The 57,671-nt window shown below is 47.4% G+C and carries 43 protein-coding genes (1 of these 43 running past the window's edge); 17 read left to right on the top strand and 26 right to left on the bottom strand.

Going from position 1 to position 57,671, the window contains the following annotated elements; genetic code table 11:
- The 3 genes from QUA56_RS03745 to glmS all read left to right on the top strand — a co-directional run.
- Nucleotides 1-424: the 3' end of a chloride channel protein gene (locus QUA56_RS03745; RefSeq protein WP_333353406.1), read on the top strand. It extends 788 nt beyond the left edge of the window; 424 of the gene's 1,212 nt are visible here — the last part of the coding sequence; the start codon falls outside the window, past its left edge; it ends in the stop codon at nt 422-424.
- 904 nt (nt 425-1,328) lie between these two features.
- Nucleotides 1,329-1,574, top strand: a complete 246-nt coding sequence (gene psaC, locus QUA56_RS03740; protein ID WP_015175986.1) for a photosystem I iron-sulfur center protein PsaC — start codon at nt 1,329-1,331, stop codon at nt 1,572-1,574.
- 161 nt (nt 1,575-1,735) lie between these two features.
- Nucleotides 1,736-3,658 carry a glutamine--fructose-6-phosphate transaminase (isomerizing) gene (glmS, locus tag QUA56_RS03735; protein ID WP_333353403.1) on the top strand — a complete coding sequence of 641 codons (1,923 nt, stop codon included), beginning with the start codon at nt 1,736-1,738 and terminating at the stop codon, nt 3,656-3,658.
- A 132-nt stretch (nt 3,659-3,790) separates the two neighbouring features.
- Here the strand turns inward: glmS and QUA56_RS03730 are convergent, their stop codons facing one another.
- Nucleotides 3,791-5,290: an O-antigen ligase family protein gene (locus tag QUA56_RS03730; protein WP_333353400.1), complete on the bottom strand. Its 1,500-nt coding sequence runs from the start codon at nt 5,288-5,290 to the stop codon at nt 3,791-3,793.
- 43 nt (nt 5,291-5,333) lie between these two features.
- Nucleotides 5,334-6,179 (bottom strand): YaaW family protein, encoded by an 846-nt coding sequence (locus tag QUA56_RS03725; RefSeq protein WP_333353397.1) that lies wholly within the window; start codon nt 6,177-6,179, stop codon nt 5,334-5,336.
- A 414-nt stretch (nt 6,180-6,593) separates the two neighbouring features.
- Here QUA56_RS03725 and QUA56_RS03720 point away from each other — a divergent pair, with 414 nt between their 5' ends.
- Nucleotides 6,594-7,670 (top strand): FAD-dependent oxidoreductase, encoded by a 1,077-nt coding sequence (locus QUA56_RS03720; protein WP_333353395.1) that lies wholly within the window; start codon nt 6,594-6,596, stop codon nt 7,668-7,670.
- 189 nt (nt 7,671-7,859) lie between these two features.
- Complete coding sequence (locus tag QUA56_RS03715; protein ID WP_333353392.1) at nt 7,860-8,087, top strand: hypothetical protein; 228 nt, start codon at nt 7,860-7,862, stop codon at nt 8,085-8,087.
- 20 nt (nt 8,088-8,107) lie between these two features.
- Here QUA56_RS03715 and QUA56_RS03710 read toward each other — a convergent pair whose 3' ends face one another.
- The 3 genes from QUA56_RS03710 to QUA56_RS03700 all read right to left on the bottom strand — a co-directional run bounded on the left by QUA56_RS03710 (nt 8,108) and on the right by QUA56_RS03700 (nt 12,298).
- A complete protein-coding gene (locus QUA56_RS03710) occupies nt 8,108-9,046 on the bottom strand; it encodes a polysaccharide deacetylase family protein (protein WP_333353389.1) in 939 nt (312 codons plus the stop codon).
- A gap of 360 nt (nt 9,047-9,406) precedes the next feature.
- The gene (locus QUA56_RS03705; protein ID WP_333353726.1) at nt 9,407-10,993 is read right to left on the bottom strand and encodes a bifunctional pantoate--beta-alanine ligase/(d)CMP kinase; all 1,587 of its coding nucleotides are present in this window, start codon (nt 10,991-10,993) and stop codon (nt 9,407-9,409) included.
- A gap of 204 nt (nt 10,994-11,197) precedes the next feature.
- Nucleotides 11,198-12,298: a septal ring lytic transglycosylase RlpA family protein gene (locus tag QUA56_RS03700; RefSeq protein WP_333353386.1), complete on the bottom strand. Its 1,101-nt coding sequence runs from the start codon at nt 12,296-12,298 to the stop codon at nt 11,198-11,200.
- A 115-nt stretch (nt 12,299-12,413) separates the two neighbouring features.
- Between QUA56_RS03700 and QUA56_RS03695 the strand changes: the two genes are divergently transcribed.
- The 5 genes from QUA56_RS03695 (at nt 12,414) to QUA56_RS03675 (ending at nt 18,661) form a co-directional block, all read left to right on the top strand.
- On the top strand, nt 12,414-12,599 hold the full coding sequence (locus tag QUA56_RS03695; protein ID WP_333353384.1) for a hypothetical protein: 186 nt from the start codon (nt 12,414-12,416) through the stop codon (nt 12,597-12,599).
- Nucleotides 12,600-12,766: 167 nt separating this feature from the next.
- Entirely contained in the window at nt 12,767-13,789 is a 1,023-nt protein-coding gene (gene purM / locus QUA56_RS03690; protein ID WP_333353381.1) for a phosphoribosylformylglycinamidine cyclo-ligase, read from the top strand.
- A 563-nt stretch (nt 13,790-14,352) separates the two neighbouring features.
- The gene (locus QUA56_RS03685) at nt 14,353-16,185 is read left to right on the top strand and encodes an iron uptake porin (RefSeq protein WP_333353378.1); all 1,833 of its coding nucleotides are present in this window, start codon (nt 14,353-14,355) and stop codon (nt 16,183-16,185) included.
- Between the two features lie 297 nt (nt 16,186-16,482).
- Nucleotides 16,483-17,946 (top strand): ABC transporter substrate-binding protein/permease, encoded by a 1,464-nt coding sequence (locus tag QUA56_RS03680; protein ID WP_333353375.1) that lies wholly within the window; start codon nt 16,483-16,485, stop codon nt 17,944-17,946.
- Nucleotides 17,912-18,661 (top strand): amino acid ABC transporter ATP-binding protein, encoded by a 750-nt coding sequence (locus QUA56_RS03675; protein ID WP_333353373.1) that lies wholly within the window; start codon nt 17,912-17,914, stop codon nt 18,659-18,661. The genes QUA56_RS03680 and QUA56_RS03675 overlap by 35 nt, the downstream gene beginning before the upstream one ends.
- Before the next feature lie 168 nt (nt 18,662-18,829).
- On the opposite strand, the gene QUA56_RS03670 is transcribed toward QUA56_RS03675, so the two are convergent.
- Together QUA56_RS03670 and QUA56_RS03665 are read right to left on the bottom strand one after the other, a co-directional pair.
- Nucleotides 18,830-24,826 (bottom strand): DUF4347 domain-containing protein, encoded by a 5,997-nt coding sequence (locus QUA56_RS03670; protein ID WP_333353370.1) that lies wholly within the window; start codon nt 24,824-24,826, stop codon nt 18,830-18,832.
- 360 nt (nt 24,827-25,186) lie between these two features.
- Entirely contained in the window at nt 25,187-26,242 is a 1,056-nt protein-coding gene (locus tag QUA56_RS03665; protein WP_333353367.1) for a UPF0104 family protein, read from the bottom strand.
- 386 nt (nt 26,243-26,628) lie between these two features.
- Between QUA56_RS03665 and QUA56_RS03660 the strand changes: the two genes are divergently transcribed.
- Nucleotides 26,629-28,674, top strand: a complete 2,046-nt coding sequence (locus QUA56_RS03660; RefSeq protein ID WP_333353365.1) for a S8 family serine peptidase — start codon at nt 26,629-26,631, stop codon at nt 28,672-28,674.
- Nucleotides 28,675-28,808: 134 nt separating this feature from the next.
- Here QUA56_RS03660 and QUA56_RS03655 read toward each other — a convergent pair whose 3' ends face one another.
- The 12 genes from QUA56_RS03655 to QUA56_RS03600 form a co-directional block, all read right to left on the bottom strand.
- Nucleotides 28,809-29,288 (bottom strand): hypothetical protein, encoded by a 480-nt coding sequence (locus QUA56_RS03655; protein ID WP_333353362.1) that lies wholly within the window; start codon nt 29,286-29,288, stop codon nt 28,809-28,811.
- A 152-nt stretch (nt 29,289-29,440) separates the two neighbouring features.
- Entirely contained in the window at nt 29,441-31,081 is a 1,641-nt protein-coding gene (locus tag QUA56_RS03650; RefSeq protein WP_333353359.1) for a glycosyltransferase family 39 protein, read from the bottom strand.
- A 17-nt stretch (nt 31,082-31,098) separates the two neighbouring features.
- Nucleotides 31,099-32,727: a glycosyltransferase family 39 protein gene (locus tag QUA56_RS03645; protein WP_333353356.1), complete on the bottom strand. Its 1,629-nt coding sequence runs from the start codon at nt 32,725-32,727 to the stop codon at nt 31,099-31,101.
- A 313-nt stretch (nt 32,728-33,040) separates the two neighbouring features.
- Nucleotides 33,041-36,016, bottom strand: a complete 2,976-nt coding sequence (pruA, locus tag QUA56_RS03640) for an L-glutamate gamma-semialdehyde dehydrogenase (RefSeq protein WP_333353354.1) — start codon at nt 36,014-36,016, stop codon at nt 33,041-33,043.
- An 82-nt stretch (nt 36,017-36,098) separates the two neighbouring features.
- A complete protein-coding gene (locus tag QUA56_RS03635) occupies nt 36,099-37,010 on the bottom strand; it encodes a hypothetical protein (protein WP_333353351.1) in 912 nt (303 codons plus the stop codon).
- Nucleotides 37,011-37,179: 169 nt separating this feature from the next.
- Nucleotides 37,180-37,524: a DUF5615 family PIN-like protein gene (locus tag QUA56_RS03630; protein ID WP_333353348.1), complete on the bottom strand. Its 345-nt coding sequence runs from the start codon at nt 37,522-37,524 to the stop codon at nt 37,180-37,182.
- Nucleotides 37,525-37,528: 4 nt separating this feature from the next.
- Nucleotides 37,529-37,855 carry a DUF433 domain-containing protein gene (locus QUA56_RS03625; RefSeq protein ID WP_333353346.1) on the bottom strand — a complete coding sequence of 109 codons (327 nt, stop codon included), beginning with the start codon at nt 37,853-37,855 and terminating at the stop codon, nt 37,529-37,531.
- A gap of 125 nt (nt 37,856-37,980) precedes the next feature.
- On the bottom strand, nt 37,981-38,268 hold the full coding sequence (locus tag QUA56_RS03620; protein WP_333353343.1) for a hypothetical protein: 288 nt from the start codon (nt 38,266-38,268) through the stop codon (nt 37,981-37,983).
- 174 nt (nt 38,269-38,442) lie between these two features.
- Nucleotides 38,443-41,097, bottom strand: coding sequence for a protein-arginine deiminase family protein (locus tag QUA56_RS03615; protein WP_333353340.1), 2,655 nt, complete (start codon nt 41,095-41,097; stop codon nt 38,443-38,445).
- A 127-nt stretch (nt 41,098-41,224) separates the two neighbouring features.
- Nucleotides 41,225-41,566, bottom strand: coding sequence for a DUF5615 family PIN-like protein (locus tag QUA56_RS03610; RefSeq protein ID WP_333353337.1), 342 nt, complete (start codon nt 41,564-41,566; stop codon nt 41,225-41,227).
- Nucleotides 41,567-41,569: 3 nt separating this feature from the next.
- The gene (locus QUA56_RS03605) at nt 41,570-41,896 is read right to left on the bottom strand and encodes a DUF433 domain-containing protein (protein WP_333353334.1); all 327 of its coding nucleotides are present in this window, start codon (nt 41,894-41,896) and stop codon (nt 41,570-41,572) included.
- Between the two features lie 53 nt (nt 41,897-41,949).
- Entirely contained in the window at nt 41,950-42,276 is a 327-nt protein-coding gene (locus tag QUA56_RS03600) for a DUF433 domain-containing protein (protein ID WP_333353332.1), read from the bottom strand.
- Between the two features lie 577 nt (nt 42,277-42,853).
- Here QUA56_RS03600 and QUA56_RS03595 point away from each other — a divergent pair.
- Nucleotides 42,854-43,168, top strand: a complete 315-nt coding sequence (locus QUA56_RS03595) for a hypothetical protein (RefSeq protein WP_333353329.1) — start codon at nt 42,854-42,856, stop codon at nt 43,166-43,168.
- A 20-nt stretch (nt 43,169-43,188) separates the two neighbouring features.
- Here the strand turns inward: QUA56_RS03595 and QUA56_RS03590 are convergent, their stop codons facing one another.
- Nucleotides 43,189-43,884 (bottom strand): hypothetical protein, encoded by a 696-nt coding sequence (locus tag QUA56_RS03590; RefSeq protein ID WP_333353326.1) that lies wholly within the window; start codon nt 43,882-43,884, stop codon nt 43,189-43,191.
- A 260-nt stretch (nt 43,885-44,144) separates the two neighbouring features.
- Between QUA56_RS03590 and QUA56_RS03585 the strand changes: the two genes are divergently transcribed.
- Nucleotides 44,145-44,345, top strand: coding sequence for a type II toxin-antitoxin system HicB family antitoxin (locus QUA56_RS03585; protein ID WP_333353323.1), 201 nt, complete (start codon nt 44,145-44,147; stop codon nt 44,343-44,345).
- 7 nt (nt 44,346-44,352) lie between these two features.
- Here the strand turns inward: QUA56_RS03585 and QUA56_RS03580 are convergent, their stop codons facing one another.
- The 3 genes from QUA56_RS03580 to QUA56_RS03570 are packed head-to-tail and all read right to left on the bottom strand — an operon-like array spanning nt 44,353 to nt 45,400.
- Complete coding sequence (locus QUA56_RS03580; protein ID WP_333353320.1) at nt 44,353-44,541, bottom strand: hypothetical protein; 189 nt, start codon at nt 44,539-44,541, stop codon at nt 44,353-44,355.
- 27 nt (nt 44,542-44,568) lie between these two features.
- Nucleotides 44,569-44,895, bottom strand: a complete 327-nt coding sequence (locus QUA56_RS03575; protein ID WP_333353723.1) for a PIN domain-containing protein — start codon at nt 44,893-44,895, stop codon at nt 44,569-44,571.
- 25 nt (nt 44,896-44,920) lie between these two features.
- A complete protein-coding gene (locus QUA56_RS03570) occupies nt 44,921-45,400 on the bottom strand; it encodes an excisionase family DNA-binding protein (RefSeq protein WP_333353317.1) in 480 nt (159 codons plus the stop codon).
- A 245-nt stretch (nt 45,401-45,645) separates the two neighbouring features.
- On the opposite strand from QUA56_RS03570, the gene QUA56_RS03565 reads away from it, so the two are divergent.
- Nucleotides 45,646-45,798: a hypothetical protein gene (locus QUA56_RS03565; protein ID WP_333353314.1), complete on the top strand. Its 153-nt coding sequence runs from the start codon at nt 45,646-45,648 to the stop codon at nt 45,796-45,798.
- A 75-nt stretch (nt 45,799-45,873) separates the two neighbouring features.
- Here the strand turns inward: QUA56_RS03565 and QUA56_RS03560 are convergent, their stop codons facing one another.
- Entirely contained in the window at nt 45,874-47,235 is a 1,362-nt protein-coding gene (locus QUA56_RS03560; RefSeq protein WP_333353311.1) for a proton extrusion protein PcxA, read from the bottom strand.
- Between the two features lie 52 nt (nt 47,236-47,287).
- Between QUA56_RS03560 and QUA56_RS03555 the strand changes: the two genes are divergently transcribed.
- On the top strand, nt 47,288-49,510 hold the full coding sequence (locus QUA56_RS03555; protein WP_333353308.1) for a recombinase family protein: 2,223 nt from the start codon (nt 47,288-47,290) through the stop codon (nt 49,508-49,510).
- A gap of 407 nt (nt 49,511-49,917) precedes the next feature.
- The gene (locus QUA56_RS03550; protein ID WP_333353305.1) at nt 49,918-53,217 is read left to right on the top strand and encodes an Ig-like domain-containing protein; all 3,300 of its coding nucleotides are present in this window, start codon (nt 49,918-49,920) and stop codon (nt 53,215-53,217) included.
- Here QUA56_RS03550 and QUA56_RS03545 read toward each other — a convergent pair.
- Nucleotides 53,210-53,557, bottom strand: coding sequence for a hypothetical protein (locus QUA56_RS03545; RefSeq protein WP_333353302.1), 348 nt, complete (start codon nt 53,555-53,557; stop codon nt 53,210-53,212). The genes QUA56_RS03550 and QUA56_RS03545 overlap by 8 nt on opposite strands.
- Here QUA56_RS03545 and QUA56_RS03540 point away from each other — a divergent pair.
- Nucleotides 53,529-56,246 (top strand): Ig-like domain-containing protein, encoded by a 2,718-nt coding sequence (locus tag QUA56_RS03540; RefSeq protein ID WP_333353300.1) that lies wholly within the window; start codon nt 53,529-53,531, stop codon nt 56,244-56,246. The genes QUA56_RS03545 and QUA56_RS03540 overlap by 29 nt on opposite strands.
- A 344-nt stretch (nt 56,247-56,590) precedes the next feature.
- Here QUA56_RS03540 and QUA56_RS03535 read toward each other — a convergent pair whose 3' ends face one another.
- Nucleotides 56,591-57,289 (bottom strand): rhomboid family intramembrane serine protease, encoded by a 699-nt coding sequence (locus tag QUA56_RS03535; protein ID WP_333353297.1) that lies wholly within the window; start codon nt 57,287-57,289, stop codon nt 56,591-56,593.
- Nucleotides 57,290-57,671 lie beyond the last annotated feature (382 nt).

Here is a 57,671-nt window from a genome sequence, read left to right as displayed (position 1 = left end):
TGGTGTTTTATCAGCTTTATTCCCGCTCACTCGTTTCTTTGGCGAACATCAAATTGAAAAACTTGTTGAGGGAAACTTTTCTTTGGGATTTCTCTTGACTTTAGTTATTGCTAAAGTGTTTGCTATTAGTACGACAATAAATGGAGGCTGGCGGGGGGGGATGATCATCCCGCTGTTTTTTATAGGAGCCTGTTTAGGAAAAGCAATCGCGATCGTTAATCCCGCATCTAACGAGACTTTGGCAATGATTTGTGTAATGGCTGCTCTGAATTCAACAGTTACTAGAACTCCCATTAGTACAACTCTGCTACTCGCCAAGTTGACAGGATTTAACACTTTTACACCGATTCTCTTTGCTAGTCTCGTCGGTTTCTTCTTGGCTCCCCGATCTCCCTTCATTACCTCACAGCGCAAAGTTGATTAACAAACGGCTAGAATTCCTCTAATAGCTCCGTGTAGCGGTTAAAAATACGTGCAATTTGCGAGGGTCGAGTCTCAAGGATTTTGTCATTACAAATGCACCAATGGCATCAAACAACATCTGGCCGTTGATACCAGTCAGCCTGCCGTTTTTTATCCCTTGCACATCTTGCACCATTCTTAAGAACAGGCTTTCCGGCCTGTTCCACAACAAGTGCATTTTCTTGTGGGGAGTAGGGGTTGGGCCCAAGAACCCGCCCATAGAAGGGTTATTGATAATGGTGCAATATCTCAGATCCCTTGCAGAAAAGCCAGTGTGTCCGATGAGTGTGGCTGGATTGAAATGTTGAGTCACAACCTCGATGACTTTCGCACTCGGGATCGTCAATATTCCGAAGACGATCGTTCTGCAAGGGCAACGGGTATCACCCGGATAAACTCATCGCAGAGAAAGTAAAAACTCTATCCCCAGATGATGACCGAGATCCGTTTAAAGTGGCACCGAAACCAACGAAAGCCGAAAAAGTAGCGCTAGAGGGGAAAACTAGATTTGTCGTGGTGGCAACTCGCGATCGTGATTGAACGGTCAAACGCTTGGATGTAAGGCTGTAAGAGTTTGCTCGAGAACTTTGAGCAGACTCTCACCAATGCCGCTGCGAAACTCAATTTGTGTTTGATGAGGCTGATGCTCAAACGGTTGGCGAATGAATAAATCCCAAATGGGTTCTATAAGACTCCCAGCGTGAATAACTGTGAAGTTTTGTCGCTTTTTCGCGAAGTGCTTCCAAGCACTGCGGTAGACTAACCTTTAATTCTCTGTGCAGGCTATAGCGGTGGCACCTCACCGTCAAATCTGTTAATTCGCAGAGGCAGCAAATTTTTAGTGACTCGTTGGGAGCCTTTATTCAATGTCTCATTCAGTCAAAATTTACGATACTTGCATCGGCTGCACTCAATGCGTCCGCGCTTGTCCGACTGACGTTTTGGAGATGGTGCCCTGGGATGGCTGCAAAGCAGCTCAGATTGCCTCATCTCCCCGCACCGAAGACTGTGTAGGCTGCAAGCGGTGCGAAACTGCTTGCCCGACCGATTTTCTGAGCATCCGGGTTTATCTGGGAGCAGAAACCACTCGCAGTATGGGTCTAGCCTACTAAAGTTCGATCGGCACGCCGATCGAATTACGGGCACAAAAGAGGGGGCGATTAAATTGCTCCCTCTTTTTTTGTCGCGGAATCTGCATTCTGGGGCCGGAAGAAGGTAAAAATGTATAAAACTTGGGTTTTATTGCGATCGCTAAGCAGGAGTAGTACGTTAAATGTGCGGAATCGTTGGCTATATCGGCACGCAAGCAGCAAGCGAGATTTTGCTAGCAGGATTGGAGAAACTAGAATACCGGGGCTACGATTCAGCGGGCCTCGCTACCATCTCGGAAGGACAAATTACCTGCATCCGAGCCAAGGGCAAATTGCACAACCTCCGGGAAAAGCTAGCAGAGATAGACTCTCCGGCTCCCATCGGCATCGGACACACCCGCTGGGCAACTCACGGCAAGCCAGAGGAATATAACGCTCACCCTCACCTAGATAATAGCGGGCGAGTTGCGGTAGTTCAAAATGGAATTGTCGAAAATTATCGCGAGTTGCGGGAAGAATTGAAAGCAAAGGGACATAAATTTGTCTCGGATACCGATACAGAAGTTATTCCTCATTTAATAGCTGAGTTTTTGAAAGAAGGAAAAAGGGAGAAGGAAGAAAGAAAAGAGAAAAAAGCAGACAAAATTGCTGATTTGTCGTTTTTGGAAGTGGTTGCAAAGGTGGTAAATAGGTTAGAGGGAGCCTTTGCGATCGCCGTTATCTGTGCAGATTTTCCAGAAGAAATAATTGTCGCCAGACAGCAAGCTCCTTTGGTGATTGGGTTTGGTGCTGGTGAATTTTTCTGCGCTTCCGACACGCCGGCCTTAGTATCTCACACCCGCACTGTTTTGTCCTTAGAAAATGGCGAATTGGCAAGGCTAACTCCGATGGGAGTCGAAGTTTACAGCTTTGCAGGAGAAAGGCTGAAAAAAAGCCCGCGCATCCTTGGTTGGAGTCCGGTTTTAGTCGAAAAACAAGGCTTCAAACACTTCATGCACAAGGAGATTTACGAACAGCCAGCCGTAGTCAGAGCTTGCTTGGAGGCTTATTTAGACAGCGAGTGGCAGCCGGGAAATCCGCGCTCTCCCATCAATCTCAACTTGCCCAAGGAACTTTGCGCCGATATCGAACAAATTTCAATCCTCGCCTGCGGAACGAGCTGGCACGCCTCGCTAATTGGCAAATATTTGTTGGAGCAGTTAGCTAATATTCCGACTGCGGTGCAGTACGCTTCTGAGTACCGCTATGCGCCCGCACCGCTGACAGCAAATACTTTAACTATTGGGGTAACTCAGTCGGGAGAAACGGCGGACACGCTGGCTGCTTTGGGGATGGAACAGCAGCGCCGCGCGGGTTTTACGGATAAATTCCGGGCGAGAATGTTAGGCATTACTAACAGGACTGAAAGTTCGATCGCCCACATGATGCCGCACGTAATCAACACCCACGCCGGTATAGAAGTCGGCGTTGCTGCCACTAAAACTTTTGTCACTCAGTTGATGGCATTTTATTTTTTAGCTTTGGATTTGGCGCACCAGCGGCAAACAATCAGCAGCGAGAGATTGGCAGAGATTATTGCTGGTTTGCGCCAGTTGCCAGCCGAAATTGAGAAGTTTTTGGAGATTCAAGAACAGTATGTGGAGGAATTGTCCCACCAGTTTACAGAAACCCAAGATTTTATATTTTTGGGGCGGGGAATTAACTTTCCGATTGCTTTGGAAGGGGCGCTGAAACTGAAGGAAATTAGCTACATTCACGCCGAAGGATATCCGGCGGGAGAGATGAAACACGGCCCGATCGCCCTTTTGGATGCGAAAGTGCCTGTAGTGGCGATCGCCATGCCCGGAAGCGTCTACGAAAAAGTGCTTTCCAACGCTCAGGAAGCCAAGGCCCGCGACGCCCGTTTAATTGGCGTTACGCCGAAGCAAGGTGCGGCGGAAGCCGATATTTTTGACTACGTTTTGCCGGTGCCTTTGGTGGATGAATTGTTGTCGCCGATTGTGACAGTGATTCCGCTGCAATTGTTGGCTTATCACATTGCGGCGCGTCGGGGTTTGGATGTCGATCAGCCGCGCAATTTGGCGAAGTCGGTGACAGTAGAATAAAGGAAGTCATTAGTCAGTAGTCATTAGTCATTAGTTGGTTGTTGGTTGTTGGTTGTTCGTTCTAATAACCAATAACCAATAACCAATAACCAATAACCAATAACCAATAACCAATAACCGATACCCGATGCCCTATTCCCTCTGGCTGACTCCGCAAATCGCCGCCAACAGCAACCAGCTTGTAGTATTGACTCGGAAATCAAACAGCGTCACATCTACAGTGTTAAATAGCGTACAGGCTGCGAAGGCTAATAAATAACTGAAAAAAATTAGGCGATCGGTTACTCTTACATCTTGACCAACTACCTGATTTGTGCTAATAAATATTGATTTTTGATTGACAACTAAAGCATTTTCCGCTTTTTCCAGTGCTGCTATTTGCTCCGGTTTAATATCCGCAGGAAAAAGCGGCCAATTCGCCAGCAGCAAAACACCCCTAGCCAAAACCCAACCAACTAAACCAAACAACAAAACCGTTGCCGGTATTCCCGTTTCTGCCGTCAACATCAGTATCAAACTGTGAGGATGACCTAGCCATTCGTGCATCTGAGCTTGATAGAGAGGCGTAAAATTTCGCAATCCCCAACCAGTCCAAGGACGCTGCTGAGTCATCGACCAAGCAAATTCCCACTGAGTTTTTCTCAAAGTAGCTGTCGGCCGATTTGGAAACATCTCATCGGTGAGTCTGGCCCAGAAAAAAGCCGGGATAATTCTTCGTAAATACTGCCGTAAAGGTTCCGGGCCAAACGCCGACAAAAAAACTGCACCAACCGCACTAAAAACCGCAGCTAATAATTTTTTATAACCCGCATAAAATGCAAAAGCCAAAACTGCCAAAACTGCCAGCCCCCAAGCATTGCGAGAATTAGTAAAAATCAAAGCAACAGCATTTCCCACCACGGCCAAACTTAAAAATAGGAAGCGGTAATTGGGAATTGGGAATTGGGCATTGGGAATTGGTAAGCGGTGACGACTGACAACTGCCAACTGACGACGGCCAACTGACAACTGACAACTGACTTCTTCCATCCACAGTCCCAGTGCTAAAATAAAAGCAATTGTCAGATAGCAAGCTAAAATATTTGCGTACATAAATACAGAAGCCATGCGACCGGGGGGATTGCCCGTAGGTTCGAGTACCCAGCCAAAAACAGGCTGCAATCTATCGATGCCGCTCCAACCTAAAAATTGCTGTCCCAGACCTAAAATTATCACGGGAATTGAACTAATTACGATCGTCCAAGACAATTGCCGCAATTGAGCCGGAGTTTGAATTAAATTGCTGAAAGCGGCAAACAATATAAAGAACGGCAAGAAATTGCACAACCCTAAAAAAGCCTCGATGCGGTTGTTGGCAAAAACCGCTGTGATGACTAGCAGGGCGCTTAGAATTGCGAATCCTCGATTCAGCGGGCGGCGACTAATTTGACGGAACTTTTGCTTGCAAGTGCCGGCCAATCCCAGTAATAAACCTAAAGCTCCCAAAATCGGAATTAAGGGAAAAATCAGCATCCCAAATTGAGCAAAATTCCAAGGGATTTGCAGGCGGCGATCGGGATGTTTTTGGAGGCGAGACTTGAGATTTTCGGCTGTCAGTTTGGCAGCTAATTTCAACCGATTTTTGATTTTCACCCACACTCCCAATCTAAAATCTACAATCTAAAATCTACAATCGTTAAGCTAGTTCCCAAACGCATTCCGATCGCGTTAATCGAATTTGAGCTAAGGCAAAAATGGTCGGGATAATCCGGCCGTAGTTCGTGGAAATCGATCGCCAACCCAAATCCGCAAAAAACCAAGTCCACATCACCGGGCCGAGCAACGAAAACACGCTCCGCGTCGCACCGTAACGAGCCGCACTCACGGCCATACCGCGCCGCGCCGTCTGAATTGCGACATAATTTTGAAACTGGGTTGCTGCGGTTGCAGTCCCTGCAATCACTCCTTGTTTTGCCATTTGATAGGTGGCAAAATGCAGCGCAAATTGATTTGCCATCAGTTTGAGCAGCATTGGTTTTAAGATGGAACTGACAGCTAAAGCGCTGCCGCCTTTGAACAGTAAACCCAGCGGGTCTTTTTCAGCAGAAATTGGCAGGGGTTCTGAGAGTTTAGAATCAACGATCGCTCGCTGTACGCGCACTGTCAGCGCTTGCTGTTCGTGGGCCGGCAAACCCTTCCAGGCGCGGCCCATTAAGTGCAGAAATACTTCGGCCTCTAAGTCGGTGGTTGACAACTGTTTGGGATAAGGGATTTTGAGATAGTGGCAAACTTGAATTAGTGCTTGTCTGTAAGTTACTTGTTCGGTTCGCCCTCTGAGTACCGTCAACCCGTCGGCTGCAAGATAGCGAAACCGCTGCTCTACGGCGTCTAGCCATGCTTGGCGATCGCGACTTTGTACGTCTATGGGTGCGGGGGTTTGCACGTAATCTAAAGGGTTAAACTTGCGGCTGAACAGAAGTTCTGTTAGTTGCTGCAATTCTTCTTCTGTTGTCAATTCTAGTGCTGCTCTCAGTTCGTCCAAAATTTTGCCCTCCGGTATACCATTTTAGATTTTAGATTTTAGATTTTAGATTTTAGATTTTAGATTGTCGCTTAGTAACGATCGCCCTGTGGGACTTGCCGAGCGCTACATTTTTTTAAACTGGTCTGACCTGTCGATTCGTGCCACACCCTATTCTACTACCTGGCGCAGGACGATGGCGTTGGGCCCCGCAAGCTACGGCTCTCAGGGTTTCGCCGCAAACTAAACTGACATATTGCACAAATACTTCCCGCGCAGCCTTTAAACTGATAACTAGACAGAAAACTGAAAACCTAGTTAAAGGCAGGCAGGATACCTAACCCCTACTCGCCACAATAGTTTTTCCAGATGTCTACTGACTGCTGACTGCTGACTGCTGACTGCTGACTGCTGACCACTGACTAATGACTAATTATGTTCGATGTTGTGGCGATCGGTGCGGGGATGGCGGGGCTGATTTGCGCTCAACAGTTGCGCCTCGCTGGCTATTCTGTGGCGGTTGTTGAGAAATCTCGCGGTGCGGGGGGACGAGTCGCTACTCGCCGCGTGCACGGCACTAGGGCCGATCACGGGGCTCGCTATTTGGAGCCGCAGGGAGATGCGGTGCAGGGGTTAATTGAGGTTTTGGTCGATCGGCACATCCTCAAACTCTGGACGGATCGTGTGGGAGAATTCCGACAAGGAGAAATGTTCTCTATTCCTAGTTCTTGTTATGTCGCACCTGCTGGGATGAATGCTGTGGGTAAGTATCTGGCTGAGGATTTAGATATTTGGTACGGCCGCCGCGTCAAAGCTATTTCTCGTACCGACAGCCAAATGTGGCATCTTTCCCTGGAAGTTACCGACGACAATTTAGAGATACCTCAAGAATTGATTGCTAAGGCTGTGGTGGTGGCAATTCCTGCTCCTCAAGCTTTAATGTTTTTGAATTCTGAAATGGGTTTTTCGCCCGATTTTCTTGACAAATTGCGTTCCGTGGAGTACGACCCTTGTATTGCGGTGATGGCTGGCTATTCTGCGGAACGAAAATCAGATTTGAGCAATCTAAATCCGCAGTGGCAAGCTGTTTCTTTTCCCGATGATGCTGATTTAGCTTGGGTTGGTTTAGATAGCAGCAAGCGGCTCGATCTGCAGCAGCCGGTGTTTGTGGTTCACAGCAGCGCAAATTTTGCCGATCGCCATCTAGAATCAGTTGATTTGCCAACAGTCGGTCAAGAATTGCTCGATCGCACTTCTGAATATTTAATCCCTTGGCTGAAACAGCCGGAATGGTTGCAGGTTCACCGCTGGCGCTATGCTTTTTGTCGAAATCCTTTGCCTGTTTCTTGTTTGCCTGCTGGGGGGAATTTGCCGCTGGTTTGTGCGGGGGATTTGTGCGGGGAAGGTCAAATAGAGGGTGCTTTGCGATCGGGTTTGGCGGCGGCTAATTGGGTTAATTCCCAATTGCAAAATTTGCCGTTATACCAATTATCCAAAGTCTTGCAACAATGATAAGTGTGGTTTTTTTACGCTCACCTGAACTCCGGGTGCGTCGCTCAAAGATTGTGGATATTCTTTAAGATTTAAGGGTGGCGGCGCACCCTACAAATACTGTTGCATGAGTTTTGAGAATTAGTATTAGATTCCAGCCTAAATTGGTAATATGGCTACAGTTAAGGTATCGATTTTGCCTCGAACGCTATGATTGCCATTCCGTCTGGTTTTAGCCCCGAAGATTACCTTGCCCTCAAACGCGATCGTACCGTCCGGCATGAATATAGGCGCGGTTTGGTGTACGCGGTGGCAGGAGGTAGGGATGACCGCAGCCGTCTCTGTATTAATTTTATAACTGCGATTAACCTTCACCTGCGCGATATAGTTATGAAAAATCGATCGAACGACCTACAAAAAAATGGAAAAATGGTGTAAAGTCCCTCTTTTCCAAATAGTTATTTATGTGCGGTTTCTTGGTGTTTTAACTCTTGTTCTTGCATCTGCAATAACTCGGGAACTGTTACGAAAATGTACCCTTTTTTTCTCAGTTTAGCAATAATATCAGGCAAAGCTTTTACAGTCCTCGATCGATTGCCGCCGCCGTCGTGCATCAACACAATACCGCCGGAATTTGCCTGTCTCATCACGTTGTCCATCAAAGATTCCGTAGGAGTGCGCCAATCTAAAGAATCAGCAGACCACAGCACAACTGCATAATTTTTCTTCTGTGCGTAAGCTGCCAATCCATTGTTTAAAATGCCTCCTGGCGGGCGGAAAATCGATGTTTTGATGCCGGTCAAATCCTCAATTAACGATGACGTGCGATCGATCTCGCGAGCGGCGCCCTCTTCGTTATACTGAAGGTATTCATGGTTCCAAGTGTGGTTGCCGATCGCGTGACCTGCAGCAGCGACTTGTTTGCCAAGCTCTGGAGAATTTTTCAGGTATCTTCCTACCCAGAAGAATGTAGCTTTAATATTGTTTTTCTTGAGAATATCTAGGATTTGTGTAGTTGTTTTCGGCCAGGGGCCGTCGTCAAATGTCAGGGCGATCGCCTTGTGCTGGGAGTCGAGTTTCGCCTCACGAATGCTTGTACCTTTAAACTCGGACGGTACGCCTGATTGAAAGCGGGTTTCCTGCAATTGGGCTAGAGCCTGTTCGGAAAACTCAACTCGATGGGCGATCGCCTCGGAGAACTGATTAATATTGGAGCTCGGCTGTTGTTCTTGCGACTGAGAAACGGCCAAGACTTTCGCCTGCATAGGTTCTAATGGCCCAGTTGCGCGCAAGTTCATCGGCAACGTCACACCCAGCAAAAAACTGCCTGCAGCGGCCATAAAAGCAACGATTAAATTTTTTCGCTGCCTCATCAACAACCGTTTCAATTTTGTCACGTCATTCTCTCCTTCACACCTTACACAGTTAATTTTAGATTTTATGTTGATATCAAGTTAATCCACTTAAGAGAATAATCTTAAATTGGATTGCCCCTAAAAATACTACTGGAAATAACCGATCGCGGGGAAGTCCGTCAGGATAAAAAAAATTAAGACTTGTATGCAAGAAATCCCCTAACCCATGAAAACGGGGGATGGTTGAAATTTCCCCCTACCAAGAGGGACGGCGCTCCAATCCGGTTAATGGCAAGTTATATTCTTAGGGACTCAGGCCCCGGCCCGCGTCCGTACCTAACGCTGCAAGTTGATTTAACCGGATTTGATATGAGGGGCGATCGATGCCCGCCAGTCCTCAAATTAACTTTTAAGGCCGATTTTCTCCTTGTACAAGCCGACAATCCGATCGATAACTTCGGCAACAGTCAGATTGTCTGTTTGAATTTCCACAGCATCTGCCGCTTTGCGTAAAGGTGCAACCTCGCGGGTGCTGTCCTTTTCGTCTCGCAGGGCGATGTCTTGTTCCAACTGTGCCAAGCTAATATTAGCCCGATCGGTGTCTTTAAGTTCTAACAGCCGCCTGCGCGATCGCTCTTGTACCGAAGCCGTCAAAAAAATCTTCAGTTCCGCATCGGGAAACACGTTAGTGCCGATATCGCGGCCTTCTGCCACAATTCCGCCTTTTGTGCCGCAGCGCCGCTGTTCCTCCACCAGAAACTGTCGCACGGCGGGAATTGCCGCCATTTCCGAGACGCGGGATGTCACTTCCAAACTGCGAATTGCCTCGGTTACGTCTTCGCCGTTAATCTTCAGCATCTTTGATGCGGGATCGAGGTTGTATTCCAAATAGCTGGAACTGACTAATTCGGCGATCGCGCATTCGTCGGAAATCGGCGTGCCTGTTTTCAATGCCAGCCAAGTCAGCGCCCGATACATCGCACCGGTATCGAGATAAAACAAGTTCAAAGCTGTTGCTGCAAGGCGAGTTACGGTTGATTTGCCAGCTCCCGCCGGGCCGTCGATCGCCACAATTGGCCGCCGGTTCCTGAGAATTATGTTGTCAATCAAGCGAGTAGAGCCGACTCTGGCTGCTACGGCTAAAAGTCCCGCTGTTTCCACAACCTGCAACGGCGTCAAAGTGTCGGGATCGACGAGTTCGGCGTATTCGAGCTTGACTGCCGGCTCTCCTGCGACTGCTGCGCGCGCCGCAGCGAGTGCGGCCGCTCCGCTACGGTCGCCTGAATAAAAAGTTTCCGAGGCTTGTTGCAGCGCGCGGTAGAGTACGGAGGCTTGCTGTTTTTGCTCTGCTGTTAAATACTGATTGCGAGAACTCTTTGCCAGTCCCGACTCTTCGCGGACGATCGGACAAGCGACAATCTCTACAGGCAAGTTAAAATCAAAGGCCAGCTTCCGAATAATGGCTAGCTGCTGGGCGTCTTTCTGACCGAAATAAGCTTTTGTCGGCTGCACCAAACTCAAAAGTTTAGTCACAATTGCCGCTACGCCCTGAAAATGACCGGGCCTCGACTTGCCGCACAAAACCGATGTCATCGCCGGCGGCGGCACTACTTGAGTTAAGGATGAAAGGTTAATCTGTTGTTGGGCGGTTTTCTCTTTTTCAGTGCGATAGACCGCTTGGTTGCCGAACATTTCAGTTGCTGAGGGAGCAAATATGACATCAACCCCAGCTTGTTCGCACAACAGCCGGTCTTGCTCGAAATTCCGAGGATAATCTTGAAAATCTTCTGTCGGCCCAAATTGCAGCGGGTTAACAAAAATACTGACCAGGGCGATCGCATTTTCTTGCCTTGCCCGCTGGATCAAGCTCAAATGTCCTGCGTGCAAAGCTCCCATCGTCGGCACTAAACCGACTGTCAAATTAGGTGCTGCAGACTTTTGTGAATTTAAGTAGCAGCGAAGTGCTGCAATTGTAGTAAACAGGCGCACCGGTAGAATCTCCTGAAGGCATTCGGCAGAATACAGAATTTGTTTGTCAGAGTTTGTTCGATCTGACATCTTGCACCGATGTTAGCAACAAGCTCGCGTACAAGAGAGTGGGACTATAGCGACGAGTGCAAGATGTGAGTTTTATTCTAGTTTCTGCCTTCTACACTTCGGATAACTTTAATGTATTCTGCCTGAAAGTACCGTTCAGCGCCCAACAGTTGTTTGCTGCTGCGGTTCGATCACTTCAATTTCCACTCTCGCAACGCCGCTGCTCATCATTCCCAGCACGCTGGCGGCGCCGGCGGACAAGTCAATGAGCCGATCGCCCACATAGGGGCCGCGGTCATTAATGCGGACGACTACGGTGCGGCCGTTGTCGAGATTTCTCACCATGACTCTAGTTCCGAACGGCAAATTGCGGTGGGCTGCGGTCAAATCATTTTGGTTAAAACGCTCGCCGCTGGCGCTGAGGTTGCCGTCAAATCCCGGGCCGTACCAGGAAGCCCAGCCGCTGAGGCGCAATTGAACTGGGCCCAGAGACAGCACGGGGGGTTCTGGTTGGGGTTGGCCTGCGACTGCTTCTAGGGGTGGGGCGTTGCCTAGGAGGCGGCGGAGGCGATTGGTTGCTTGCAGCGCGTCTCGGCTAAAGTCGCGGGTGGTGTCCGGGAGGATGGTTTGGGCGTTGATGTTTACCAAGTCCTCGCCGTTTGCCTGGATAATGTAGCGATCGCCTTTTTCCCACTTAACGGTAATGCTGTTCGGATCGATGTTGTTGCGGGCTAGCTGGTTGAGTCTTGCTGCTAAGCTTGATGCCTGCCACACTGGATCGGGTTCTTGGTTGTTGGAGTTGCTAACAATGTTTCCAGCTTGAGGATTTTCTTTTGCGCCCGCTACTTTCGACTGACTGCTAACATCGGCTTTGCTGTCGCCAGTTTCTCCGATTTTGGTGTTTGTTTCTGGACTCGCGTTCAGAAAGGTGATGACTGGAATGTTTCGCACGTAGACTGTCGCTGCTTGTCGCCCGCCCAAGTCGTGGGGCTGAATTTTGGCGATCGAGTCTCGGTCAATGTCAGCTCTTGCTTGGTACTGATACTGTCCGACTTTTTGTGCTTCGACCCGAGTCGCGTTTAACTGCGGGGACGGTTGGGTGGCAATTACTTGCTTGGAATCCTGAGAGTTTTGCTTGCCGGCACCTGTTGCTTGTGCGTGACAAGAGGATGCCGTTCCTACCACAGGAACTAACAGGACAGCGAGTAGAGCACCAACAAATTGTTCCTTCATACGTCCATTTTTGTGAATAGCCATTGCCAACCGAGATTCGAGGATTGGCCGTTTGGCGGCGGGCGTCAAGGATTTCTCTCTTGCCCTTCGCCATTCCCCCGTGAGTCAAATCAAAGTATCGGGGTGCGTTTTTGCTTTAATGCTTCAGCCCCAAAAAAATTTGGCGGAAACTTCCCTGACACTTGACAACTCATACGCGATCGGCAATTTGTGTTTTGTTCACGAACTGCAACAGACTACCACAAACTTTTGCGGTTGGGGATCGCTCACAGCACGAAATTTACCAAAATTCGAGCGAATCTTCACAGATATCTGTCTCAGATAATGCTTTGATTTCAGTGCTTACAGCCGTTTCAGCGATTCCAGAAAAGTTTACAAAGATTTACAAAAAATTATTGTATTTCGTGGGTTGCCGAATGGGTAGTCTTAAAAAAGCTGTTTGTCAACTGTTATGGGCATAAACTAAAAACTGGAAATCGATTTGGCGGACTTATGGATTATCGAGAAGCAGGTGTGGATGTTGAGGCGGGCAGAGCTTTTGTCTCGCGGATCGGGAGTATGGTCAAGAGCACGCACCGATCGGGAGTTTTGGGCGGATTCGGCGGGTTTAGCGGGTTTTTCAGCGTCCCGGAGGGTTTAAAAGAGCCGGTGATGGTCTCGGGGACTGACGGCGTTGGGACTAAGTTGAAATTGGCCCGCGATCTCGATCGGCACGACACGGTAGGTATCGACTTGGTGGCGATGTGCGTCAACGACGTGCTGACATCCGGGGCCGAACCCCTGTTTTTTCTCGATTATTTAGCGACGGGAAAGTTAAATCCCGAACAATTAGCTGCGGTGGTGGCCGGGATTGCTGACGGTTGCAAGCAAGCGGGCTGTGCTTTGCTCGGAGGGGAAACTGCAGAAATGCCCGGTTTTTACCAAGCGGGAGAGTACGATTTGGCGGGGTTTTGCGTGGGAATTGTCGAAAAGAGCAAATTGTTGGACGGTTCGCGGGTGCGGGTAGGAGATGTGGCTGTGGGGCTGGCGAGTTCGGGCGTGCACAGCAACGGTTTTAGTTTGGTGAGAAAAATTGCGGGCGATCGGGGTTTTGATTGGCATTCCCAACCCGAAAAATTAGGCGGCAAAAGTTTAGGAGAAGCGCTGTTAACTCCGACTACAATTTATGTTAAACCAGTCCTCGAAGCAATTAAGAGCGGTTTAGAAATTCACGGCATGGCTCACATTACTGGCGGCGGTTTGCCGGAAAATTTGCCCCGCTGTTTGGGAGCAAATCAATCTGTGAAAATTGACGGCAATAGCTGGGAAAAATTGCCAATTTTTGACTGGATTGCTGAAGCGGGCCAAGTTGCTGATTCAGATATGTTCAATACTTTTAATATGGGGATTGGCTTTGTGCTGTTGGTCGATCGCAGGGAAGTAGAACAGGCTGTTAAATGGTTTGAATCTCAGGGAATTGGTGCTTGGGCGATCGGAGCAGTTATTGACGGTAACGGAGAATTAGTGATGGGGTAAAATTAAATTTTATTGATTGGATTAAAAAAAAGCGCCGTTTTTTTTAGGGTTAAAGGGTTGACTTTGAAAGTTCGATCTAGTACAATTAAATAATGGGAGTGGTGGCAAAATTTTTATTTTTGCCACCACTCCTATTATTTAATATATACCACAAAAAATCACGCAAAGTCAATAGGTAATCCTTCTTTTTAGGGCAGATTTTTTAACAAGATTTGATTTTAAAATTCAAGTATTAGTAAAAATAAATATGGTTGCTATAGCTGCTTGCCTGCGGAATCTGGCTGAAAAACTATCCAATTTGACAGAATAAAATTCCCAATGCCAGTAAGATTCATTTATTAACGATCTGCTTAGCCTCATCTTCTAGATCGAATTCAAGCCTGTCAAGCAGTCACTGCTGCTCGATCGCACCCCATTCCCGATCCGTTCGAGGCGAATTTAGGTTGGCACTTAACAGCCGGGACTGCAAGCAACCAACCGGATTTGATATCTAACAATCTCCATTGGCGATGTCGGTTTCGCGAGCCACGAAATGCACTTAATCAGAGATGTGAAGAGCAACAATGTCAAAAGTTTTTGGGGAATGTTTCTGGTTGTGCCTAGCTTTCTTTGCCAACCTCTTGCTGGTAGAAAACACAGTTTTTGCAGCAGAAACAACTGCGGCGCCCGTGCAAATTCCCGATGCTGAAAATGCGATCGCCCTTGCGGAACCGCAGCATCAACTTCCCGAACCAACAGACGCCCAAACTCCAGCAGCATCAGTTCCCGCGCCGCCGGAAACTCTCGCCTCTGGCGCGACACCGGAAACCTCGGAAAGCGATTTAACCGCAGCATCACATTCCGCAGCGCCCGCTTCAGTCATTGCTAGCGAGTTAAAGCAATCGGAAATCCCGGAAACTCTGCCAGACAATAATTCGTCTCAGCAGCCGCAATCGCCATCCCAACCGCTTGATGCCGGCTCTATGAGTCAGGTGACATCAGTATCTCAACTATCCGACGTACAGCCGACTGATTGGGCATTTCAAGCCCTGCAATCCCTAGTAGAAAGATACGGCTGCATCGCGGGATATCCAGACGGAACCTATCGCGGCAACCGAGCATTAACTCGATACGAATTTGCCGCTGGATTAAACGCTTGTTTAGACCAAGTTACCAAGCTAATTTCTGGAGGAACGGGCAACTTGGTCACCAAAGAAGACTTGGCCGTACTGCAACGCTTGCAAGAAGAATTTGCCGCCGAGTTGGCTGCTTTGCGGGGTCGAGTCGATGCTTTAGAAGCGCGCACCAGCGAACTCGAAGCCAATCAGTTTTCGACAACTACCAAACTGAATGCAGAGACTATTGTTGCGGTGGGCGATACCTTTGGCGACGGTGCTGTCGGTGAGGATAAAACTAATACAAACTTTGGCTACCGAGTGCGGTTGAATTTCGATACGAGCTTTACCGGATCTGACCGCTTGAGAACTCGGTTGCAAGCTAGAAATAGTGCTAGGTACGATCGCACTACAGGCACTCCCATGACTCGCACCAACTTTGACGGGGATAGCGGATCGCAAATCATTCTGGATAAAGTCAGCTATCAGTTTACCATTGGCCGCACCACTGTTGAAATAGGGGCAAAAGGACTTACTTCCGATGATGTTGCTCCGTTAATTAACCCTTATTTTGATAGTGCCGCTCAAGGCGCTGTTTCTCGCTTTGGCGCATTCAACCCCGCTATCTACAATACACCCGGAGAAACCGGAATTGCCATCAATCACCTATTGAGCGACAAACTGAATTTAACTTTGACTTATCTTGCCAATACCGCTGCTGATTCTACAGAGGGCAACGGACTTTTTAACGGTAGCTACGGGGCGATCGCTCAACTCACTTACTCGCCAAGTTCAGAGCTCGATTTAGCGTTGAGTTACGTCCGCAGCTACTCCCGCAGAGATGATGTCGATCTTTCTCTCGGTACTGGCAGCAATAACGCCAATCAACCTTTCAATCAAAGCGCGACAAGAGGCAACCATTTTGGCGTTGAAGCAAGTTGGCGGGCTTCGCCTCGATTTGATATTTCAGGGTGGGTGGGATATGTAGATGCTCAGCAGTTGTCCGACGGGGATGCAAAGGCGGATATTTGGAACGGTGGAGTGACTTTTGCTTTCCCTGATTTGTTTGGTGAAGGCAATGTCGGCGGCATTATTGTCGGCGTCCCGCCAAAGGTGACTCGCAATGATATTAAAGAGAACAAGGATAATGCTACTTCTATTCACGTAGAAGCTCTGTATCGGATTCAAGTCAGCGATTTTATCAGCGTTACTCCGGGCGTTTATGTCATTACCAATACAGATCACAACAAGGATAACGGTACAACATGGGTGGGAGTTCTGCGGACAAGCTTTACTTTCTAAAATGTTATAGAAAAAGGAAGGCACAACACTGATTTTGACACGGATACACGGATTAAGTATTGAGCGTGAGTTACTTTAAGTAGGGTGCGTCAGTTAGCATTATTTTTGCTACAAACCGACAATCTCACAACTGACGCACCGCTGAACAAGTGGTGCGTCAGAATCATACTTTCTGTGCTGATTAAGAATCTCAAACCTGACGCACCCTACCACTGTTATCTATCTTTAGACTGGTGACATTATTGTGAATAATCGAATATTTTGTTGGCGAGGGGATTTTTCAGGAAAATGCTCGATATGAAACGTTTAAAATTAAAATCAGTGCTGGCGGGGGCGATCGCGATCGCCTTTTGTTTGATTGCGATCGCCAGCTACGCGCAAGGCAACAAGACTTTAACACTGGCAACTTCCCCCGACTACCCGCCATACGAATATAAGGATACGGCTGTTAGCGGCAATGAAGTTATCGGTTTTGACATCGATATTGCCAAATATATTACTCAAGAATTGGGCTACGAACTTAAAGTAATTGGCATGGACTTTAACGGCTTAATTCCGGCTTTGCAGGCGGGGCGAGCCGATATCGTGATGGCTGGAATGACTCCCACGGCCGAACGGAAAAAAAATGTGGATTTTTCTGACCTTTACTACGAAGCTCAAAATACAATTGTCGCCAACAAAGGCAGCAACCTGACCAAAGCTGAAGATTTGACCGGGAAAAAAGTAGGCGTTCAACTCGGCAGCATTCAGCAGGAAGCGGTAAAAAAAATGGCTGGGGTGCAGGTGGCTTCTCTGAATAAAATCCCTGATATCATTCAAGAAATTAAATCAAATCGGCTCGCTGCGGGGGTGATCGAAGATACTGTTGCTAAGGGTTATGCCGCAGCTAACCCGGACTTGGAATTTAATACAATTCCCAATACTGAGGAAAGCGGTTCGGCGATCGCCTTTGGCAAAGGTTCGAGATTAGTTCCAGAATTTAACCGAGTCCTCCAGCAAATGAAAGCCAGCGGTCAAATTAAGGAACTAGCTACTAAGTGGTTTTCTCGACCGATCGCCCAAGAAGCGACTTCAGCAAATCCGTCTCCGGCACCGGCAAAATTCGGGTTGGATTTTGGCAAAATAGTGCCGAATTTACCTTATATTTTAGGCGGAATCTGGGTAACATTAACATTTACCCTGCTGTCGGCATTTCTCGGATTTCTCTGGGGAATCGTGCTGTCTCTGTTCAAAATTTCCAGCATTAAACCGCTGGCTTGGTTCGGCGCTGCCTACACTTCAATTTTTAGAGGAACGCCGCTAATTTTGCAGTTGACTTTAGTTTATTTTGCAACGCCGCAGCTTACGGGGTATGATATATCTGCGCTGCAAGCTGGCGTCATTACTTTTTTCCTCAATTCGGGGGCTTATATTTCCGAAACAATCCGCGCCGGAATTCAAGCTGTAGATAAAGGACAAAAAGAAGCGGCAGAATCCCTCGGCGTTCCCTACAAACAGATGATGGGCGACATTATCTTGCCGCAGGCATTAAAAAATATTTTGCCTGCCTTGGTGAATGAAAGTATTGCTTTGTTGAAAGACTCAGCTTTAGTTTCAGTAATTGGTGTAGAAGATTTGCTGCGGCGCGGTACAATTGTAGGAGCTGAAAAGTATATTTACTTTGAACCTTTGATATTTGTCGGCGCAATTTATTACTTGATGGTGCTTAGTTTAACATGGGGGGCCAATGTACTCGAACGCAGACTCCAAACTAGCAGTTAAAGTCGATCGCCTGTATAAATCTTTTGGCAATCTGAAGGTTTTGCGGGAGATAACTACTGAAATTCATAAAGGAGAAGTGATTGCCATTATCGGCCCTTCGGGGTGCGGCAAGTCTACTTTTTTGCGGTGTTTGAATTTACTGGAAATTCCGACTTCTGGGCATATATACATTGACGAAGTAGATATTACTGCGCCGAAGGCAGATATTATGAAAATTCGCCAAAAAGTGGGGATGGTTTTTCAGCATTTCCACTTGTTCCCGCACATGACGGTACTGCAAAATGTGACGTATGCACCTGTAAAGGTGAAGCAGGTTGCTAAGGATGAAGCGCGTCAAAAGGGATTGGAATTGTTGGAAAAAGTCGGTTTGTCAGATAAGGCGGATGTTTATCCTTCTAAGCTGTCGGGGGGACAGAAACAGCGGGTGGCGATCGCGCGCTGCTTGGCTATGGAACCGGAAATTTTGCTGATGGATGAACCGACTTCTGCACTAGATCCGGAAATGGTTAAGGAAGTGTTAGATGTGATGAAAGCTTTGGCGCAAACGGGCATTACAATGGCGATCGTCACTCACGAGATGGGATTTGCGCGGGAAGTCGCCCACCGCATATTGTTTCTGGATGGCGGAAAGGTGGCGGAAGATGTGCCGCCGCAGGAGTTTTTTGCTAACCCGAAGTGCGATCGGGCGAAGCAATTTCTGGAAAAGATGCTTTAATTCATATAAGAATTAGAGTTTTTCACCGCAGAGGACACAGAGGACACAGAGTTAGAGGAGAAAGAGAAAGTTGCGATAGGGTGCGTCAGGTTTGAGATGCTCGATCGGCACAAAAAGTCGAGTTCTGACGCACCGTTTGTTGCGGGCGCGGGCCAGCGGTAAGCCTGTTTAAATTAAGCTGAAATTGACGGCGCCGATCGTGTTAACAGAAACTCCGGTTAAAGTAGCTATAATTTCTCCTGTTTCCACAAACTGAATTAAAGCCGATCCGTTGTTTTCTATAACATTTAATTGCTCGAATGTCAAGCCATCAGCGAGAATTAGCAAATCTTTTTCAGCTTCAAAATCGGCAATAATATCGATACCGGAATTGGTGGAGAGTAAAAAGCGATCGCTCCCAGCACCGCCAATTAAACTATCATTTCCCGCACCTCCAATCAAACTGTCATCACCGCGATTTCCAAACAAGATATCGTCGCCCTCACTGCCGAGTAAAACATCGCTGCCTTTACCTCCGTAAACGGTATCTGCGCCGCTGTTGCCGTCGATGAAATCGCTGCCGCGTTTGGCCATGAAAATATCGCTGCCACTGCTGCCGATCAGGTTGTCGGCATCGTTTGTACCTTCGATCGCATTGGGGGAATTGCTAGTAATTTCTGCTTCCCCCGTTACAACTGGAACTGCTGGCGCGTTCGGTGGCGTTGTATCTTGAATTTGATTTGTTAATGCGGCTTCCGTATTTTCAGCAACAGCAAGTTCGATCGTTTTATTTCCCGCAGTTACTGCTTTTAAATCCTGCGAAGTTTCGCCTAAAGCTACTTTTTGCACGCGGGCTATTTCTGCGGGAATTGCTGTCGGCATAAATTTAGCAACAACCGAGTCTACCCGCTGGTTTGCTGCTGCCATAACTGTTGCAGCTTGCTGGGAAATTGGCAAGATTTTTTGCAAGTCCAAATTTGGATCGATCGCCCGCGTTTTCCCGGCTGCTTGTTCTAGCATTTGCTGTAAAGTAACAGCATTGCTGAAATTGAGAGCGCCATTAAATTGAATGCGATCGCCAATTGCACTCACAACTTCCTGAGTAATGGCTGCCATCGAGGCTGTAGAAGCACCGGTAATTAAATTAGCAGTTTGAGTGATGAAATTTTGAACTTTTACCATTGCTGCCAAGACTTCGACTCCGCCCGGTTGGTTGGTGTTTGTCGCGGCGATCGGGTCGAAATTTAGGAGGTCGATATTAGCAGGCAAAGCAAGGGCAGATAGCACTTGAGATGCAGCGATTTCAGTGTCAGTTCCCCGATCGCTCAAATCAGCAACTAAACTGGTTAATAAGGTGACGACGGTAGCATCGGTAGGGGCAGTAACCGGAGTTTCTAAAGGCAAACCGGTAGCGGTATCTGTGCCGCCGATCGCGACTAAATTCCCTTCACTCGGATCGAGTTCGCCGTTTTTGTTGGTATCGAATATTTCAAAGGGAATGTCTAGCTCAAATTGACCGCTACTTCCCGTAGTCGTAAATGGTTCGTTAGCGTCGAGAATGCTGTTTTTGTTGGCATCTAAAAACAGCGTTGCCCCGGCAATGTAACTGTCAATCAATACACCATTAGAAGAGATAGCCAGCAATATTTTATCGCTCGCACTCGCACCAGCTCGATCGGTGGCAGTTAGTTTAATCTCCAGCGATTGCAACGTCGAAGTTGTACCGCTAAAAGTGCGGGTATTGGGGTTGAAATTGAGCCAACTCGGTAAAGGTTGACCGTTTTGTAGGGTAGCTGAATAAGTTAGGGTATCTCCCCGATCGCGATCGAGAAAAGCAGCGGATGGAACTTGATATTCAAACTGCGATGAATTGCTGACTCGGAAGGTGTAATAGTTCCACGGAGTCGTAATCGGATTTTTGTTGAGTATTGGTGGATTGTTGGGGAGATTTGATGGTGTTGGTGTTGGTGTAATTGACGGTGTTGGTGTTGGTGTAATTGACGGTGTTGGCGTCGGAGAATTTGACGGCGTTGGTGTTGGCGTTGGAGAATTTGATGGTGTTGGCGTCGGAGAATTTGACGGTGTTGGTGTTGGTGTAATATCGGGTGTTGGAGTTGGGGTATTTGACGGTGTTGGTGTCGAAGAATTTGATGGTGTTGGCGTTGGAGAATTTGATGGTGTTGGTGTGGGTGTAATATCGGGTGTTGGAGTTGGGGTATTTGACGGCGTTGGTGTCGGTGTTGGTGTTGGTGTTGGTGTCGGAGAATTTGATGGTGTTGGCGTTGGAGAATTTGATGGTGTTGGTGTGGGTGTAATATCGGGTGTTGGAGTTGGGGTATTTGACGGCGTTGGTGTCGGTGCCGGATCGGGTGTTGGAGTCGGAGAATTTGACGCAGTACCCGCATCTAATATTCGCAGTGTTGCCGTATTTTGAGAACTGATATTGGCATTGACACCGGCAGCGATTCCAAAGGTCAATTCTTCTGTACCTTCTGTCAGGTCATCCGGTAAAATATTAATGGTAAATGTTTTGCGAGTTTCGCCGGGATTGAAGGTAATGACGGGTGAAAATTCAGGGGGAGTATTCCAATCTAAATCCCCAGTTGCCGAACCGGTTGGATAAGTTATTTGTACTTGGGAAGAATTGTTGAGATTGCCGCTGCGAGTCAAACTAATAGTTGCGGGAACGATCGACAATCTGCTTTCATTTACTGAGTAAATCGGTTGGGAAAAACTGACGATCGCACTTTCGTTATTGGGCGTAGGAGTCGGCGTTACTGCTGGTGTCGGAGTCGGCGTTACCGCTGGCGTAGGAGTCGGCGTTACTGCTGGTGTAGGAGTCGGCGTTACTGCTGGCGTCGGAGTCGGCGTTACCGCTGGTGTAGGAGTCGGCGTTACCGCTGGTGTCGGAGTCGGCGCTGCTGGTGTAGGAGTCGGTGCGATGTCGTTATCGGCGATCGCCACGCTAACGGGTGCGATCGCCATTCCGCTATATTTAGGATCGGTACTGGTGGCTGTATGGGCGATCGAACCCGTATGCGCGCCTTCGACAACCGCGTCATCTTTTGCAGTTGCAGTCACGGTTTGAGGCGCATTCCAGTTGGTGCTGTCAAAGACAATTGGGGCGATCGCATCGATTTGATTTCCCGGATTGAAACTAACTGTAACAGGTGCGATCGGCTGCGAATTTAACTGAATGCTGTAACTTCCCGCTGCACCGCCTTCTGTGGCTGTCGTGGAGTTGTTACTGATGCTAGCGCCTGCGGTATCGTTGTCGGTATTGGTGAGGCTGACATCGGGAGGATTGAGATTGCTGTAATTGCTGTCGGTACTGGTAGCGGCACCGGTGATAATTTGATAAGTGCTAGATCCGTCAGCAATGCGATCGTCTGCACCGGTTACAGTGACAGTTTGCGGTAAATTCCAGTTATTCGGAGTGAAGCTCAAACTATTAGTAGAAACCGTTCCTTCGGCGGAATTGTCACTGGTTAAGTCGATCGTCACGGGGGCGGTAGGCTGCGTGTTCAAAACTACATTAAAATTAGCAGTACCGCCCGCTTCTGTGGTAACTAATCCCGATGTCGGATTGACGGTAATGCCCGGAGTTTCGTTGTCGGAGTTGGTGACGCTGACATCATCCGCATTGAGATTGCTGTAATCGGTGTCAGTGCTGACAGCAGGGGCGGTGACAATAGTGTAAGTTTGCAGGCTGTCGGCTGCGCTGTCGTCAACACCGGTGACTGTTACTGTTTGCGGAATACTCCAGTTAGTTGGATCGAAGGTCAAACTATTAGTAGAAACGGTTCCTTCGGCGGTATTGGAACTGCTTAAAGCGATCGAGACGGGCGCAGTGGGCTGCGAGTCGAGTGCGACGGTAAAAGTTGCCGTTCCTCCGGCTTCTGTGGTGTTTAAACCTGCGATCGGATTTACCTTAATGCCAGGGACGTAGAAGTCATCATTAATAATTGTAAGCGTATAGCTAGCAATATCAATTACAGGATCGGGAGCGGGAAGAGGATCTGTGATTCGGGGATTTGATATGGTGACGGTAATAGTTTCATCAGGTTCTATCGAACTATCTCCGATAATATTGATGGGTATCCCCTTATATCCTTCACCGGGAAGGAAGCTGAGAGTACCGGAAATGACACCAGTGTAGTCCGTAGCGCTGTCAGCCGTTCCTGTAATCGTATAGTCAACGGTACTGGCGGCATTGCTTGCTTCAATATTGCGCTCAACAAAGAAGGTGGCAAGAGTCATGCCTGTATTGCCTTCAAATATTTGACTCGGAGTAAAATTGCTTAAGCGATAGGATAAGCCGTTAGCTGGAATCGTCAGCGTAGTTTGTGAAATTGTCCCCATGTTCGCACCTTGAACATAGTTTAATTCAAGGACAACTATTTCATCTGTTTCAGGTAAATAGTCCGAATAAACATTAAGTTGAAGATTTTGAGTGAGTTCAGTCGTTCCTCCGGAGAAACTAACATAATTGTTTAGCGTGTAGTCGGAACCTTCAGTAGCGGCGACACTGCCTGCAGGTATAGCACCACGCTTGATTTCGACCAATACGTTCTCACTTGGAACTCCGCTGAGAGTGATAGGAATATTCAGAAATGGTGTTCCGCCTTCAGCAACCGTGTAATTGGCAGCCCCGAAATTTACAGATGGTCTACCATAAAGAACCGATAAGTTGGTACTGTTGACAACAACTACGTCGGTTAAGGCATCGCTATTGAAGTTGCCCACTGCAATGGAACCCGGTGATAATCCGCTGTAATAGTTGGTAGCAGAACTAAAGCTACCCGTACCATTTCCCAGCAAAATTGAAATGTTGGTGGAACTCGGATTGGCTACAACCAAGTCCAAGAAAGAATCTTGATTGAAATCACCCACTATAAGTTGACCCGGACTGATTCCCGCATAATAGTTAGTAGCAGAACTAAAGCTACCCGTACCATTTCCCAACAAAATTGAGATATTGTCGGAGCCAGAATTCGACACAGCCACATCAAGGAATGAATCTTTATTAAAGTCACCTACTACAACTGAGCGCGGATTTGACCCCACATTATAGTTGGTAACAGAACTAAAGCTATCTGTACCATTCCCCAGCAAAATTGAGACATTGTTGGAGTTATCATTTGTTACAGCCAAGTCGGGAAATGAATCTTGATTAAAGTCGCCCACTGCCATCGAAATCGGATTTACTGGGATGTAAGAGTGAGTAGCAGGACTAAAGCTACCCGTACCATTTCCCAGTAAAATTGAGACGTTATTGGGGCCGTAATTTCCCACAGCCAAGTCGGTGAATGAATCTTGATTAAAGTCGCCCACTGCAATCGACCTCGGATTTGATTGCACGTCATAGTTGGTAGCAGGACTAAAGCTACCCGTACCATTTCCCAGTAAAATTGAGACGTTGTTAGAACCCAAATTTGCCACAGCCAAGTCGGGGAAGTTATCGTTATTAAAATCCCCCACTACAATCGAACCCGGATCTGACCCAGCGCTATAGTCAGTAATTGATTGAATTTGAAATTCACTGGCACTATTTCCCAGTAAAATTGAGACGCTGCTGTTTGTTGACACAGCCAAGTCGGGGAAAGTGTCGCCATTAAAATCGCTTACGGCGACGGCTCGGGCGTATAAGCTTCCTGTGTTATAAATTGTGCCTAGCTTGAAAAGATTGAAAATGTGGCTGTAAGCCACCATTGCTTCTGAATCAAAGGCTTTGGGCGCTGTGATTTCCCCTGTTGTTACTTCTAATTCCCAGTCTCCACCTAATTCTTGGCTCCCGGTGAAATTGGCAGAAGCGGCAATTTTTGCTGTTGTTAACTCGCTCAATCTTTCCACGAACGATCGCCCGATCGCCCCTGCACCCACCCTGCACCCGTAAATCAAAATTTCCGCATTTGCTGCGAGATCCCGCCCCCACGTTTCGATTTTCGATTTCAGCCCGCCCAAACTTTCCCAACTCAACCGAGTATTTCCCAATTGCAAGCATCCGGGCGCCCCGTGGGAAATAATATGAACTTCTCCAAAAGATCGATCGCGCAATCTTAAACTAATTTGTTCGATCCCGTCCGCTGCGGTATCTAACAATACAATTTCCGTTCCCGAAATTGCACCGTCCGCCAAGATTTGATAGTCAGATACACTCTTGTCAATAAACGCGATCGAGTTCATAATCTGATTGTTAAAAATGCTTTATGCAAGCTTATGCTTTGGCGCGCAGTTTTAGCAACCGTGGAAATATTGAGTCTTTTTCTTTAACAAGCGGCTTTTCTTCCGTAAAATTACTGAAATAAGCACTCTAAATTTATGAATACTTTAAGAAAGAATCGGTATAATTAGCGGGTACAGATCCTGTCCGGTAGCATCGGTTGTCTATGTACGCAGCGTTTCATGTCGCGCAGAATGATATAGAGGACACGGCAGTGCCGTTTCCCTACCGCGATCGATTGTAGGGACTTAGGCCAAGCCGTGTCCTGATTTCGGGTAAAATTAATTCCCATACAACCGGAATTGATATTACACAATACAAATTCACCTATTTTTTATTCCCCGATCGCGCTGCCGATCGAGTTTAGCTAAAAATGCACCGGAAACATCCGCCAGAATGCTAATTATCCGATACAAAGCCACCGCACTCAGAATTATACCCGTAGAAAAGCGATCGGACAGCAGGGCGATCGCCGTTGCTTCAAATACTCCCATTCCCCCCGGTGCACCAGGCACAACTAAACCGACAACAAACGCAAAACAAAAAGCACCTAACAAGTTGGGAATATTGCTAAAGTTCACCGGAGTTAAAGCCGTTACAGTTAGCAAAAATCCGCAGCCCCGCAATCCGATAAAACACATTTGTCCGATTAACGGCACTAAAGGATAGCGTTTAATTGGCAAATTAATGTGGCGGCGGGACTTGACATTCGATGTTTTTTTAGCTATATTTGAAGTAGACTCTGTAGGAATATTTAGTCCCTCGCCTGTCGCCTCCCCAGTATTTGAATTTTCCCCATTGTTCTTTGATAACTTCAACCGCTCTACAAATAGGACGATCGGATTTAAAATTCGGGGATGAATCGCCGTTAAAATAGCAGCACAACCGACAATCCGCAAAAACCAATTGAATTTGTCAAAACAAATCAACCCAATCAAAACGCCAGCAGAAGCCATCAGCAGCGGTTCCAGCAACACGCTGAGAGTAGCAGCTTTCGGGAAAATCCCGGCCTTTTTGGCATCCAATATTCGACCCCAAAAATGCCAAATATTCCCCGGCAAATACTTGGCAATATTAGTTTTGAGAAAAACTTGAATCGCCCACGCCGCAGTTACAGGTTGGCGGAATTCCCGCAAAATCAACATCCACACCCAGCCGACAAAAATTAGAGAAAATAAAGTGACGCCAAGGGCGATCGCCAGCAACGGAAAACTTTCGGCTCGAATTCGGATATTCGCGACTTCTCGCCAGTGAGTTAACAAAGCTTTGGCAATAAATAAAAACGTCCCGCCCAAAATCACATAGCGCAAATAAGGCTTTAAATGCGATTTCGCAAGGTTGAAAAAATTCTGAATTCGATGCAAGTGTTGTTTTCCCATTTTCGGAATCCTGATGCGTGAATTTGGGATTAAGTTATACTGTTTTAGATTTTATATTTTAGATGGGCTAAGGCGGAATTGTGGTTGATTTACACGGCATGATATGACTGAATAAATCTGTTTAACCTTAAATCTTGTACCCTTGTCAAGAACGGGCAAGATGCCCGTTCCACAATAACTCAACATTTTTGTGGAACAGGCCGGAAAGCCTGTTCCTAAACAAGTAATTGAGAATGGTGCAATATCTCAGTTTAACCTAACCTATGCACACCTCTACACACTATCCGTAATGCCCGCTTTACAGACTATTTAGGGCGTTTTTAACCACAAACTTAAATTTAAAATCTAAAATTTAGATCGATATACCTCGCTAGGAGTACATTTCTATGCCCGGCCCGAGCCCTGACGGTCTTTCCTATCTTTTAGATGATAGCCCCAACAGTTTCGCCTTGACTCCGGGCTTTTTGACTCCTTATCCTAACGGACTTTTTGCCTTGGGAGGTAACGATTTTATTGTCGGTTCCTCGGATGCCGATCGCATCAGCGGTGATAACGGTAACGATCGCATTCTCGGCGGTGGCAATTCCGATACCCTGTTCGGGGGTGCGGACAACGATTTGCTAAACGGCGGTGTCAGCAGCGACATCCTGTTTGGCGATGCCGGCAGCGATACCTTGCAGGGAGGTAAGGGAGATGACGCCCTCGACGGCGGCGGCGGTAGCGACGTTTTAGTGGGCGATGCGGGCAAAGATACGCTGACAGGGGGTTTGGGCCCAGATACCTTTGTCCTCCGCAGCAACTCCGCAGTCTCAGATCCGGCGGCTGCAGACATTATTACTGACTTTAACAGTTTTGTGGATTCGATCGGACTGACTGACAATCTTACCGAAGCTGACTTGATTCTCGAAGAAATCTCGATCGCCCCCGGAATTTCCAATACATTAATTAAAATTCGCCAATCCAATGCTATTTTAGGCTTGGTAGCTAACGCATCTCCACAAGACCTCGCCGATACATTTATCTCTGCAACTACCGTATTGGGCAACCAACTGGATCGAGCTCGCGATTTAGGCGTTTTGGGCGGGACTCAAACGATCGCCGACTCGGTTAGCAACGCCCGGCCAGACGGTCTTTACCGCTTTACTTTGCCTGCAACTAGCGACTTTAAATTAACTGTCAGCGGCTTGACTGCCGATGTTGACGTTGCTGTGATTAAAGATATTAACGGCGACAATTCTATTGACTTTACCGATATTATTGCTTCTTCTCAACAACCTGATTTATCGCCGGAGTCGATCGACCTCAACGCTTTGGCCGCAGGAACTTACTTTGTCCGAGTTTATCAATACCAAGGCAGTACAAACTTTAACCTAAATCTGTCTGCAACTCCTGCAACTGTTTCTCCTAACAATCCGAGCAACTTGCAGGGTTTTGACTCTCGTTTTGGGTTCGGTTTGGTGAATGCAGCGGCGGCAGTTGCTAAAGCTCAAGGTAGTGCAACTTTTCCTGATGTTCCCGATTTGGGCGGCGACGAGTGGGGCAGAGATTTAATTAAAGCTCCAGAAGTTTGGGCCCAGGGTTTGACTGGAGACGGAATTGTGGTGGCAGTTATCGACAGCGGAGTTGACTACAATCACCCGGATTTGACGGGGAATATTTGGAGCAATGCGGGAGAAAGCGGTGTTGACGCGGCCGGTCGCAATAAAGCTAGCAATGGGGTTGATGATGATGGCAATGGCTTTGTTGACGATTTCCGAGGATGGGATTTTGTGAACAGCGATAATGACCCGATGGACGATAACAGTCACGGCACTCATATCGCGGGTTTAGTTGCTGCGAAAAAAGATGGGGTTGGGATTACTGGAACGGCTCCAACTGCCAAGATTATGCCTTTGAAAATACTCGATCGGGACGGAGTGGGGAAAATTAGGGATGAAATTAATGCGATTAATTATGCGGTGGCAAATGGAGCAAAGATAATAAATGTGAGTTTGGGCGGCCAACAGTTGAATGCTCAAGAATTGGATGCGATTCGAGCGGCTGAAGCTCAAGGCGCGATCGTGATTTCGGCGGCAGGAAATGATGATCGCCCGGAGGTGGATTATCCGGCTCGGTTTGCCAATGAGGTAGGAATTGCTGTCGGTGCTGTTAGCCGCAACGGCTTGTTTGCAGATTTTTCTAACCGGGCGGGTGCGGAGGCAATTAATTATTTTGTTGCTCCGGGCGGCGACGGTGGCAGGGCAGATTCGGGTGACGTTTATTCAACTGTACCGCTTTCTGAACCGGGGATTCCCTATCGATATTTTGCGGGTACTTCAATGGCAGTGCCGCACGTAGCTGGGGTGATAGCTTTGATGTTGCAGGCTAATCCGAATCTGACTCCTGCTCAAATTAAGAGGATTCTTGCGGAAACTGCCAATCGAGCTGTTTGAATTTGATGCAAGTGCGATCGATCTACAATCCTCAATCTTATACCAATTATTCACTTAGGGACACGGCAATGCCGTGTCCTAATCCCCCCGCGCCGGACACGGAATTGCCGTGTCCCTACTTTTGGGAATTGGTATTAAAAATTGGCGGCGTAAGTTAAGTCAAATTGGCGGCACAGGGTGATGCAGCAGTAGTTTGGTCGATCGAATACTAACTCGTAATTCATCTCGCCGTCTATTTTGGTGATCGGCTGCTTTAAAGGAATGCCCTGAATGTCGTATTGGCGGCGTTCTAAGGCACTCCAGTCGATAATTTTGATGTCGATTTGGTTTTGCAACTCTGTTGCGATCAGATATAGGTGCATCTTGTCTTCAACTTTCCCAGTCAGGGGGATTTTCATTAACACTGACTGGGTGACGAGGGGTTTTTGGTCGTTGGGATGCTTCTGAGTGTGGCAGGTTTTGAGTTCTATATCGTAAGGTTCTACCTTGAATTTCTCTCCGTTGGCGATCGCAGACGAGTGCAAGTCTTTCAGGCACTTTTCTAGGTGAGGGATCAGCCCTAAGTCTGGATCGCACAGCAGTTTGCGAATATTCGAGGTTTCAGTGACTGTCATTTGAGATTTTTGATTTTATTTTTTGCTTCTTAACTTCTAGCTTACCGCGAAAAGCAACCCTATTGAACTATACTTGCGACATACTTCCAAAAACCCCTTTTCTGGGCAGTATGTCGCGGTAAATAAGACATTTTTTGCCTTAATTTTTTAGATTATTTTTTGGTAATTTTCCAGAGATTTAGCTCAACATTAGCGTCAGCCGGATCTATTTGATAGTTTTGTTGCTGAATTGCCGATCGCAAAGTTGAGGACGGTCTGTATAAAAACAACTCGCTGAAACCGCCGGGAATTTGCGGGGGTTGCGGTTTTTTCAGTGCCAATTCTCGATTTTTGTAGCAAGAAGTGTAACAGCGGGGTTCTATTAGCAGTTTGACTTTTGGTTCTAGGTGATAACTTAAAGGCATGATATATGCGATATTGGCATCGCTGATAATTAGGGGATTGCTGGCTTGATTCACAATCCCAGCTAGTTGTAATTCGGCGCTAAGCCAGCCGCTGCCTTTATTCCACCAACTGTCTGCTTGAGAACTAACTCCACCTGATATAATACCTGCGAAAAACAGTGCTACCACAACTATTTTCCACAGTTTTTGCTGTTTGAAGTTATCCAAATTGTTACTGATTTTCGCAGACAGCAGGTAAGCCACTGCTAGCTGAATTCCCACATAACAAGGAACTAAATATCGCGGATTTGCCGATCGCCTCCCGCCTTTAAATATATCCGGTAAGGCTAAAAATATAGCGGTTGTTGCAATTAATAACAATATCAGTAACCAAACCCGTTTTGGTGTTTGCCTGCACAGAAAATAAAGGGCATAGCCGACTAAAGCTAGAATCATTATGCCAACAGGAATTAGCAAGGCTAGTTGTGTGGCGTTGGCAGTTCCATCAATCCCTATATCAAAAAAGGCTATGCTGAGAGAACCCACCCACCTGCTGACTAATCTTAAGAGATTGGTCTGTTGGGCCCATGCTGTTGTGCTTTTAACTTGATTGAAGTTTTCTACAGTATTTATCAGGAAAGGGATGGAGGCGATTAATGCTACTAAAACTGCTACATAATAGGCAATAAATGTTTTAATATCGCGCCAGTTGGCAATGATTGCGATGTAGATTGCATGGGCTGCAGCGACGCAGACAAATAACAAGTGGGTGTAAAATCCCATTGCTGCTGTGACTGCGTAAAGCGCCCAGTGAGAAACAAGGGCGATATTATTTTGATTTTCCTCCGGGCGCATTGCTCGCAGCAAGGCTGCACTCGATAAAATAGTAGTTACTGTCCACAAACTGTACTGTCTCGCTTCTTGGGCAAACAAGATGTGGTAGGGAGAAATTGCGAAAATTGCGATCGCCATCCACGCTACTGCTGAAGATTCAAATAACTCCCAAGCCAGCCAATAAATGGCAGGAAATACTAACAAGCTAATGACGGCGGCCAAACTTCTCATTGCTGTAACAGAACTGCCGAACAATTGCGCCCAATGTCGCGCTAGTATGTAATACAGTGGCGGGTGTTGGGGGTCTTCGGTTGCTAAGGAATGTAGCGTGTCATTTAAATTTGTTTCGGAATTTATCTGTTGATATTTTTGTAAATCCGAGGGAGAGATTATTTGCTGGTACGAAATTTGTGTGAGCATTTCGACTTCGGTGTAGCCCGAAACTCTCAAAGAAGTATATGTTTCGTCGATCCAGTAAAATTTGCGATCGAGATTGGCGAACCGAAATAAAATACCGATGACTAATACAATAACAGTCAGAAAAATTAACCACTTTTTGGGATTTTTAAAACTCATTTTTTGCAACTAAATATTTACTTAACTTTTAATTTTTCGAGCCAGACATCTCCGTTTTTTTGACTGTATAGCGGCTCTAATTTATACCTACTATTTGTCGTGATTTTGGTTTTTAATTCAGGGTAAATAGTGTAAAAAAATATCTCCTTAAAATTGGGGGGTATTTCAACAATATTCGGCGGCAATACTAAAAATTTAGCTTTTGCATCTATTAAGTAACTCAGAGTTAACAAATTTCCGATCGTATCTACACTGTACACCCACAAGTCGGCTATCATCAATGGCCGAGAAGCTGAGTTGACTGTGCGGGCGATCGGGATGTTAAGAGACGATCGGTCTTTATTCCACCAAGAGTCTGATGACAAATAAATGCTACAGGATATAATTCCAATAGAAAGCAAAGCAGCTAGAGCCAGCCTCCACAGCTTGTACAATGGGACTGTCCCTGTAGGAGATGTAATTTTTTCAGCTAGCAGGTAAGCAACAGATATCTGTATTCCTAAATAACAGGGAATCATGTAGCGAGTGTTGATAGAGCGAATCCCTCCTCCAATTAAATCTGCTGGTAAAAACAATACTACTGTCACGCACGTCAATGTCACAACAAACAACCAAAGACGCATTTCTGTCTGATTTAAAAGGAAATAAAAAGAATACCCAACAATTATTAAAATCATCAAAATAACTGGCAGATCAAATATCCAATATATTCGCGATAAATCAGAGTAAAAGCCCACATCAAAAAATTGACGGTTAATGTTCAAAAACCAATTTTTCATCAATTCTAAAACAGGCATTTTTAGAGATTGCCATACTGTTTTCTGACTGGCATTGCCCGAATTTTTTAAAAAAACTACAGTCCAAGGAGACAGAGCAATAAATCCTGCAATTGATGCTAGCAAATAGCAAATTACAGTCTTGTTAAACCGGAATTTTTCGATAATTGTTACATAGACTCCATGTCCGATTGCAACCAGTCCAAATAAAAGGTGAGAATAACATCCCAGAGCAACTGTTACTGCATAAATTGCCCAACTGCTATTAGTTTTTAGCCGCATTCCTCTCAGCAAGGCTGCGCTTGACAGTAAAATTACCATTACAAGCAAACTGTAAGGTCGAGCTTCCTGAGCGTAAACTATCTGAAAAGGCGATACAGCTAATATTGCAACTGCAAACCAAGCTGTCAGCGGCGACTCAAATAATTCTAAGCACAGCCAATACATACAAGGTAATGCCAGCACGCTAAAAACTGCTGACATACTTCTAGTTACAGCCACTGAATCGCCGAACAATTGCACCCAAAATCTCGTTGCTATAAAATACAGGGGAGCAAGTTGAGGTTCTTCTAATGCCAATCCTTTTACGGTATCTAAAACGGTTTTTTCTGAATTAATCCGTTGATATTTTTGTAAATATTTAATGTCCCGAATTTCACCGTCAACTACTTGCTGAATAAATTCAGCTTCTGTATAGCCAGAAATCCGCAGGGATGTGTAAGCTTCGTCTATCCAGTAAACTTTATTTCCGAGATTTGCGAAACGAAAAAATATACCTATGACTAATACAACTATAATTAAAAATCGCAGCCGCTTGTCAAGTGAAGGGTTGTGAGAATTTAGCCGATCGCCATTTTTCGTACATTCCATTTTACAGCATATTCCATGTATATGTGGTACACACAATCTTGTAGTAAGTAAGGTGCGTCGCTTTCAGAGTCAATCTGCAAGTTCCATTTAAAAGGTCGCAGCGACGCACCCTACATATTAACATCACACAATATAAATATAGCGGCTACTGTACTTCATCAACCTGGAATATGCTGTAAATAAACTAACCTCAAAAAAAGATCGTACCAGATACCGGACTTCTTGAAGAACCAGAACACCAGATACCCGACTTCTTCAATCAGTCGGGTATCTAATCCTCAGAGGATCTAATCTTAATTAACCAAATTAGAGATTAATCATCCACTCCTTCAATCGGCGCAAAACCCTGCCGCTGAATATTTTCAGTGATAGTGCGGGGTTCGAGGAATTGCAGCAAATAATCCGGGCCGCCAGCTTTAGAACCAACTCCCGAAAGTTTGAATCCTCCAAAAGGTTGCCGCGATACCACAGCGCCGGTAATTCCGCGATTGATGTACAGGTTTCCGACTTCAAAATCGGATGCGGCTCGATCGATATGCGAAGGCGTGCGAGAATACAATCCGCCGGTTAAAGCAAAATTCGTGCCGTTAGCAATAGCAATCGCTTCGCTGAAATTTTTGGCCCGAATCACCGACAAAACCGGGCCGAAAATTTCTTCTTGGGCGAGAGTTGCTGTCGGCGATACTTCCGTAACAATGACTGGACCGACAAAATAACCGGTTTCCGGTGCAGGCATTTCTAAAGCTATTTTAGCTTCGGCGCGACCTTTTTCGATATATTCGCGGATGCGCGACTGGGCGCTAGCATCGATGACTGGGCCGACTTGAGTGCCGGGATTTTCTGCGGGACCGACATTGAGCGATCGCGTAGCTTCTACCAATCTTGCCACAAAATTATCGTACACCGATTCGATCGCAATTACTCGCGAACAAGCGGAACATTTTTGGCCGCTGTAGCCAAATGCCGAATAAACTACGCCTGCAACTGCTTGGTCTAAATCCGCACTTTCATCGACAATAATTGCATTCTTACCGCCCATTTCAGCAATTACTCGTTTTAGGTGTTTTTGTCCGGGCTGCAAAATCGCAGCATCGGCATAAATTTGACAGCCAACTTCCTGAGAACCCGTGAAAGTAATCATGTGAACGTCGGGGTGTTTCACCATGTAAGCGCCGACGGTTGAACCTTTGCAAGGCACGTATTGAAATACGCCTTTCGGAATCCCGGCTTCTAGCAAAATCTCGGCTATTTTAGCAGCAATTACTGAGGAAAATTCCGCAGGTTTGAGCAAAGTACAATTGCCTGCAACCAGCGATGCAACTGTCATGCCTACGGGAATTGCGAGGGGGAAATTCCAAGGGGAAATAATCAGAGAAATGCCGCGCGGCTGATAAGTGTAGCGGTTGGTTTCTCCGGCTACGTCGTAATTTTGCCCTTGTTCCAACCGTTCCATTTCGTCGGCGTAGTAGCGGCAAAAATCAATAGCTTCGGAAACTTCGGCATCGCATTCTCTGACGGGTTTGCCGACTTCAAACACCATCCAAGCTGACAGTTCGTGCCGCCGCTGTTCCATCAATTCTGCGGCTTTGCGGAGGACGCCGGCGCGCTGTCGGACGGGGGTTTTTCGCCAACTGGTGGAGGCAGATTTGGCTGCTTCCAGGGCTTGTTTGGCTTGTGCTTCGGAAAGCAATCCGATTTTGCCGACTACTTCTGTGGGATTGGAAGGGTTGAGGGAATTGACTGTTGCTTCAGTATTTTGGTACTCGCCATCGATTAGGGGTAAATAGGTTTTACCTAAGTTGGCGCGCACTGATTTGATGGCTGCTTCTGCTTGTTGCCGCAATTTGATATTGGCGTAGTCGGTATCGGCAACGTTGGGAAATACTTTGCTGTAAACTAGCTGGTCGTTGCCGTTGGCTACTGGTGCGGCTAACAATTGTTCGATCGGCATTTCTTCGGAACTTTGTCGGATGAAAGAACTGTTGGCGGTATTTTCCAGCAAACGGCGGATCAAATAAGCCATTCCCGGCAGCAAATCGCCGTAGGGGCAGTAGACTCGAACGCGATAACCCCGATCGACCAAAAGCTTAGCCAATCTGTCGCCCATCCCGTACAGTACCTGCATTTCAAAGCGGCGGCGCGGGATGTTGAGAGTTTCGGCAATGGCGATCGCCCTCGCTTGCGATCGCACGTTATGACTGCCAATAGCTGCATACAAATATTCGTGATTTTCTAGCAGCAACTGCGTCATCTGCTCGAAATTTGCATCGGTAGCAACTTTGTCATTGTAGACCGGCTGCGGCCAATCTTTCTGCATCGCTTTGATAGTTTCCTGATCCCAGTAAGCGCCTTTTACCAGACGTACTGTCACCGGACTTCCGCGTTTTTTTGCCCAGGAAATCAGGTTTCGCAAATCTTGGGCGCTGTCGCGCAAATATGCTTGCAATGTAATTCCAATATCGGTGCGACTGCGAAACTCTTCTTCTAACAATAAGTCTTTGAGAATGCTCAGAGTTAAACTCTTGTAAGCATACTGTTCCATATCGAAATGAACGGCCGCTCCCAACTCCTTAGCGCGGCGCAGTAACAGGCGAATTCTATCGCTTACTTTCTCCTCGCTACCTTTAGCATCCAACGGGTCAAACTGAGAATAAAAAGCCGTTAATTTTACGGATACTTGCACTCGCGGCAAAGTTTCATCATCAGCTTTGTCAATTGCATCTACCTGCGACCAATTCTTCGCTGCATTCGCGAGTTCCTCCATCAATTCCAAATAGCGGTTAAGATAAATTTGCGCCTCAGCTTCAGTGATGACAGCTTCCCCCAAAAGGTCAACTGTAAAACCCATTTTATCTTTGCGAAGTCGCTCTAAGGTTTTAATTACCTGCTTGATATTTTCCCCAGAAATATACTTGTGCGCCAAAGTTTCGACAGCAGGCGCAACCGTCGTCGCCGCCAATTGACCCGGAACCGAATCAGCGTTAGCAAAGTTGAGCAATTTTTTTAATGCTTCGGGCAATTCTACCTCTTGGGCGGTCAGGTATTCTTGCAAGTGGCGGGCAATTTCCGGCCTGCTGCGGAGGGCCGGCAAACAGTCAATAAATCGAAACAACTGAACCCGCAATCCCGGGCTGGCCATCGCCCAATCCATCAGTTTGTCGTCCCAGCGCATTTGGTCTTGCAGTTGGCCAAAAAACGATCGCTTTTTCTCTTGAGTTGCCCGCAGGATTTCTTTGGCAATTTCTTGAGTTTTTGCTTCATAGATGCTTGGAGATACTTGTGCGACCATTGGTAATTAGTAATTGGTAATTTGTATTTGGCAACAGGGGGGTTATGTATTTTTAAACTACCCCCTGATACAATTATACTTGCTATTTGACTTCAATTCTAACACCGTAGTTTGCTTGGCGGTCGCCCGAAATTTCAATAGTATAATCGCCGCTGCTGGTTAGTTGACCTTCCCACTGACTTGTACTATTTGCAGTACCTACTTTTTCACCGTTAGGAGCAATAATTGCTGCGCTAACTTGACCTTCTTGAACCTTTACTGTCATGCTTTGGCCGCTATTGCACTCCAGTAAGTAGCGCTTGGATATGTTGGCTCGCAAACTACTGTTTAGAGTAGTTCCCGTAGCACCGGCTTGAAAGTTTACTCGCTCAGTTACAGGGGTTTCAACCGCAGCGGGTGAAGGAGAAGGCAGCGGCGACGGCGACGGCGAAGCAAGTTGCGGAACCCCAGACAGGGAGGGTATTTGAGTGGGATTGGGCGACGGGGCGGTTGCTGGTGGCCGTGCCGTGCCTGGTGCTGGGGGAACTCCGGGCAGGCGGTTGGCGGGCGCTGCTGCGACAGGCGGAGGGCTTTGGGGGAGGGGTACGTCAGCGGGCAGCCTGATTTGAAGGTTCGCTCTTTCCTGATACATTCTCCACGCTACCAAACTGCCGAGACTGAGTACGGAACCGACTAACATTCCGCTAAGAAAAACTGCCAAAATTTGCCACTTTCGAGCTGGTTTCGGCTCGGGACTTGCCGTTTGAATTATTGGAGGCGGATAACTTGCAGGTTGAGTTGTTTCCGGCGCGATATCGGCGGCAATTGGAATTGTTTCGGCTTCATCCATTGCGGTTGAAATATCTTCGGGGGCGGCAATTTCAACCGGAGTTTCTGCGGGTTCGGAAGTTGAATCGGCACTGGCAATTGCAGTGCGATCGAGCTCATCGCTGGTAGGAGAAATTGTTTCCGGTTGCTGAGTCAAATTTTGTTTTTTTTCCTGTTCGTCGCTCATGGGGCTAAATTTATTTTAGAAAGACCGCTTTTAGACATTTTACGTTACTGGTGCGATCGCCTGCACTGCACCGGTACGGCAAGGCCCTTGACAAAATGCCGTCCGTGTCGAGCGAGAAATCTGTCGGCTGGGGCGATCGCAATTTACCAATTTTTAAAATCTCTGTTACTTATTGAGATGGACGATTGACTCTAACCAGCATTCCTGTCAATGTTTCCACATTAGAAATAGCCTCCGAAATTCGTGTAGCCATCCTCTGTCTGTCCTGCTGATCGTCTTTGCAGACAATGATACCAGCATGGTTAGGTTGTGAAGTGTGCAGTCGGATAAAATCGATTCTATTGAGTGTTAAAACTGCCCGTTTCTTTGTAACAGCAAAAGCCAGGACAGCTTCATCAGGAATGCCCAGATTTGCATTCCTCGCTTCTTGTACAGTAAGCACATCGTGACCTAGAGCGCGAAGTAATTCAACTACTACCCGAGGGAATTGTTCATCTGCATACAAACGTGCCATTATGTTAATCTATATCGTTCAACTTAATTGCTGCTTCAATCTCGTCAGGAAATGCTTCAGCATAAGCCCAGGCATTTTTCAAGTCGCTAGCACTAAGATGCGGATAATCTTCTAAAAGTTGAGCGTCTGTTCCACCTAATCGACGAGACTCTACCAGTCCCCAAACAGAAATTCTAGTCCCTGCAATCCTGGCATTACCGCCAACTGTACCGGGAGTTTTTTCAATTCCCTGCCAGGTGTTGGCTAAACTTTGAGCTAATATCTGTATTGCTTGAGCTTTCTCGGGCGGAGTCAGGGAAAGCAGTTGCGGTTCTAATTCTTTTAGTGTCATAGTTAATCAGCGGTTTGGCTGCTGGGAATGTCGTATCTATATTATAGCGATGGAGCTTTTTACTGGTAACAATAAACTATCCCACATAAAAATGGTACTTTTGTGGAACAGGCCGGAAAGCCTGTTCATAAAAATGGTGCAAGATATTTGTCGCGATCCTCTCTAATTAAAGCGGTACTATCTAGTATCATCCCCATATTCGCGGGACGAGACTCGCGACGGCGGCTGATTTCTGCCAATAGTTCTGTTACAGACTTTTTACGTTTTCCTGAGAGGGGTTTTGTCTCTGTTGGCAACCCAGTTTCTAAAAGGGCGATCGCAAACGCGCTAATCGAGCAATTTTGAGCATCGGCTAACTCTTGCAGCTTCGTATACAATTCCTCTGGTATATTTTCTATTTGTAGGGTAGCCATCTCTTAAACTCCTAGCCTAGTTTTGCTAAATATTAGCATAGGGAGGCGGGTTTAGGAGGTATATTGCGATTTACCGTTGGGTGGGGGCGGGTTTACGAGATTGTTAGTTACAGGCGCATATTGTTGGTGAACCCGCCCCTACAAATTCCCGATTCCCGATTCCCCATGCCCATTCTAATTATTAGGCAAAGACTGCCAAAAAGGCGGCTCTTCTGGCTTCCTCACAGTATTCGTCGCCGACTGCACGTTTCCTTTCAATTCTTGATAATACCTGTCATCCAGAAAACTAACGCTGACGCCAGCAGGAAGCAGCAGTTGGCGCAATCTTTCTTGAGTGTAATCTACACCGTCAATCATTGGCCCGCGCGGATTTGAAACTAACAACTTGCCGTTAACTGGCACCGAATTGACCATATTCGGCCACCAAGCATAACCGCTGTAGCCAAACATCACCGGAACCTGAATGATTTGGTCGTCTCCGAGTAAAAACTCTCTTTTCAACTTCTCTACAATCGGATTAAGTTTCTGCTGTTGCAAATAGAGATTGTGTTGAATTAAAGCGCGATTTTTCAAAGCGGCGCTGACTGTTGTTTGAGTGCTCAAACCGCGATTTATCGTAACATCGCCGTAACCTCTTCCCTCCAATTCTTCCAACAGCTTAACTCCGGCTTCTGGACTGGCGATCGCCATTACATATTTTCCGGGAGTTTGAGCGGGAATAAAATTGATAATTTCATCGACTTGGCGAGTCAAAAGCCAAGAAGTATCAATATCCACTGGCGGCCCTTGAATTCTCTGAGCTTGAATAAAATCAAGTACCTCTGGATTAAAACTAGCATTTCCCGAATTCCCGTAATAAACTCGACCCATTGGGTGTCCGGGAATCGGCGGCGTCACCTGCAAATTTCCGTACCCGTCAGACCATTGAGTTACAGGGTCTAAAGAGCGAGGATTGCCAATGTTAAATACTTTCAAATCCCGGTCTTGAGTTGATTTAACAGCCGGGTTTTTGTCTTGGTCGCGATTGCTTTTTATGGCTACATTAAACTGGCGTATTTCTGATTTTTCGGGGAGTTGAACGTAGCCGTTTTTCTGGGTATCTTGCATCCAAGCGCGATCGCCCTGGATAATTTTTACTTGAGCGCCCGTGGGTTCTACTGCTTGTTTTAGTTGGGAGATAAATTCGCTATTTGCCGAGCCTCTGTCGCTGACCGTAACTTCGGTTACTGGTGCTGTATTGGGTGCTATCATCCAAGGACTAACGCCCATTTGAATTGTTGTGGAGGCGATTTCTTGACCGTTGTTGAGAGCAGTAGCTTTGAGATTTACAGTGCCGTTCCAATTGCGATCGGCAAATTGTTTTGCTTCGACACCTAAAACAATATCCGTGCTGAAAACTAGAGGTTGAGCACCGGATATATCTACAGGTTTCCAGCCGTCGCCAGTCTTTTGGAAAACGCTGATGTGAGGGCTGGAAATGCTGTCAGCAGTGATAAATAATTGAGAGGTTTTGAAGTTTTCAGACAGTGTTAAGTTAACTTGAGACAGCATCGCTGCACGGCGGGGGACGCTAACTTGGGTTTGTTGCCAAGTTGGTATCTTGCCGCGATCGTTATTGCGATCGTTAAATAAAATTAGCGCGCCGTTGGACAAAGACCATTGTTCTTTTCCGGCTTCGTCTTGCTCGTTGATTTGGCCATCTCTGTTGGTATCTCCCGCAAAGAAAAAGTTCGACGGGGACGCTGCGGGCGTAACTGGGGCGATCGTTGGTGTTGCAGTTGATTCAGGAGTTGGTTGAGAAGTTGCTTGCTGATTTCTCTCTAGTTCTTGCTTCTCAAGTTCTTGTCTGGCTAATTCTTGCCTTTGTAGTTCTTGCTTCTCAAGTTCTTGTTTAGCTAGTTCTTGCTTCTCAAGTTCTTGTCTAGCTAATTCTTGCCTTTGTAGTTCTTGCTTCTCAAGTTCTTGTCTAGCTAATTCTTGCTTTTCTCGTTCTTGCTTCTCAAGTTCTTGTCTAGCTAATTCTTGCTTTTCTCGTTCTTGTCTAGCTAATTCTTGCCTTTGAAATTCTTGTTTTTCTCGTTCTTGTCTAGCTAATTCTTGCCTTTGAAATTCTTGTTTTTCTCGTTCTTGTCTAGCTAGGTCTTTTTTCTCTTGCTCTTTTCTCTCTATTTCTCGACGAGCAAATTCTTTTTTCTCTTGCTCTTTGCGGGCTCGCTCTCTTATCTCTTCTTCCTCGGCTCTAACTTTTTCAACAGAACGTGCAACTTGCATTTCATAGGTAGCGACACTGAGGTTTCCTTGGTATTCGATGGTTTTGTCGATCGCCCCCTCAGCCAAAAAAGAACCGTGAGGAATAAGTCGCAGCGTATTGATAGCCAACTGCCACAGCCGCTGCGACTGTTCCCAAGTAGCAGAAGAAGGATTAGAAGTGCGTCCAATTTCGACTGCTTGGGCGGCTAATTTAGCAGCATCGTCCCAATTATATTTGGCTCTTTCTTCTATTTGAATCTGAATTTGAACCTTTTGGAGTTGCTGCGTCAGAGTTTGAGATTGCTGGCGGTGGATTGCTGATTTCCAAAGTTCTGCAGGAAACGGGGCGCTGTCGGAAGTTTTGGCCAGGTTATCTAATTGTACTTTGAGCCGATCGCGCAATTTGTAGAGTTCCGAAAGGGATTGCGGAGTTTCGCCGTCTGGCTGTCGCCCAGAGAGTGCGAGTTGGTAGTTTAGGGAAGGTTGAGCCACTGTTGCGGGGACTGCAACCCAAATAATACCGATGACGACACCGAAACCATTGATAATGGCGATCGCAATATATCGAACCCAGCGCATATAGTTTATCCTCAGACACGCCAATAATTTTACCTAATCTTGGGAGCAATGGGGGATTTAATTGTAAGATTTGTAGGATGGGTTTGGCGATGGCGTCCCGTCCCGTCCCGCAAGCTACGGCTTTTTTTCATGTCGAAGGACGGTTAACTCGAATCAATTTACCCCTCAACGATTCTTCAGCAGAAATAGCATCATTAATTCGGGTAGCCTGTCTTTCCCAGTTGCTATCTTGAGTACAAATGATAATACCAGCATGGTTGGGTTGTGAGCGATGCAGTCGAATAAAATCCCCTCGATTGAGAGTTAAAACTGCTCGCTCATTACTCACTGCAAAAGCCAATACATCCTCATCAGGAATCCCTAATCCTGCGTTTCCAGCTTCTTGAACTGTTAATACATCATGACCGAAAGGTCGAAGAAACTCAACTACTGGCAACGGATACTGTTTGTCTGCATAAATTCGCGCCATGTTTTAGGCTTCCTCATTTTCTTTGATTGCTTGTTCAATTTCTTCTGGGTAAGCATCAGCATAAGCCCAAGCATTGACTAAATCAGCCGCAGTCAAATGGGGATAGCACTTAAAAAGTTCAGCATCGCTGCATCCGAGACGGCGATAACCCACAAGTACCCAAACTTGTATGCGAGTATTGCCGACACAGGCATCTCCTCCACAGACACCGAGAGTCTTTTTAATGCCTAAAGAACCGTTGCTTAAATTTTGAGTTAGGATGCTGATTAGTTTAGCTTTATCAACCGCATTTAAGGTTAAGACTTGAGTTTCTAATTCTTGTATAGTCATAAGTGCGATCGCCGGAATATATTATCTAGATTATAGCAAATTCGCGCCATGTTTTAGGCTGCCTTATTTCTAGCGATCGCTGCTTCAATTTCCTCTGGGTGTGCCTCAGCATAAGCCCAAGCATTCACCAACTCTGCTGCACTCAAATGAGGAAAGTCTTGCAAAATCAGCACATCATTTGCACCCAGAATGCGATAATTTACCAGCGACCAAATAGGTATGCGAGTCTTGGCAATTCTAGCATCCCCACCACACACGCCCAGAGTTTTTTCGATTCCTTGCCAAGTATTGCTTAAACTTTGAACTAATAGCTGTATTGCCTGAGTTTTTTCACCTGGAGTTAAGGCAAGGAGTTGTTTTTCTAATTCTTTGAGTGTCATTGTTGGCTATCTAATTAAGATTGAATAACATCAAGTTCGGTTGGAAGACATGGCACTGCCATGTCTCTACAAACAATTCGGGTAGGGATACGGCACTGTCGTATCCTGACAAATGCCTGCAATTAACCTGAATTTGAATGCAATCTATTAGCTAGATTATAGCGTTTGAATCAGTACGATCGCCCTCGGCGCTGCCAAATTCTGGCAATACTGATTCCCGACCTGTAGCTGCAATTGAAAAAATGGTAGAATTTTATTAATGCGCGATCGAGAAAATCATACACCGCTATTGTAGAAATTATTCGCAGGAATTACGCACTCAGACCAAACAAACAGATTTTTTAAGATAATCTGTAGCTGCGTGCGAAGTATTTCGCAAAAAACCCGGTTTCTGACCGCGCACTCAGACCAAAGAAACCGGGTTTTTCAGGGAATTTGTGGCTGTATACGAAGTATTTTTGCAAAAAACCCGGTTTCTGCCTTCCCACGAGTCAGTCTTATATTCATTTAGTCGCTTTCTCCATAAATGGAAGTAAAAATCGTGAAATCGCCCTGTTATTTCCTAATTTTTATCCTTATGGGATTATCCTTAACAAGCTGCGAACAGGCGAAGTCATTTCAAGAAATAGATCGCACATTTAAAAAGAGTAATGCGATCGAACAACACAATTTTAACTTGCAAGCGGGCGATCGCACGATCGATCGAACTAACAACATCCAAGCAAGTCCGAAGAGTTGGAAGTTCGATCGAACTACCAACTCACCGGAAGAAAGTGCGATCGTGTTAGGAATTTTCTGGTTTTGTTTGATGTGTTATTTATTAGTTTGGAAGTTTCGCGGGATGGAAGAAGCTAACAAGATGCTGAGAAGAATCAGAAGAAGAGTGAAGTGAGGATAGATACTTGCTAAACCTCATTTTTTCTTAGTGCGGTTGCGTTTTCTCGATTCAGCCGCCGTATTTTTTGCTTTTTTTTGCTTTTCTTTACTTGCTTTAGATCCATTGACAGCACTATCACTTATCGGTTTGCTGAAAAATCCCGATGTATCGGAGTTTTTAGCTGCAATTATAGGAGCAATGCTAGCATTATATATCTCCTGAAATTGTGTTAGACCTTCCCCCGTACTCATATCAAACCCTGCTTGATTACCGAGCGTTACAAAGGATTTGGCAAATCCAAATTTAGAGGAATCTTCCATAATCTCCTTAAATTCCGGCTCGATATCCCGCAGGTATTTGATAATTGAAGTGGCATTTCGCAGTTTAAATTCTCGCTTCAAAAATTGCCATAACGCCAATAATTCCGGGATAGCATTTTCACCTTCTTCCGGCGAAAGCAAACTCACTTTCCTGGGAAACAACTCTTCGACTACAGTTGCCACATCTTCCACTTTCATGCGAGGCAGCGTAAAACCTTCATAGCCGAAACCGTAATAAATGAACTGCGAGATCCAAAATCCAACGTCTGGATAAGTTTTACAGTATTCTTCTCCTTCGGGAGAATTGACAAATAGCTCGATTAGCGTTTCCTGATAATCTTCCAGGAGTGGTTCTGCTTCGTCATAATCTAGGTCATTTAGTTGGCGGATATTAAAAGGTTTATCTGACATAGTTGAAAATTTTTTAATTTAATTGACTTTAGCTCTAAGGTTAGTACAATTTTTGCCGAGCTGTTAATTCTTTAGGATTTTATTATATTTAAAAATCTCTGTTCGTAGGTATATTTGACTAGCACCGATCGCCCGTGACTATTTAAACCAAGCTAGCATTGTATAGGGCGATCGCCCTCTCCACAAAAGAGCTATCGATGTGATATGATATCCAAATAAAACTATAATTGTTTGAGCTTGGCAGTCCACCGCTTCAAATTATGAAGTCAACACAACAGTTTACAGCAATTATTGAACGAGAAGGCGACGGATATATATCCCTTTGCCCGGAACTTGATATTGCCAGCCAAGGTGACAATATAGAAGAAGCCCAACGGAATATTATCGAGGCGATCGAACTATTTTTTGAGACAGCAGATCCTTCTGAAGTCAAAAATCGGCTGCATAGCGATCGCCCTTAACTACAACTTACGAAATATTTTCATAATAACGTTGAATCTTATCTGCAAAAACCGGAACTTCTTCCCTCAACCTGACAAGTAATTCATCAACAGTCAGGGGTGGATTTTTCAAATCCTCAACTTGTTGGCTGACTGCATTAGCCATCAAATCCGGTGCAACCTCATAAAGACGATTCAGAAAAACATCGGGGTGCATAGCCGTAATTCCCCAAGGATTTCAAGACTATCGTGGAAAATCTCTCAGGTTGGATGTAACAATAACTTGAGCTTTAGCAACTACCGCAGCCGCAGCGACATGACGATCGCCTGCATCGTTAGTCATCTGTTGAATCACATTCTCTGGAACTTCAACCATTGCATTAGGAAAAGCTTCCTTAAGTGCAGCCTCAAAATGCGCCGCCCTCTCACTTTTCATCCTTCCAGTATTAACAAGATTGCGAGTTGCACCGTCTAAAATTTCTTGCGACCAATATAAATCATACAACCCAATCTCCGCAGCACGAAAGAGCGTATCGCGCAAGTGCATAGGAAATATCACGCAGGAATCCAAAACAACAGGATAAGCAATCAACCTGCTAGCTGTATACTCTGGTCTCGTGCAATTCCTCTTCTTGGCTAAACTCAGCTAATTCCTTGAGAATTTCACGGCGCTTAACACTACGCTGCTGTTTATAGGCGATCGCACTTGCCAAACTTATCCGCCGCTGGTTTCCTACTTTTTCATAGGGAATTTCCCCATCATCGAGCAATTTGACCACAAATTCTGGCGACACATTCAGCAAAATAGCAGTTTCTTCAACAGTCATATCTTGCTCAATAGGCACTAAAGATACTGCTTTACCAGCCGCCATTAAATGTGCAGCTTGACACAACAATTGATAGAGTGATTCAGGAAGTGCGATTTCTTCCCCATCAACTTCCAAAAGTTTTACTTTTAATATCTCAGAATCACCATTTTCTCTCTTGAGACCTAGCATTTTATCCAACAATTTGATAGCTTTTGTTTCTTCTTCTGTCGGTAAAACGGGCTCTAGGAGTATTTTTTGCCTGTTCATGGAAATGTTTCCTGAATTGGTTTAATACGATTATAGTATATAAGTAGGTAAACATATATAGAACCTATTTGACATCTTTTACTGTCTTGAGGTAAAGAGTTTACCCGCGCAATGGAACGGGAATCAGAACAGATGCAGGCAATTCGGAATCAGCCAACGTATGCTAGACCTTTGAGTCGGGGCGATCGCCATACGGTTCGGTTCAGAAAGTTATCAGTTGAGGAAAGCAGGGAGAGAAAAAATTATTGTTCAATAACTCTTTTTCTTCCCCTGAATCCCCTGCCGATCCGAACCGTATGGCGATCGCTCAAGGTTGTCTTATGTCCATCGAGAATTATTTGAATGAGGCGATCGCACTTCTTCAAGTTAAATTTTTATTCCAACTTCTTCGTTTGTGAAACTTCCAAGTTTAGTTTGGGTCAGACTCCAATTCGGTTCTTTGTTGTAGTTCTCCTGCTTCCCACATCTGCCGATTATTCGTTCATATTCTTGTAAGTAGCAACTGCCGAAGGTGAACTCCGGTTTAAATAGCGAAATATCCAATACTTAAATACTGTATCCAAGATAACTGGAAAAGTCGCAATGAACAGAAATATAAACTGCCTATTTTCTGGCAGCCCCAAATGCCTCGATAAACCTTCGAGAATTATTTCCCAACCGTGAGGCGAGTGAAATCCGACAAACACGTCCGTAAACAAAATAATTACAAAAGCCTTAGCACTGTCGCTGAGACCGTAAACCACATCGTCCATGAAAGACTTTAAAATCTCAATCTCTTTCTTGTTAGTGACGATAATCGCCGCAAAGGCAATGCAGGAAATCAAATCGGCAAAAACATTTTTAATAGCTCCACCACTTTCAGTGCGGTATTCCTCCGCTAGCTCAACTGCTTTCTCGGCAATCTTATTTTCCCTTTCCTCTAAAGAAAGCGACGGAGCCCTGCCAATTAACACTTCAAATTTGAGGTGCTGCTCAAATCTCTCCAGTTCTTTGAAGGCTTCTTCTTCCATGTCAACATTTATGAATACGGGAGCATTTTGCTTGACCCTAAAATGGTCAATTACTGGCCCGACTATAAAGTTTTTGGAAATTTGATTCGCCAACAGCGGAACTAAAATCAAAAGCAAAATAAATCTCAGAGAAATAATTGTTTTTACTTTGGAATTGCGAAAATTCTTGACTACTTCTTTTTCAGCTCCCGGGTCTAAATCTTTAGTAATTCGATTCAAAGTTCCCAAAAGCGAGCGCGGTAATAAATTTACTTCTTCATAGTTAGTGTCAACCTCACCATCATGAATTTGAACAAAATTAGCTGAACCTTTATTTGCGTCATTTTGAGAGCTGCTATTTGTAGATTTCACCTGCACATTTAGCGAACTGACTACCGGGACAATGGCAGTAGATTTACTATTATTAATATACTTATCGATGACTCCATCAATAAACTCTAGCTTCTCAAATACAAGGGATGCTCGATCTTTATTGTCAAGACCTAATCCGTGCTGGTGACGATCCGCGCTGTGTTCCGGCTTCGGTTTTGCCCCCACGCGCTCCGGCAGTTCCAAAAAAGAACGGCTAGCATTAAACTCAACCATTCTGGTTTGGATGACCTTGAGGTATTTTTGCAGTTCGGATTTAAAGTAAGACAGGGTGCTATGTCCGTAATCTCCCGATCGATCCGAGATTCCTTGACCGCCAAAATGCTCGTCTTCGAGCGCCTTAATTGCTAACGCAGCATCGTAAGCCTGTTCTAGGGCCCTGTCAGGCGTTTCTCGATACCATTGGTGAGCGCTGTAGAGATATTTTACAATCCTGTCCCAGGGAGAAGTATTCATAGCTAAAGCTGGTTAGTTGGCTGTAGACATTAGTGATTAAAGTATTCACGGTATGGTAACAAATTTACATAAATTGGGAACCGCCCGCGAGGATTCAATTTGGATTGTCGGAGCCGCCCGCAGCGGCAAAACCGCTCGTTTAGTCGAGCAGTTCTGCATTTGGAGCAAAACTGTCAAGCCTCTGCCCGCAACAGTTTCAGGGTTCCGGGGTTCCGGGCGGCGGCGGGCGGGACAAACTGCCCCAGCAATTTTAGTCTTAGCAGCTAATGGGGACAATCGGCTGGAATTAGCCGATCGCATCGCCGTAGCTACCCAAGGAAAATATACCTTTCACTCAACAACACCCTTCGGTTTTTTTGAGCAGGAGGTATTGCTATTTTGGCCGCTGCTAGTTCAGTCGCTGGATTTGAGGGCTCAATTTCCCCTGCGGCTGCAACCTGAAACAGAATTGGAACTTGCCGCGAGACTCTGGCGTCGCGAACTAGACGAAGGCATTTTGCAACAAACAGGGGTAAGTCCAAACCGAATGGTGCGTCGCACTCTAGACTTATTGCAACTGGCTGCTGTCAGCGGTACGCCGAGAGAAGAAATTCCCAGCATTCTAGAACAGGGATTGGCTGGGGAGGGCGGCTCGAACCACCTGTGGAGTAGCACGGGAGAGTTGCTCGAAAGGTGGCGGGAATGGTGCTTGACGCGGGGGCTGCTGACTTACGGGATTGTTTGCGAACTCTACTGGCGTTATTTGTTGCAGGATGGCACTTACCAGCAGCATTTGGCCTCTAGATACCAAGCTGTCATCGCAGATGATATTGACGATTATCCGGCGATCTGCCGCCATTTGTTCGATCGAATGCTCGACCAAGGTGCGGCGGGGGCGTTCTCCTACAATCCAGATGGAGGAGTGCGTTTGGGTTTGGGGGCTGACACGGAATACCTGGCCGGACTCGAAAGCCGCTGTCAAAGCGTGGAAAAACTGGACGCAAAAACCGGTTTAGCCCCAGAAATTGGGGATTTAGCGGTAAGTTTAGCAGTTAATGCTGAGGGTTTTTATCCTTTAGGCTTGAGTTTGCCCGGATCGGTTCGATCGCTCCAAACCACTTCCAGGGCTCAACTGCTGCGAGAAACCGCCGAAATCATCGCGGATGCGGTGAAGTCACAAGCCGTGGAACCGCAGGAAATCGCCGTAATTGCCCCGGGGATGGATGCGATCGCCCGTTACAGTTTAACGGAAATTCTGGCGCGAGATAATATTGCCGCCGTATCTCTCAACGATCAGCGTCCCCTATCGACTACCCCAGAGATTCGAGCTTTGCTGACTTTGTTAGCGTTAGTTTATCCGGGACTAGGCCGTTTAGTCGATCGAGACGGCGCAGCCGAAATGCTGGTAGTGTTGGGCAGCCAAAAACACCGTTCATTGGAAACAGAAGATTCCAACCCCACGTTCAGTCTAAAATCTCAAATCCAAAATCAAAAATCGATCGACCAAGTGAGAGCAGGTTTAATCGCCGATCACTGTTTTTGTCCAGATATCGATCGACCTCAATTGCTGCCAATTACAGCCTTTCCCCGGTGGGACAGACTCGGACACCGAGCCGCCGGGGCCTACGAGCAGATTGTGGAGTGGATCGAACAACAGCGTTCGCAACAGCAGGAGCGGCTGTTGCCGAGTCCAATTGCCCTGCTCGATCGAGCGATCCAGAAGTTTCTCATGAACGACAGATACCTGCCCTACGATCGGCTAGCAGCCCTGCGCGAGTTAATGGAAACCGCCACCCACTACTGGGAAATCCACGGGCGAATGCAGCGCGTAGAACCAACAAACGGCGGCGACTCAGAAACGATCGCCCGGTTCATCCAGTTGTTGCGCCAAGGAACCGTCACCGCCAACCCCTTTCCAGTCAGTCCAGAAGGCCCAGCAGCCAGAGCCGTCACCCTCGCCAACATCTTTCAGTACCGCAGCAGCCGCCGCGCCCACAAATGGCACTTTTGGCTGGATGCCGGCTCGCCCCTGTGGCTGAGCGGCGGTGCGGCGACATTGTTTGGGGCTCCCTTATTTTTGCGATCGCAACTGGGGCGTCCCTGGCAAACCGAAGACGAAACCGCAGCCGACCAACAGCGGCTGCGGCGAATCCTGCTAGATTTGTTAAGTCGCTGTTCCGTGCTTTACCTTTGCCACAGCGAACTAGCCGTCAACGGACAAGAGCAAACTGGGCCTATGATGCCCCTAATTCACAGTTCTGTTGCTTACCAGAGGTCATCGGTGGTTGCAAGGTAGAAGGCTTTTGAAGGAACTTATGTATAAGACATTCGTCAGAGTAAAAAAAACATGAATGCAAATCCTGTTTGGGCTGAGGCGATGTTAAAGTGTACCCAAAACAGGCATCAAAACGTGCAATCATTAATATTTTGATAAGTCAAAAATGCCAGGTTAAAAAATGCCTATAGCCATAGCAAATTTGAGTGAGTATGTTAGAAATGAGCGGGCTTAAGTGAGCAACGGCTAAAACAGAATACCGAGATACCCGCAGGCTTAAAGAAGTCGGGGATCGAACAGCGAGATCGTTTTACGTTAAATTAGGTTGACATACTTATTAATCAACTTAAAGCCAAAATTTTGGCAAGAAACTGATTGTTATCAGTTCTTAAAGTCAACAGGAATCGTCGTTTAAAGGAGCCAAAATAATGCCAAGTGCAGTGCCAGTAGTAATTATACCAACACCAACACCAGAACCGACACCAACACCAGAACCGACGCCAACTCCAGAACCGACGCCGACACCAACTCCAACTCCAACTCCAACACCAACTCCAACTCCAACTCCGACGGGAACTCCCACTCCCTCCGGTGACGACACATTTGGCGGCATAGACGACACATTGGGCGGAGGGCAAGGTACGTCGCCTGCAATCATCGGCGGCGTAGTCCGCGGCACAGACACCAACGACTCCTTAGTTGGCAGTATCGGCCCCGACGTGATTTCCGGGCTGCAAGGCAACGACAACCTGCAAGGAGCCGACGGCGATGATTTAATATTTGGCAACGACGATGACGATGTGTTGTTCGGCGGGCCCGGCAACGACGTTCTCGATGGTGGCTCAGGACTCGATACCCTGTACGGAGGCAAAAACAACGACTCCCTCGACGGGGGAAATAACCCCGACCTGCTGTACGGAAATGACGGCAACGACACGGTAATCGGAGGCGAAGGGAGAGACACGGCTTACGGCGGCAAAGGCAGCGACAGCTTGCGTGGCGGGTCTGGCGACGACAGCTTTTTGGGCGATCGAGGCGACGACATCGTGTGGGGCGACCAAGGTAACGACTCGCTCTTCGGCGGCGACGGCGAAGACTTGCTATTTGGCAACGAAGGAGGCGACTGGCTATACGGAAACGCCGGGGGGGACACAATTTTTGCCGGCGACGGCGACGACATCGTATTCGGCGGTGACGGCGACGACATCGTGGACGCCGGTGCTGGCAACGACGTTATTTGGGGCGAAGCAGGCAAAGACGTAGTGGCAGGAGGCGAAGGCAGAGATGTCTTTGTCATCGGTGCCTTCAGTTCCCCCAGCGGCAGCAGCAACGGCACTAACCCGGCATTTTTCACCACAGGCGGCCCCGATATCGCCGATGCCGACATTTTCACAGACTTTCGCCAAGGCGAAGATTCGATCGGGTTGAGCGGCGACCTCAAGTTTGAAGATTTGGTAATCTTCCAAAGCACCGACACCAAAGCCGGCAGCACGATTATTCGCAACGGCGTCAGCGGAGACTTTTTAGCAGTATTGCCCGGAGTGGACAGCAGAACCCTGGGGCGAAGCTCATTTGTAATTGCCCCGACAGTTCCCGGCAGCGCCACCCCGCTCCCCCTGCCGACGCCGAGTCCGAGTCCGACGCCGACGCCGACTCCGACAGCAAGTCCGACACCGACGCCGACAGACAGTCCGACACCGACGCCGACAGCAAGTCCGACGCCAACACCGAGTCCGACGCCGACGTTCCCGACGCCGACAGCAAGTCCGACGCCGACACCGACGTTCCCGACGCCGACAGCAAGTCCGACGCCGACACCGATATTCCCGACACCCAGTCCGACGACCTTCCCCAATCAGCCTCCAAGAGCAGTTGACGACAACTTCACCACGGTTGCGGGTCAACAACTCAGTCTCAACGTTCTGTTCAACGACACTGACCCGGACAAGAACGCTCTGACTGTCACGACTTTTACTCCACCAGCCAAGGGGAGTCTGGTTCCCCTAGGCGGCGGCGTATTCACATACACCCCGAATGCCGGCTTCTCGGGTACTGACAGCTTCAGCTACTCGATCTCAGACGGCAACGGCGGCACAAGTCAGGCGGTAGTAACCATCAACGTCAGCAGCCCGCCGCAGCTAGTAATTAACCAGGGTGTGGTGGTTGCCAAAAGTGCTCCTACCCAGACAATCACCGCCGCCGATTTGTTGGTAACAGATAACGACAACTCGCCGTCGGAAATCGTTTACACGATTACCCAAGCCCCCGACGCTACCAGAGGTTTTGTCCAAAGGGGCGGCACCTTTCTCAACGTCGGCAGCAAATTCACCCAAGACGATATCAACAACAACATCGTCAAATACAACTTGCTGGCGGCTGGCGGCAACGACAGTTTCACGTTTACAGCCTCCGACGGGTCTGCAACTCTCGAACCGATATCTTTCAGCATCACCGTTGTAGATAATATTGTCGATCGTACCCAACTCCCCGCCAGCAGCTTTACAGGCAGCAACCTTAGCGACTTCATCATCGGCGGGGCCGGCAACGATACCCTCTCTGGGGGCGACGGCAACGACATCATCGACGGCAGGGGCGGCGACGACCTCGAATTCGGTGAGGCAGGGAACGACTCGGTGCTGGGTTCGACAGGCAACGACACCATCGACGGCGGACTGGGCAACGACACCATCGACGGCGGAGACGGCATAGACTCGCTCATCGGCGGACTGGGCAACGACCTGATGTTTGGTGGCAATGACAATGACATCGTTTTAGGCGGTGACAACGGCGACACCATTGACGGCGGCACAGGCAATGACTCGATATTGGGAGAATCCGGCGAGGACTCCATACTTGGAGGAACCGGGCTCGACACCTTATTGGGTGGCATTGGCGACGACACTCTCGACGGCGGTGCAGGGGACGACATTCTCGACGGCAGCATCGGCAGAGACTTGCTCGACGGCGGTATCAATAACGATTCTCTCTCGGGCGGCGACAGCGAAGACACGATTTTGGGTGGAGAAGGCAACGACACGGCACTCGGAGGTGCGGGCAACGACTACGTGTTAGGCGAGGGCGGCAGCGACTCGCTGTTCGGCGAAGCGGGCGACGACACTCTCGACGGCGGCGGCGGCAGCGACTGTCTCAGCGGCGCCTTCGGCAACGACTTGGTGTTGGGCGGGGATGACAACGACTCGCTTTCCGGCGGTGCGGGCAATGACATTTTGGGCGGCGGGGGCGGTTCTGACTTGCTCACGGGCGATGCTGGCGATGATTTCTTCTACTACGAAACTCCCAGCGAAGGCGTGGACGTGATTGCTGACTTTAACGCCAGCGGCAGCGGTACCGACAGATTCTTGTTCAGGTCGTCAAATTTCGCCGGTTTAACCAACTCGGGAACTACTAACGATTTCAGCAGTTTTATCGTCAGGAATATCGGGTCTAGCGGCGACAACATTAGCAAGCAAGAAGTCATTTTGTTTGAATCTAAATTTGATAACGCTCAAGCAGTAAATGCAGTGTTGAAGAATCAAAACGGTTCGAGCCAAACGGGAGCTTTCTTCGTGTACCTGAACAATACTTTTAACAAGTACGTTCTCGGGTTCGATCCAAATGTGGCAGATGACAGTCTGCCGGCTTTCGATTTGGCAGTTTTGAATTCTATTCCTACAGTGCCGGGAGCTCTGAGCACCGTCATTACTGCCTCTGACTTTAAGTTTATTTAGTAGTTAGTTTTTGAGTAGCGTCGCAAGGAGTCGAAACAATGCCGAGTGCAGTACCGCTAAATATTATTATCCAACCGGAGACATCGCCTACGCCGTCGCCGGGGACTTCGACAACAATGACGGGGACTTCGACAACAATGACGGGGACTTCGACAACGATGACGGGGACTTCGACAACAATGACGGGGACTTCGACAACGATGACGGGGACTTCGACGGGGACTTCGACAACGATGACGGGGACTTCGACAACGATGACGGGGACTTCGACAACAATGACGGGGACGGGCCCGGCGATTTCGATCACGCCCGTGCCGCGGCCAACTCTGACAGTTCCCACACCTCCCCCAGAGCCAGTTTTTGTCGATGGCTTAGTTGTCGGAAATGATGGGAATAATTATTTAATCGGTAGCTTGTTCAATGACACGATTTCCGGGGGTGGCGGCGACGACACGCTTCTGAGTCGGGACGGGGACGATATAGTCAAGGGCGATGACGGTAACGATTCTCTCAACGGCGGTGCTGGTAAAGATATCGTTGAGGGCGGGAGCGGCAATGACACGGCGCGGGGTGGCAAAGGCGATGACTTGGTTTCTGGCGAGGTGGGCAACGACGTAGCTTTTGGCGACCAGGGCAACGATATTGTCTTGGGTTCTGAAGGCAACGACACGCTGTACGGCGGTAAAGGCAATGACTGTCTGCGCGGAGGTGGGGAGGACGACCTGATTTTTGGCGACAAGGGCAGTGACACTGTTTTTGGTGACACGGGTAATGACTGCCTGATCGGCGCTGCGGGCAATGATATTTTGTTGGGCCAGGAGGGCGGGGATGTCATCACCGGCGGTGTTGGTAACGATACTGGTGACGGTGGCGAGGGTGACGATCTGATCTTCGGCAGCGACGGCAATGATTCTCTGTCTGGAGATGCTGGGGATGATATTATTTCGGGCGATCGCGGGTCTGATACTCTGACAGGAGGCGACGGATCGGATATCTTTGTTCTCGGTAGGGTGGGCACGTCGCCTGCAGGCAACGGGTTTCTCACTACTGGCGGCCGCGAAATCGGCGATGCTGATTTAATTAGAGATTTTAAGGCTGGAGATTCGATCGGTCTGGCTGGAGGTTTGAACTTTACAGAGTTAGAAATATTCCAAGGTCAAGGCTCGAATTCTAGCAACACGATTATTAGGGACAGACAAACTGGGGAATTTTTGGCGGTGTTGATTGATGTTCGATCGAACTCGCTAGATGAATCTCGGTTCACTACAGCTCAAATACCCCGCGTAGACGACAATCCCTTCACCATTCAAGGGACAAGTCCTTCTCCGACACCGACGGGGACAAGTCCTTCTCCGACACCGACGGGGACAAGTCCTTCTCCGACACCGACGGGGACAAGTCCTTCTCCGACACCGACGGGGACGCCGACACCGACGGGGACAAGTCCTTCTCCAACTCCGGCACCGACTCCAACTCCGGCACCGACTCCGACTCCGGCACCGACTCCAACTCCGGCACCGACTCCAACTCCGGCACCGACTCCGACTCCGGCACCGACTCCAACTCCGGCACCGACTCCAACTCCATCACCGACGCCGGGGACAACTGTGAGTCCAACTCCTTCACCGGGGACAACTGTGAGTCCAACTCCGTCGCCGGGGACATTGCCGACACAGGTTCCGAGTCCGAGTCCGACTCCGACTGCGGGCGGGACAACTCCGAGTCCGAGTCCTTCGATAGTCCCGACTCCAACTGCGACAACCCCAACTCCTCCGCCGTTCGGCGGGGGGCCGACTCCGCCCGGTTTTACATCTCCGACTCCTAACGAGCCGCCGATCGTGGAAACTGGTAAAACGCTGACTGGTTTGCAGAATTTGCCTCTGTCTCTGAGCATTTCGGCGCCCAGCGACCCGGAGGGCCAGCCGCTGTCGATCGCGGTAGTAGGACTTCCCAATCCTACTTTCGGTCAGGTAATTACGGGTACGAACCCGATCGCCCTGAACCAAAAGTTAACCGTTCAGGATTTACTCGGGCTGACATTTAAACCTGCAACTAATGCGATCGGGCAAGCGGGTTCTTTCAGCTACAGCGTAGCTGACGACCAAGGCGGGACGGCAGCAGCGTCAGTGGCGATTAACATCAACTCTTTCGATACCTCCGTAACTGTTCCAACTATCCTGTCGCCGATTGTTGTCGATGACGGCATCGTATTTACAAATACGAATAATTTGCTGCCCACTTTCATCGACGTACTGGCGAACGATTCCAGCCCGCAAAAAGGGCCGCTCAACATTATCAATGTCAGCACACCGCAACTGGGGATAGCTGTAAATCTTGTCTCTCAGGTGCAGTTTATTCCCGGCAACGTAGCGGGTACAACTGCTTTTACATACAGCGTCAGCGACGGATTCGGGACAATTCCGGGCGTAGGTACTGTCACCGTTCAAATCTTGCCGGCAGATAGCGGCCCTAACAAGTTGATTGGGGGTTCTTTGCCGGACAATTTCAACGGTTTGCTGGGCAGCGATACTGTTGACGGTCAAGGCGGTAACGATACGATTAACGGCGGTTTGGATAACGACGTGCTCGTAGGCGGCCCGGGGGCAGATACCATGACGGGGGGCGGCGGCAGCAATCAATTCCGCTATACCAGTCCTGCGGAAGGTGGGCTGGCGTTTGATGCGGCTTCTTCGGCGGCGATCGATGCTGCGATCGCGGCGGGCGGATACGATGTGATTACTGATTTTAACGGCCTCGGTGTGCCGATCGCCGATCAGTTTAATTTTGCCCCGGGATTCCCCAATCTCAGCAATGGCAGTCAAGTTTTGCTGAATGTGCAGACAACTGTTTCTGCAAATATTCTGGGAGGAACTGCTTTCTTGTTTGCCTACGATTCCGGCGGCAATACTTACATCATTTATGACGGCAATGGTAATAATGTCACCGGCGGCGATTCTCGCATTTTTGCGAAATTAAATGGTGTAACTGGGGTTACTTCTCTGTCTGGATTTGACTTCACGTTTATCTAGAGTTGATAGTTGACAGTTGATAGTTGTCCGTTGATAGTTGATAGTTGATATCAAATCCGTTAGCATCGGAATGATATAAACGGAGGACACGGCAGTGCCGTGTCCCTACAATTGATCGCGGTAGGGAAACGGCACTGCCGTGTCCTCTATATCATTCCGGCGCAGCCGGAATTGATATGATATAGCAATCCTAAATGATTTGCTTGCACCATACGCGAGAAAGATGCTCGCACTACAAAGGATTCTAGTCTCGATCAATTTGCGACTGATTTAAGACTGCTATAGTTGACAACCAACAACGGACAACGGACAACTGTCAACTATCAACTGTCAACAAACTAAATCTAATTTTCCTCAGAAAAAAGTCCCAATAAAGGGCCGAGAATAGCGCCGAAAACAAAGCCGCCCGCGTGGGCCCAGTAGGCAACTCCCCCGGATTCCATGCCGACACTTGCCGGGGCATTCAAGGAAGCCAGGCCGCTCAATGCTTGCTGTGCAAACCAAAATCCTAGAAAGAAGAAAGCGGGGACTCTGACGGTGGTAATAAAGATTCCCAAGGGCAGCAGTGTCAGAACTTTGGCTTGGGGATATCTGAGAATGTAAGCTCCCATCACGCCTGCGATCGCGCCGCTAGCACCCAGAGACGGAATGGCAGATGCTGAGGAAAAAAACCACTGAGTTAGTGATGCTAAAACGCCACAAGTAAGGTAAAATATTATAAATTTGACGTGTCCTAAACGGTCTTCTACGTTGTTGCCAAAAATCCACAGAAATAACATATTTCCGGCAATGTGGAGAAAGCCTGCGTGCAGGAATTGGGAGCTAATTAGTGTCGTCCATTCGGGAAATGGCGAAACTGGCAGCGCTACCCGACACATATTGCTTAACTGGCAAGGAACTACGGCCCAAGAGTAGAAAAATTGGGTTAATTGTCGATCGCCCAAGGAGAGTTCGTACAGAAATACTAATATGTTTGCAGCAATCAGTCCGTAGGTAACGTAGGGAGTGGTACTAATGGGATTGTCGTCGCGTAAGGGAACCACAGCTTTTTTCTCCTCAACATCAAAATATTGGCAACAGGATAGCGCATTTATCGCGAAGCTGTCTCCTGTCGGAAGGAAGAAGTTATTAGTTATTAGTTATTAGTTGTTATTAGTCAGTTGTTTGTTGTTGATTGTGTGTAGAATTTACCTGTTGTCGGGATGGCCGTAAATAATATCAATTCCGGTTGCACTCCTTATGATATAGAGGACACGGCAGTGCCGTGTCCCTACCGCGATCAATTGTAGGGACACGGCACTGCCGTGTCCTGATTTCGGGTTATATTAATTCGGATGCAACCGGAATTTATAGCCTTTCTCAAAAAGATGAGGTATGACTGACAGCTTACATAACCAGCCAGACTAAGAGGGCCCAAGCCCAACA

The organism is Microcoleus sp. N3A4 (assembly GCF_036701805.1).
In the GTDB taxonomy this organism is placed as follows: Bacteria; Cyanobacteriota; Cyanobacteriia; order Cyanobacteriales; family Microcoleaceae; genus Microcoleus.
Note: the sequence above shows the minus strand (reverse complement) of the source record. Positions and strands in the feature narration are given on the sequence as shown.

What these genes read in the sequence shown, in the direction of transcription:
- QUA56_RS03675 (WP_333353373.1), top strand. Translation starts at nt 17,912, where the DNA reads ATGTACTCGAACGCAGACTCCAAACTAGCAGTTAAAGTCGATCGCCTG.
- QUA56_RS03585 (WP_333353323.1), top strand. Translation starts at nt 44,145, where the DNA reads ATGAAGTCAACACAACAGTTTACAGCAATTATTGAACGAGAAGGCGAC.
- QUA56_RS03655 (WP_333353362.1), bottom strand. Translation starts at nt 29,288, where the DNA reads ATGACAGTCACTGAAACCTCGAATATTCGCAAACTGCTGTGCGATCCA.
- QUA56_RS03645 (WP_333353356.1), bottom strand. Translation starts at nt 32,727, where the DNA reads ATGGAATGTACGAAAAATGGCGATCGGCTAAATTCTCACAACCCTTCA.
- QUA56_RS03700 (WP_333353386.1), bottom strand. Translation starts at nt 12,298, where the DNA reads ATGGCTATTCACAAAAATGGACGTATGAAGGAACAATTTGTTGGTGCT.
- QUA56_RS03590 (WP_333353326.1), bottom strand. Translation starts at nt 43,884, where the DNA reads ATGTCAGATAAACCTTTTAATATCCGCCAACTAAATGACCTAGATTAT.
- QUA56_RS03615 (WP_333353340.1), bottom strand. Translation starts at nt 41,097, where the DNA reads ATGCGCTGGGTTCGATATATTGCGATCGCCATTATCAATGGTTTCGGT.
- psaC (WP_015175986.1), top strand. Translation starts at nt 1,329, where the DNA reads ATGTCTCATTCAGTCAAAATTTACGATACTTGCATCGGCTGCACTCAA.
- QUA56_RS03680 (WP_333353375.1), top strand. Translation starts at nt 16,483, where the DNA reads ATGAAACGTTTAAAATTAAAATCAGTGCTGGCGGGGGCGATCGCGATC.
- QUA56_RS03670 (WP_333353370.1), bottom strand. Translation starts at nt 24,826, where the DNA reads ATGAACTCGATCGCGTTTATTGACAAGAGTGTATCTGACTATCAAATC.
- QUA56_RS03560 (WP_333353311.1), bottom strand. Translation starts at nt 47,235, where the DNA reads ATGAATACTTCTCCCTGGGACAGGATTGTAAAATATCTCTACAGCGCT.
- QUA56_RS03555 (WP_333353308.1), top strand. Translation starts at nt 47,288, where the DNA reads ATGGTAACAAATTTACATAAATTGGGAACCGCCCGCGAGGATTCAATT.
- glmS (WP_333353403.1), top strand. Translation starts at nt 1,736, where the DNA reads ATGTGCGGAATCGTTGGCTATATCGGCACGCAAGCAGCAAGCGAGATT.
- QUA56_RS03635 (WP_333353351.1), bottom strand. Translation starts at nt 37,010, where the DNA reads ATGAGCGACGAACAGGAAAAAAAACAAAATTTGACTCAGCAACCGGAA.
- QUA56_RS03600 (WP_333353332.1), bottom strand. Translation starts at nt 42,276, where the DNA reads ATGACACTCAAAGAATTAGAAAAACAACTCCTTGCCTTAACTCCAGGT.
- QUA56_RS03610 (WP_333353337.1), bottom strand. Translation starts at nt 41,566, where the DNA reads ATGGCGCGAATTTATGCAGACAAACAGTATCCGTTGCCAGTAGTTGAG.
- QUA56_RS03580 (WP_333353320.1), bottom strand. Translation starts at nt 44,541, where the DNA reads ATGCACCCCGATGTTTTTCTGAATCGTCTTTATGAGGTTGCACCGGAT.
- QUA56_RS03550 (WP_333353305.1), top strand. Translation starts at nt 49,918, where the DNA reads ATGCCAAGTGCAGTGCCAGTAGTAATTATACCAACACCAACACCAGAA.
- pruA (WP_333353354.1), bottom strand. Translation starts at nt 36,016, where the DNA reads ATGGTCGCACAAGTATCTCCAAGCATCTATGAAGCAAAAACTCAAGAA.
- QUA56_RS03715 (WP_333353392.1), top strand. Translation starts at nt 7,860, where the DNA reads ATGATTGCCATTCCGTCTGGTTTTAGCCCCGAAGATTACCTTGCCCTC.
- QUA56_RS03570 (WP_333353317.1), bottom strand. Translation starts at nt 45,400, where the DNA reads ATGAACAGGCAAAAAATACTCCTAGAGCCCGTTTTACCGACAGAAGAA.
- QUA56_RS03630 (WP_333353348.1), bottom strand. Translation starts at nt 37,524, where the DNA reads ATGGCACGTTTGTATGCAGATGAACAATTCCCTCGGGTAGTAGTTGAA.
- purM (WP_333353381.1), top strand. Translation starts at nt 12,767, where the DNA reads ATGGATTATCGAGAAGCAGGTGTGGATGTTGAGGCGGGCAGAGCTTTT.
- QUA56_RS03620 (WP_333353343.1), bottom strand. Translation starts at nt 38,268, where the DNA reads ATGGCTACCCTACAAATAGAAAATATACCAGAGGAATTGTATACGAAG.
- QUA56_RS03650 (WP_333353359.1), bottom strand. Translation starts at nt 31,081, where the DNA reads ATGAGTTTTAAAAATCCCAAAAAGTGGTTAATTTTTCTGACTGTTATT.
- QUA56_RS03685 (WP_333353378.1), top strand. Translation starts at nt 14,353, where the DNA reads ATGTCAAAAGTTTTTGGGGAATGTTTCTGGTTGTGCCTAGCTTTCTTT.
- QUA56_RS03595 (WP_333353329.1), top strand. Translation starts at nt 42,854, where the DNA reads ATGGGATTATCCTTAACAAGCTGCGAACAGGCGAAGTCATTTCAAGAA.
- QUA56_RS03660 (WP_333353365.1), top strand. Translation starts at nt 26,629, where the DNA reads ATGCCCGGCCCGAGCCCTGACGGTCTTTCCTATCTTTTAGATGATAGC.
- QUA56_RS03720 (WP_333353395.1), top strand. Translation starts at nt 6,594, where the DNA reads ATGTTCGATGTTGTGGCGATCGGTGCGGGGATGGCGGGGCTGATTTGC.
- QUA56_RS03605 (WP_333353334.1), bottom strand. Translation starts at nt 41,896, where the DNA reads ATGACTATACAAGAATTAGAAACTCAAGTCTTAACCTTAAATGCGGTT.
- QUA56_RS03665 (WP_333353367.1), bottom strand. Translation starts at nt 26,242, where the DNA reads ATGGGAAAACAACACTTGCATCGAATTCAGAATTTTTTCAACCTTGCG.
- QUA56_RS03625 (WP_333353346.1), bottom strand. Translation starts at nt 37,855, where the DNA reads ATGACACTAAAAGAATTAGAACCGCAACTGCTTTCCCTGACTCCGCCC.
- QUA56_RS03695 (WP_333353384.1), top strand. Translation starts at nt 12,414, where the DNA reads ATGCTTCAGCCCCAAAAAAATTTGGCGGAAACTTCCCTGACACTTGAC.